Origin of the sequence: Phaeobacter sp. JH20_02 (assembly GCF_048056915.1) — a bacterium.
Taxonomy (GTDB): Bacteria; Pseudomonadota; Alphaproteobacteria; order Rhodobacterales; family Rhodobacteraceae; genus Phaeobacter; species Phaeobacter bryozoorum.
The window spans coordinates 115,344-173,014 of record NZ_JAYMVP010000022.1 but is presented as its reverse complement, the minus strand read 5'-3'; the positions used below and the strand labels follow the sequence as shown (position 1 = coordinate 173,014).

Genomic DNA, 57,671 nt, shown 5'->3' with positions numbered 1-57,671 from the left:
ACGGCGTTCAGGGTGGATTGCTCACGTTCGAACAGCGCGTCCAAACCGGAATCCGCATATACATCTTTGGCCGCTGCCAAGGCGGCAGCAAACACGGCAGCTACAGTCAGAATCTTCATAAGGGCATCCCCACTAGACAGATCGCGCACGGCCATCCCAACGTCACGCGATCGCACCTCCTAGTGGAAATCCCTCCAAACGTCCAGCGACGGGACAGCGCACCCCGCTGCCCCTTGGTTAAGCGCCAATCCGCTGCTTTCTGCTGCCCCTGCGAAAGCCCCTTGTTTTCTTTACGATTTTAGAGATTCGCGTGGTGAATCTCCGGTTTGGCTGGAAATCGCCAATTGCGCCGCAGCAAGCCGTGCAACGGGCACCCGAAACGGGGAACAGGAGACGTAATCGAACCCGGCTTCGCGACAGAACGCAATCGATTCGGGGTTGCCGCCATGCTCGCCACAGATCGACAGCGTGATCTGCGGGTTCTCTGCACGGCCCCGCTGAACCCCCAGTTTCAGCAGCTCGCCGACCCCGTCTGTATCCAGCACGTGGAACGGATCCTCTGGAAAGACGCCCTGATTGACATAGGCCGACATAAACCGCCCCGCATCGTCCCGCGACATGCCATAGGTCATCTGGGTAAGGTCGTTGGTCCCGAAGCTGAGGAACGAGGTATGCGGCGAAATCTCACCCGCGCGCAGGGCCGCACGCGGGGTCTCCACCATGACCCCCAGACGATAGGTGAAATCCTCGCCACGCTCGGCCTTCACCGCCAGCGCGACGGCATCAATGCGCGCCTTCACCAGCTCCACCTCACGTTTGGCCGAGACCAGCGGGATCATGATCTCCGGCACCACCGGATCGCCCTCCTTGGAGGCATCCAGAGTGGCCTCGAAAATCGCCCGTGCCTGCATGTCGTAGATTTCCGGCACCGTCACCCCCAGCCGCACGCCGCGCAGGCCCAGCATGGGGTTGTATTCCTCCATCTCCTCGACCCGGCGGGTCACATCGCTCACCGGGATACCCAAGGCTTCCGAAAGCTCCCGCTGCCCGGTTTTGGAGGTCGGCAGGAATTCATGCAGCGGCGGGTCGAACAGCCGGATACAGACCGGCAGCCCTTCCATGATGCGAAACAGCGCAAAGAAATCCTCCCGCTGCATCGGCAGCAACCGCGCCAGCACCGCAGCCCGCCCCTCCGAGGTCTCGGCAAAGATCATCTCCCGCATCACCGTCAACCGGCCGGGATCAAAGAACATATGCTCGGTCCGGCACAGGCCGATCCCCTGCGCGTTGAACTTGCGCGCGGTCTCGGCATCCTCCGGCGTGTCGGCATTGGCGCGGATGTCGATATCGCGCACCTCATCGGCCCAGGTGAGAAGGGTCTGAAAGGCGCCGTCCTCCGCCGCCTCCAGCATCTCCGGTTCGCCCGCCAGCACCTCGCCACTGCTGCCGTCGATGGTGATGATATCGCCACGGCTGAACACCCGGTCGCCCTGGGCCACCAGCTGCTTGCGCCGACTGTGGAACTTCAGGTTAGAGGCCCCGACGATACATGGCAGCCCGAGGCCGCGACCGATCACCGCCGCATGGCTGGTGATCCCGCCGCGCTCCGTCAGCACCCCGACCGCCGCGTGCATACCCCGCACATCCTCGGGCGAGGTTTCGCGCCGCACCAGAATGCAGGGCTCACCGCGCGCCGCACTGGCCTGCGCCTCCGCAGCGGTAAACACCAGCCGCCCGGTGGCGGCACCGGGGCTGGCGGCAATGCCCTTTCCGATCACATCACGGGTCGCCCCCGGCGCCACCTGCCGGTGCAGCAGCTCGGTCAGAATATGCGCGTCGACCCGCATCACCGCTTCCTGCCGCGGGATAATGCCATCCTCGGCCAGCGCCACCGCGATCCGCACCGCCGCCTGTGCCGACCGGGTGACCCGCACCCCGTCCAGGATATGCACCGCGCCGCTCACGATCACAAATTCAACCTGCATCTCTTCGCGCAGACGCTGTCGCATCAGCCGGGCATGGGATTTCAGATCGGCAAAGGCCTCGGGCGCCGATTCCTCCAGCGATGGCCCGCGCGGGTCACGCTCCAGATACAGCGCCTCTGCCCCCGCCCCCAGCGCATCGCGCCCCTGGCTCTGGCTCAGGTACCGCCCGGTGATCTGCGGCTCACCGGTCTTGGTATTGACCAGCTGCAACACACCCGAACCGCATTCGCCCTGACCAAAGCCCGGCACCATCTCCTGCACCACCAGACCCAGCCCGGCATCCGCAGGCGCGCCCTTGGCCTGCCGCAACAGTCGGGCCGAGGTGCCTTCCCAGGCCCGCGCCATCGACCGCAACACCGCCGCCAGCTGCTCCGCCGGATCCTGTGGAAACGGCTCATCGGTCTCCGCCTCATAGGCGTGCAGAACCTCGCTCAGCGCATCCGGCCCACCGTCCTCCACATCGTCAAAGACATCCGGGTCCAGCCGCGCCACATGCACCGCATAAGATTGCACAAACCGCAGATACAAGGCCGCCGCCCCGTCGCGCCCAAGACTGTCGCAAAGGTCGACATAGCGCGCATCATTCATGCCGATGTTGAGGATCGCACCGGGGCCGCCCCAATCGGGATCCTGTGACGACGGGCGCACACAGAGCAGCGCATCCGACGGAAAGGCGTCAACAATCGCCGCCATATCGGGCATCTCGCCTTGGGCGATCCCGTGCACCGCCTGAAACGACAGCGCCACGGTGCGCGGCACCGGCAGATCCAACCGCACCAGACGTTGCAGGCATTTCGCCCGCCCGCCATGGGTGTGATTGGCAATGGGCGCCACCGGCGTGATCAGCACAAAATCCGGCGTCTCATCCTGTGGGGCACGAGCCATGTCTCGATCATTTTTCTGCACTGCGGCGCCTTTCCTTTGCTATGCAGCATAGCCCTGTCGTCCATTCCCGCAAGGAAAAGCACGTGGACCAAAAGGAGAAAACCGGGACGACCCTGCGATCACCCCGGTTTCTCGTTGTTTTGCCTGCCGGACTGCCCGGACTGCGCGGTCAGATCACGGCCCTGCGGGGGTCTCAGCCCTCGATCCGGGTCAGGTCGGCGACCTGCCCGCAGACCTTGCGGATCTGGCTCAGCAGGTTCAGGCGGTTGCGGCGCACCACCTCATTGTCGGAATTGACCTGCACCGCTTCAAAAAACGCATCCACCGGGGCGCGCAATGCGGCCATGCTGCCCATGGCAGCCGCGAAATCTTCGGCCTCGATGGCCGAAGAGATCGCCCCCTCGCTCTGCGCCAGCGCGTCGAACAGGGCCACTTCGCTGTCATCCTCGGCGAATTTCTTATCCGCGCCGTAGGAATATTCTACGCCATCCTTCTCCTCGGCCTGCGCCAGGATATTGTTGGCCCGTTTGAAGCCCTGCAACAGGTTCTCGCCATCCTCGGAGGCCATGAACTCCTCCAGCGCACGGGCGCGTTTCACCAGCAGCGTGAGGTCATCGTTGCCCTCCATCGCGATGCAGGCGTCGATCACGTCATGACGGATGCCCTGATCACGCAGGAACACCTTGAGCCGGTCGTGGAAGAAGGAGAGGAGGTCACGCGACACATCCGGCAGCTGCGTCTTCAGCCGCTCGATATGTTTGGGCAGATCCCCGTCAAAGGCATCCAGCACCGTGCGCACGGCAGAACCAAAGACACCGTGATCGGCGATCTCGTTCAGCATGTCCTGCATCAGCCCCGTAGCAACCGGGTCACCACCGTTCTGGGCCATTTCATGGCGCAGCAGATGGGCATCAATTGCGCCGTCCAGCCGCATCCGCACATCATTGTCCAGCACCAGCCGGATCACCCCCAGCGCGGCGCGGCGCAGGGCAAAGGGGTCTTTGGAGCCGGTGGGTTTTTCATCAATCGCCCAGAACCCGGTCAGCGTGTCCAGTTTATCGGCCAGCGCCACGGCAACCGAGACCGGCTCGGATGGCACATCATCCGACGGGCCAAGCGGCGAATAATGCGCCTCGCAGGCATTGGCCACCTCTTGCGGTAGGCCAGCCGCCTCCGCGTAGTAGCGCCCCATCAGGCCCTGCAATTCCGGGAACTCATAGACCATTTCGGAACTCAGATCGGCCTTTGCCACCCGTGCGGCCTGCTCTGCCAGATCGGCATCGGCGCCGACAACCGGCGCGATCTCGCGGGCCAGCGCGGCAATACGGTCAATCCGCGCCGCCTGCGTGCCCAGCTTGTTGTGGAAGGTCACATTGCCCAGCTTCGCAACCCAGGGCTCAAACCCCTGCTCGGTCACCGTGCGCAGATCATTCTCCCAGAAGAACTTCGCATCCGCCAGCCGTGCCGACAGAACTTTTTGGTTGCCCGCCAGAATGGTCGCGCCATTGTCGGCGGTCTCGCGGTTGGCGACGGTGATGAATTTCTCGATCCGCCCGGTCTTCGGATTGCGCACCGAGAAAAACTTCTGATGTTCCTTCATCGAGGTCTGCAAGACCTCCGGCGGCAGCGCCAGGAATTCATCGTCGATGGCCCCCATCAGCACCACCGGCCATTCCACCAGACCAGCGACCTCGGCCAGAAGACCCTTGTCCTCGACAACCTCCAACCCGCTGGCAAAGGCCTGATTGGTCGCCTCCTGCCAGATGGCCGCTTCCCGCTCGGCCGGATCCAGCACCACATGCGCCCGCTTCAGCTTGGCGGCATAATCGTCAAAGCTGGATACGGTGATCTGATCCGGCGCCATGAAACGGTGGCCAAATGTGGTCTTGCCCGATGCAATCCCGTCGATCTCCAGCGGCACAACCTCGGCGCCATCCTCCTTGGACAGGAGACAGAGGATCGAATGCAGCGGGCGCACCCAGCGCAGGGCGCCCGATCCCCAGCGCATGGACTTCGGCCAGGGGAAATTGCGGATGGTGTCTTCCAGCACCTCTGCAATGATCTCTGCCGCCGGGCGCCCCGGCTTTTCGATCAGCGCAAAATAGACTGCGCCCTTCGGGGTGTCGCGCTCTTCCAGCTGCTCGCGTGTGAGGCCCGCACCGCGCAGGAAGCCTTCGATGGCCTTGTCCGGCGCGCCCACTTTCGGCCCCTTGCGCTCCTCGCGCACTGTCGGGGAGTGCTCCAGCAGCCCCTCAAGCGCCAGCGTCAGACGGCGCGGCGTCGATAGCGCATGGGCACCGGCATAGGTCAGCCCCGCTTCGACCAGACCATCGGTCACGCGCTTTTTCAGATCCTCCGCCGCACGCGCCTGCATACGGGCCGGAATTTCCTCGGAAAACAGTTCAATCAGAAGATCAGGCATCAGATGTCCTTACGGATGGCCGCGCGCGGCGCGGAAAATACGTGTTGACGGAACGGAGCCGCTTCTGAACGAAGGGCTGCGCCGTCCCGCGGGGTGGCGCTATTGCGCCGCCCCAGAGGGGCGGTACTCTTCAGAAAGGCAAGCATCATTCGCCTCCGACCGCCTCTGGCCGGGGCGGGCATTCCTCGCCCACAACCGTGCCGTCATAGGCTTTCTGGCCGCAATCGTTCAGCTCATGCCAGACATAGCCGCGCCCTGCGTCGGTGATCGCTACGATGCGGTCCACCCCGTAAGAGATATTCTTGACCGACAGAAAGCTTTCGGCGCGTCCCTCGGCCAGCGCCTGACCAATGGCTTCGGCATCAAAACAGTCAAACCAGCCCGGCGCATTGCGCGGCTCTTTGTGATCCGACAGCACAAACAGTTGCGCCAGCTCTTCGGGTTTCAGATCGGTAGCGAAACAGGCGCGATAGCGAATGGGAGAACTCTCCGCGTCGATCGCCTCAAAGCCACTGTAGCGGATCGGCAGCGCTGCGCCACCACCAAGCGGCGTCAGCATCACGTCCTTGCCCGGCTCCAGCTCGACATCCTCGTAAAAGCCGTAGACCTGCAGGTAATACATCGCCGCCCCAGCCGCGAGGCCGGAGCAAATCAGGATCAGCGAAAGGAACTTGCCCATACCGTGGACTCCTATTGGCAATCAGCCTCGGGTTACGCTGCGTGACCGCCGGCTTCGGTCTGCACAAAGGCATCGGCGCATTGCTTGGCAAGCGCGCGCACCCGGCCGATATAGGCCTGCCGCTCGGTGACAGAAATGACGCCGCGCGCATCGAGCAGGTTGAAGACATGGCTGGCCTTGATGCACTGGTCATAGGCCGGATGGGCCATGATGATGCGTTTGCCGGTCTTGGGGTCGATATGCTCCTGCGCGAGGATCGCGGCGCATTCGGCCTCGGCCTCCTCGAAATGGCGCAGCAGTACCTCGGTATTGGCCACGTCAAAGTTCCAGCGGGCGTATTCTTCCTCGGTCTGCTTGAACACATCGCCATAGCTCAGCGGGATCAGCGCGTCCGGGTCGTTGAACGGCATGTCCATCACGTGATCGACGCCCAGAATATACATCGCCAGACGTTCCAGACCATAGGTCAGCTCGCCCGATACCGGGTGACAATCGTAGCCGCCGACCTGCTGGAAATAGGTGAACTGGCTGACTTCCATACCGTCGCACCAGACCTCCCAGCCCAGGCCCCAGGCGCCGAGCGTCGGGCTTTCCCAGTCGTCCTCGACAAAACGAATGTCGTGCATGTCCATATCGACGCCGATCGCCTCGAGGCTGCCCAGATACAGCTCCTGCAGGTTCGGCGGCGAGGGTTTGATCAGCACCTGATACTGGTAGTAGTGCTGCAACCGGTTCGGGTTCTCACCATAGCGGCCATCGGTCGGACGGCGCGACGGCTGCACATAGGCGGCCGCCCAGGCCTTGCTGCCCAGCGCGCGCAGCGTGGTCGCGGGGTGAAAGGTGCCCGCGCCGACTTCCATGTCGTAGGGCTGCATAATGGCACAGCCTTTGGAGGCCCAGTACGTCTGAAGCCGCAGAATGATCTCTTGGAACGAGCGCGGAGCGCCTTTGGTGTCGGTCATGTTTCTTCCCTATGGGGGCAGCAAATCCGGGGTTCTTCCTATGCAAGCCCCGGCGCAGGGTCAACGGCGCATCGCAGCCTCAGCGGCTCCGGCCCCGCTGAAACACGCAGCCCCCGCCCTCCAGCGCGTCCCTGAGGCCACATCAGCCGAATTTGGCGCCATCCGCCGGGTTTTCCCCCTGCGAAGAGGAGTTCCCTTCGCGGCGCGAAAGTGGTTATGTGCGCGCCAACGACCGATCACCCCGATAGAGGCCTTTTGATGAAGAGTTTGATTGCTACGCTGGCACTGTCCCTGATGGCGCTGGCATCCGCCTTTACAGGTGTTGCCACCGCCCAGACCGGCACCCAACAATCCGCGCAGGAGACGGTCTGGATCCAGGTTGCCGCCCGCGCCTCCCTGCGCGAAGCCCAGGCCGAAGCGCAGGAATTTGCCGCGCGGCTGCCCGATGTCTCCGGCTTCTCGCTTGGCGGTGGCTGGTATGGCATTCTGCTTGGCCCCTATACCCGCAGCGATGCCGACCGGGTGCTTCAGGTCTACCGCGCCGAACGGCAGATCCCGCGCGACAGCTTCATCGCGTTAAGCAGCAACCTCGGCAATCAGTTCTACCCGACAGCCGCCACCGCCAATACCGAACCACAGGCCACCGTCGAAAGCCCGGTTCTGGAGCCGATCGACCCCGCAGTGGTGACCCAGGCCCCGGCGGAACCGGTCGAAACCGTGCTCCCCGATGAGACCCCGGCTGAGGCGCGCCGCAGCGAATCCCGTCTCACCCGTGAAGAACGCATGGATCTGCAAATCGCGCTCAAGGCCGCCGGTTTCTATACTTCCAACATCGACGGCGCCTTTGGTCGCGGCACGCGTGGCTCCATGTCGGACTGGCAGTCGGCCCGCGGCTACGCGCCCACCGGTGTGCTGACCACCGCCCAGCGTCAGGCGCTGATGGATGAATATAACGCGCCGCTGATTTCGGTTGGCATGGCCCCCCTCACCGATACCAAAGCCGGGATTTCGATGCAGATCCCCGCAGGTGAAGTGACCTTCGATCGCTACGAATCTCCCTTTGCCCTGTTCAAGAGCAGCGGCGATCTCGGCGCGCAGCTGCTGCTGATCAGCCAGCCCGGTGACCGGCGCACGCTCTACGGTCTCTACGACATCATGCAGACGCTGGAGATCGTCCCTCTGGACGGTCCGCGCCAGCGCAGCGGCGACAGCTTCACCCTGGAAGGCCGCGGCAATGGCATCGTCTCCTATACCGAGGCCCGGCTCGCCAATGGCGAAATCAAGGGCTTCACGCTGGTCTGGCCGACCGGTGACGACGAGCGGCGCGCCCGCGTGCTGGCAGCGATGTCGGCCAGCTTCGAACGCATCGACGGCGTTCTGGATCCCGCCGCCGGTGCCGATGCCCCGCAGAATGTCGATCTGATCTCGGGCCTTGACGTGCGCAAGCCGCGCCTGTCGCGCTCCGGCTTCTATGTCGATGCCAAGGGCAGCGTGGCGACCACCGCCGATGTGGTTGCAGGCTGCACCCGGGTGACACTGGATCACGACTACCAGGCCGAGGTCGCCTATACCGACACCGCCACCGGCATCGCCGTGCTGCGCCCGGTTGAGGCGCTGGCCCCGATGGCCGTCGCCAAACTGGCCAGCGCCTCCGCCCGTCTTCAGTCCGATATCGCGGTTTCCGGCTTCTCTTACGAGGGCGTCCTCGGCGCCCCCAGCCTCAGCTGGGGCAGCTTGCAGGATGTAAAGGATCTGTCCGGCAACCCCGGTGTCTCGCGTCTGCAACTCAGCAGCCAGCCGGGCGATGCGGGCGGCCCGGTGCTGACCACCGATGGCGCCGTGCAGGGCATGTTGCTGAGCCAGACCAAAGGCGCCACCCAGCTGCCAGAAGGGGTCAGTTTTGCGGCAAATGCCGATACCCTGCGCGCCGCCCTGAGCAGCGCCGGGGTCACCGCCTCTGACGCCAGCGCTGAGGCGACCGCCCTGCCGGTCGGGGCGCTGACCCGTCAGGCCAGCGGCATGACCGTTCTGGTCAGCTGCTGGGACTGAGCCACGGCCAGCCACCGCCCTGCGGGGCTTTGCAAACCAAATAAGGCCGGAGCGAATGCTCCGGCCTTATTCGTTTCCGCGCCGATCTGTTCAGCCGATCTTTACTCACACGCTCAATAGGCGTGGATGCGGCCATCCCAGGTGTGAAAACAGCCCGTGGTTTCCGTGCTCAGCACGTCAAACTCATGCAGCAGCCCGGCGACGGATTCCTGCACCGAGATGTCGCCCTCTTCGCCGCCCATATCCGTCCGCACCCAGCCCGGATGATAGATCCCGACGGCGATGCCCTCCGGCAGCAGATCCGTCGCCAGATTGCGCCCGATATTGAGCGCTGCCGCCTTTGACGCGCGATAGGCATAGCTGCCGCCGGGCGCACGGGCATGGCTCGCCATCTGTGACGAAATGATCGCGATCTTCGGATCCGCCGCCAGCCGCAGGTTCGGCAACAGCGCCTGCACCGTCAAAAAGACCCCAGTGACATTGGCGGCCAGCGTCTTGCCCCAGACCTCGGCAGAGTAATCCTCCAGCGCCATTGATTTATCGAGATAGACACCGGCGTTGCACACCAGCAGGTCAACCGGTCGCCCCTTCAGCTGGGCGGCAAACCGCGCCTGCTGGCCGGGATCGGTCACATCCAGCCGCACACCGGAGGAATGATCGCGCGACGTGCCCGTCACCTCGTGACCATCCTCCCGCAGCTTCGCGACCAATTCGCGGCCAATGCCCCGGCTGGTTCCTGTCACGACGACATGCATACATGCTCTTCCTTCAATTGGTTTTTCTATTGGGCAGGAAGGGCAGCGGCAGCACCGGCACGCCCTCCTCGATCAGCGCCCGCGCCTCTTCCGGCCGGGCCTCACCGTGGATCGCCCGCTCCGGCGCATCACCAAGGTGCATGGCGCGCGCCTCATTGGCGAAATCCTTACCGACGTAATCTGAATTCTTCTCAACCTTGCGCCGCAGCTCCGCCACCGCAGCCTCCAGCTCTCCCGATGGGGTGCTCAGCGCCCCCGCACCGGGTGGAACCGCGCGCAGCGCGCCCGGCGCTCCAGCCGCCTGTGGTGCAGGTTGCTGCGGCGCGACAGCCCCCGCAGCGGCACGCAGCTCTGCCTCACCGACCGGCGAAACCGCCGTACGGCCGGGGCGCACGCGGGGCGCCATGATTGCCTTTTCCACCTGACTGGATCCACATTGCGCACAGGCCACCATCCCCGCCGCTGCCAGCTTGTCAAAAGCGGCTGCCGACTGGAACCAGCTGTCAAAACTGTGTCCTTCAGCGCATTTCAGAGCGTATTGTATCATCGTCATCACTCTTCATCAGGAGGGGATGATTAAATCTGCAATCCCCACAAGTGCAAGGGCAGAAGCGCCCGCTGCCGGTGTTCCACATCAGACCGCCGCAGATCGGCAACCGCCTTCGGGGGGCGGGTTGCTACCGTGGTGCCAGCAACCGGTCCTGCAGGCGCGCAACCAATGTCTCATGTGGCTGATCCGCCGCCACCGCCAGACGACGCAGACCAAAATGGACCCGCGCCATTTCCTGATAATAGCCCGAATAGACGAAATTGGTCGTGGCCCCGGCCACGGCCCCCAGCACCGGCAGTGTCTGCGCGGCCAGCTTCTGGCCCAAAACCATGCTGAAACGGGGTGCCACCTGCGCGATCAGTTTCTGCACCGCCCCCCCGGTCAGCCCCAGCCGCAGTGACAGGAACCCCAGATCCGCGCCATCATCCGCCGCCAGCGGACCGGCAGCAGCGAACACCCGGATACAGTCAAAGCGCACGCCCTCGGCCTCCGGGTCAAAGCCCTCTTCGGCCGCCACCCCCTGAATACTGCGCAGCAGGAAGGCCGTGGTTGCGGGCAGCTCGACCAATGCTCCGGGCAAACCGCCCATGCCACCCGCCGCGCCCATCGCGGCGCTGACCGCGCGGTTGACCGCCGCCGGCTGATCCGGCACCACCCGGCGCGATCCGCTGGCCCCCTGCATCGCCAGTTGCAGCGCCTGCTCGGTGGCGCCGTTCAACCGGCTCCGCACCGGCGCAGGCAATTTGTCCAGTAGCCCGTCAACCGAGCCGCCCAGCAGGTTCAGGATCTGGATGCCCAGCCCACCGGCGGCGCGGTAACGCTTGGCCAGCGCCTCCAGCTCCGCCTCCACGGCAGCAGCGTCCAGCGGCGTGGTCAGGGCAGTATCAGGGGTCAGGATCTCGGTCATGGCATACCTCATGTTGCCAAAAAAATGTTTGTCTTCCCGGCCCGTATTTCAAGATCTCGGTAACCTGCGCCTGCGATCCACCCCGATCAGCCCCGATCAGCCGGGGATCTGCGGCCCACTCCAGCGCAGAACCCTGCCGCGCACATCGGCCCAGCCGCCAGCCGCCAGATCCAGACCCAGAACCCGCTCCGGGTTGGTCGGCGGCGGCATCTCGACCGCGGGCAGCAGCGAAAACCCAAAGCGCCGGTAATACGGCGCATCGCCCACCAGCAGCACCCTGCTCCAGCCGCGCTCCTCCGCCTTGGCCAGACTGTCGCGGATCAGGGCGCCGCCCAGTCCCTCGCCCTGATGGGTCGGGTGAACCGCCACCGGCCCCAGCAGCAGCGCCGGCAGGCCCGCCTCACCAATCCGCACCGGCCAGAAGCGGATCGCCCCGGCCAGAATACCGCCCTGATCGCGCGCCACCTGGCTCAGCCCGCTGACCGGCGGCACGTCGTCGCGCAAACGATAGGACGACAGCGCCTCGCGACCGGGCGCAAAGCACAGGTCATATAGCGCCTCGACCTCCCAGCGGTCCTCGGGCTGCTCTGCCTTCAACTCAATCACGCGCCCGCCTCCACGCCCGTCGCCGTCACCGCCCGCTGACCAGCCCAGCACCACCGAGGGATTTGCCCCACAGCGCGCTGCAAACTCTTCACGCAGGCTGGTCATCGCCCTAACACGGGCGTAAGCCTTGGGCAAACCCCGGCAGCCGGATCCGCAAGCAATACCAGCAGGCTACCGCTCCGGCTCAGACTTGGAGACCAGCATATGTTCTACCGACCCGAGAGCGGCCACGGGCTGCCGCACAACCCGTTCAACGCCATTGTCACCCCGCGCCCCATTGGCTGGATTTCCACCCGTGCGGCCGATGGCACCAACAATCTGGCGCCCTATTCCTTCTTCAATGCCGTCGCCTATGAACCGCCGCAGGTGATGTTTGCCTCCACCTCGGCCAAGGACGATCAGGACGGCACCAAGGACAGCGTGGCCAATATCGCCGAAACCGGCGTGTTCTGCGTCAATGTTGTCTCCTACGCGCTGCGGGATGCAATGAACGCCAGTTCCGCAGCCCTGCCCAAGGGGGTGGATGAATTTGCCCACGCGGGTCTGGAGATGGCCGCCTGCGAAACCATTCCCTGCGGTCGTGTCGCCGCCGCCCCGGCTGCGCTGGAATGCCGCCTGACGCAGATCGTGACCCTTCCCGGCGCCGCCAACAAGGTGGTCTTTGGCGAGGTGGTCGGCGTCCATCTCGACGACAGCTGCCTGATCGACGGGACTTTCGATGTGACCCGCTTCCAGCCGCTGGCGCGCCTTGGCTACCGTGACTACTCTGTGGTGCGGGATCTGTTTTCCCTCACCCGCCCGGATGAATGAGGCCCAGAAATGCCGTTACCCGACCCAAAGAAACGCCATCCGATCACCCTGCCCGATGGCAGCGCCCATGCCGGCACGGTGATGCTGTCGGAGGCGATTGATCACCCGAATTTCTCCATCGGCGCCTTCACCTATGCCTCCGCCTTTGAACCGCCGTCGGACTGGGCCAGCCGTCTGGCGCCCTATCTCTTTGCCGGATCGCGCGAGCGGGTGGTGATCGGCAGATTCTGCCAGATCGCCGAGGGCGTGCGCATCATCACCGCCTCTGCCAATCACGCGCAGGACGGGCTCAGCTGCTATCCTTTCCCGGTGTTCGATCAGACGCAGATGACCGGATTTCAGCCCGATACCCGCGACACGGTGATCGGCAATGATGTCTGGATCGGCTATGGCGCGATGATCCTGCCGGGGGCGCGGATCGGGGATGGCGCCATCATCGGTGCCGGTGCGGTGGTGCGCGGGTCAATCCCGCCCTACGCCATCGTGACCGGTAACCCCGGCACCGTCCACAGCTACCGCTTCACCAAACCGCAGATCGCGCGCCTGCTTGGTCTGAAATGGTGGGACTGGCCCGCCGACCTGATCTCGCGCGCTGAACCTGCGCTCTTGTCCGGTGACCTCGACATGCTGGAGACCCTGGCACCTGACTGACCAAGCTTTGCCCAAGAGCGCCGTTCAATCACCGTAAAACGAGAAAACCCGCGACGCCGATGGTGTCGCGGGTTTCTTCTTTCAGATGCCACGGGACAGCTTAGTGGCCACCCAGGATCCCGGTCTTGACCGAGTAGTCCACCGCCAGCGCATAGTCAGGGTCATCGTCGCTATCGACCATCAGATGCCCGGCCTTGGTCAGAAGCTGATGACAATCGCGGCTCAGATGCCGCAGCACCAGCGCCTTGCCCTCGGCCTCATACTTGCCCGCCAGCGCCTCGATCGCCTGTAGCGCCGACTGATCCACCACCCGGCTGCGGGCAAAGTCCACGATCACATGATCCGGGTCATTCGCCACATCGAACAGCTCGATGAACCCGTCGGTCGAGCCAAAGAACAGCGGCCCCTCGATCTCATAGACCTTGGCGCCCTTGTCGGTCGCGGATTCGCGGGTATAGGCGTGGATGCGGCGGGCGTTGTTCCAGGCATAGGCCAGCGCCGAGACGATCACGCCCACAACCACCGCAATCGCAAGGTCGGTCATCACCGTCACCACGGTCACCAGCACAATGACAAAGGCGTCCATCATGGGCACTTTGGTCATCACCTTGAAGCTGTTCCAGGCAAATGTGCCGATCACCACCATGAACATCACGCCCACCAGCGCCGCCAGCGGGATCTGCTCGATCAGCGGCGAGGCCACCACGATAAACGCCAGCAGGAACAGCGCCGCAGCAATGCCCGCAATCCGCGTCCGACCGCCGGATTTCACGTTGATCATCGACTGGCCGATCATCGCACAGCCGCCCATGCCGCCAAAGAAGCCTGTGACCACGTTGGAGGCCCCCTGCGCGATACATTCCTGGCTTGCCCCGCCCCGCTTGCCGGTGATTTCACCAACCAGGTTCAGCGTCAGCAGGCTCTCGATCAGGCCGATCGCCGCGAGGATCACCGCATAGGGCAGAATGATCCACAGCGTCTCCAGCGTGAAGGGTGCCAGCGCTGTGCCGTAAAGGCCTTCACCCGTGCCAAACGGATTGTGGAAGGAGGGGAAACTGCCCTTGATCGAGGCCATATCGCCCACCGTCGGCACGTCAATGCCCAGCGCGATCACCAGCGCCGCCACGATGCCGATCCCGGCCAGCGGCGCCGGAACGATGGCGGTGATCTTGGGTGTGCCCCAGATGATCAGCATGGTCAGCCCCACCAGCCCCAGCATCATGATCAGCTGCGACCCTGCCAGCCAGGCCTCGGTATTGTCCGGGTCCTTGAACTGCGTGAGCTGCGCCAGGAAAATCACAATCGCCAGCCCGTTCACAAACCCCAGCATCACCGGATGCGGCACCAGCCGGATGAATTTCCCCCAGTGCATGACACCGGCAAAGATCTGCAAGATCCCCATCAGCACCACCGTGGCAAAGAGGTATTCGACCCCATGCTGGGCCACCAGCGCCACCATCACCACCGCCAGCGCCCCCGTCGCGCCGGAGATCATCCCGGGCCTGCCGCCAAAGACAGCCGTGATCAACCCGACCATAAAGGCCGCATAAAGCCCGACCAGCGGGTGCACCCCCGCCACAAAGGCAAAGGCGACCGCCTCCGGCACCAGCGCCAGCGCCACGGTCAGGCCCGACAGCAATTCGGTGCGCACACGGCCCACGGTAAAGCCCTCGTCCTGCATGATGGAGAGATTGGGCGGTGAAATCTGTTTGGCGAGCGTCGCCATTATGCCGCGGGTCATGGGGTCACCTGTGATCGGGAAAGGGTATCGTTAGCGCCCGCCCCTAGCGGAATTCCGCCAGTGGGGCAAGGGCAGCCCCCGTTACCGCCCGCTCAGCGCCCAATGGGTCAGCCCTCCTGTCCAAATGTTTCGCACGCGAAACATTGCGGCAGCGCTGCTGACATTAAACTTAAGCGGTTGTTAAGGTCTTACCGCTCGCCTCGCTTTGATTGTCCCACAATCCATCGGACGGTTCTCATCATTGGAATTGGAGAATATGTGATGCAAGGCGCCAACAAGATAACGGATTTAAGGACGATGCAGGAAGGCGAGCTTTCCCCAGCAGATGAAAAGCGCATCGCCGCCAGCTCTCGAGCTTCACCAGATCGTGTTATGTGCGATCTGAACCCTCACATCCGCGGTGAGCGATCTGCGAAGCCCGCCGGTCATTGAAGTGATCACAAAATTCCCGGCCGCGACTGGGAAAGCTTCTCAGCGATCGCCTATGCCGCCGACGTCGTGGTTCCGATCATCGACTTCGGCCAGACCGAGGCCTGGGCACCCTCCACCACCCGTGGCCCGGCGGGTGTGATCCTGTGGTGGGCACGCTGGATCTTCACCTTTGCAGGCTGGATCGTCACCGCCCTTGGCGCGGCGGCTTTGACCGGGATCATCCGGCGCGAATAGCGCCCGCCTGTCATCTTTCTCCAAATACTCTCGCCGAAGGCCTTGCTACCGCCTACAGGGCGGCAGCAATCAAATCCCCCGTCGCGCTTGTCAAACCGGGGCCTCCTCGGGCAGAACGACAAGGACCAGCTTCAGGGGACAGAACACGTGACACAGGAAACAATGATTGCCGTCATCGGCGGCTCGGGCCTCTATGACATCGACGGGCTGCAAAACGCAGAATGGGTCTCGGTTGAGACGCCCTGGGGGGCGCCCTCGGATCAGATCCTGACCGGCAACCTCGATGGTGTGAAAATGGCCTTCCTGCCCCGCCACGGGCGCGGCCATGTGCATTCGCCGACCGAAGTGCCCTATCGGGCCAATATCGACGCGCTGAAACGGCTCGGCGTCACGGATGTGTTTTCGATCTCCGCCTGCGGCTCCTTCCGCGAGGAGATGGCGCCGGGGGATTTTGTCATTGTCGATCAGTTCATCGACCGCACCTTCGCGCGCGACAAGAGCTTCTTCGGCACCGGCTGCGTGGCGCATGTCAGCGTGGCCCATCCGACCTGCGAGCGGCTGTCCGATGCGGCAGAGACCGCGGCGCGGGACGCGGGCATCACTGTGCATCGCGGCGGCACCTATCTCTGTATGGAAGGGCCGCAGTTCTCCTCCATGGCCGAAAGCAAGATGTACCGCAGCTGGGGCTGCGACGTGATCGGCATGACCAATATGCCGGAGGCCAAGCTCGCCCGCGAGGCTGAGCTTTGCTACGCTTCCATCGCCATGGTGACGGATTTCGACAGCTGGCACCCGGATCATGGCGCGGTGGAAATCACCGACATCATCGCCACCCTGACCGGCAATTCCGCCAAGGGCCGTGCGCTGGTGCAGCGGCTGCCTGCGCTGCTGGGGGCGACCCGCGAGGCCTGCCCGCATGGCTGCGACCGCGCGCTGGAACATGCCATCATGACAGCGCCGGAAAAACGCGATGCCGCGCTTCTGGCCAAACTGGATGCGGTTGCCGCACGGGTTCTGGGCTGACCGGCTGCCGGGGCCGCCGAGGCGGCCTCGGCATACCGACCGCCCGGTCTGGTAACGGTTGATTAGCGCCTCCGCCGCTGGTTCCGAAAGGCCACAGCCGCGCCGGTTGAGAGCAGCCACCCCATCCGCCCCCTTGCCTGCGCCAAGAGCATCAGCGACATATCATTGGTCGCGTCGCCCGCTAGGGGCCGCAGGCGCCAGAGATCAGACGACCCATTCCAGACGACCAAAAAGGGGACACCCCATGGCCCGCAAGACTGCTGTCAAAGACTACATCCGCACCATCGTGGATTTCCCCCATGAGGGCATCATGTTCCGCGATGTCACCACGCTGTTTGCCGATCCGCGCGGGTTTCGCATGGCAATCGACCAGATGCTGCACCCCTATGCGGGCGAGCAGATCGACAAGGTTGTCGGGCTTGAAGCGCGCGGTTTCATCCTTGGTGGCGCCATCGCCCACCAGCTGAGCGTCGGTTTTGTGCCGATCCGCAAGAAGGGCAAGCTGCCCGGCACCACCATCAGCCAGGAGTACAAGCTGGAATATGGCGAGGCGATCATGGAGATCCATGACGACGCGATTCAGCCCGGAGAGAAGGTTCTGGTGGTCGATGACCTTCTGGCCACCGGCGGCACTGCGGCGGCGGGCATCAAGCTGATCGAGCGGCTCGGCGGTGAGATCGTCTCCTGTGCCTTCATCATCGACCTGCCGGAGCTTGGCGGCCGCAAGGTGCTCGAAGATCTGGGCATGGATGTCACCGTGCTCTGCGAATTCGAAGGCGCCTGAGCCTCTGCAAATAGGGTTGGATCACCCCTAAATTGCAAAGAGCACCCAGCGTTCAATCACATAATTGTGAGTGGAAATTCTAAAAGCGCGCGGCTTAGGCGGCGCGCTTTTCTTGTCAACATGCAGGTGGCGGAAACCCGCCAGATCCAAACCGCAGACCTCGCCGTAATACCGTCAATGCCGACACAGGCAGGTAACCCAGACAGAGGACTGTACTCATGATCCGCAAGACACTTCTGACCGCCGCCGCCTCGCTCGCCCTGACCACCTCGGCTTTTGCCGGTGGTCACGCAAAGGACATCGTTGACACGGCTGCGGGTGCCGGTGATTTCTCGACCCTGATCGCCGCAGTTGAAGCTGCTGGCCTGGTCGACACCCTGAAAGGCAACGGTCCCTTCACCGTGTTTGCCCCGACCGATGCCGCCTTTGCCGCCCTGCCCGAGGGCACCGTCGAAGAACTGCTGAAGCCTGAAAACAAGGACAAGCTGATCGAGATCCTGACCTACCACGTGGTGCCAGGCAAGGTGATGTCCGGTGATCTGGTCGATGACATGAAGGCCGCCACCGTTCAGGGCAGCGAAATCACCATTGATCTGGACAGCGGCGTGATGGTCGATGAGGCCAAGGTGGTGACCGCCGATATCGAGGCTGAAAACGGCGTCATTCACGTCATTGATACCGTGATCATGCCCTGAGCCTACGGGTGGGTCGGCCAGCGAAGCGGTTCGCGCGGCCACCACCCACAGGTGGCGTGAACGCAGCCCGGCGATCTTTTTCCTTTCGGATCGCGGGATGCCTCGGCGCCACCATCGGCAGCGGCGGCCCGAGACGTCGCTGCCGAGACCCTTTGAAACGATAGCAGCCTTTAGGCCTCTCTCCCCCGGTAACAGGCGTTATTATCGTTGCAGCATGTCGGCGCGTCTCCTAGCGTGCCGACATGTCTACATCCGCAATCCTCGACAGCCGCTACTCCTGGACCAGACTTCTGGTGACGCTGGCCATTGCCACCGTCGCAAATGTCGGCATGTGGGCGGTGATCGTGGTGATGCCTGCGGTCGAAGCCGAGTTTGGCGCAGGCCGTGCGGCGGCGTCGCTTCCCTATACATTGACGATGATCGGCTTTGCCGTTGGCAATCTGGTGATTGGCCGTCTGGTAGACCGGTTTGGCATCACGCTGGCGCTCTGCGCGGCGGCGGCGCTCAGTGCGGTGAGCTACGGGCTGGCGATGCTGGCGCCGGATATGCTCTGGCTGTCGGCGGCGCATCTGTTTCTGGGGCTTGGCACGGCAGCGGGGTTTGGTCCGCTGATCGCCGATATTTCGCATTGGTTCCAGCGGCGGCGCGGCATCGCGGTGGCGCTGGTGGCCAGTGGCAACTACCTCTCCGGGGCGATCTGGCCGACCGCCCTTGCCGATATGCTGGCCGAAAGCGGCTGGCGCAGCGTTTACGCCACATTGGCAATGGTCACGCTGCTGGTGGTCGTGCCTTTGTCCGTGGTGCTGCGGCGGCGCATCCCGGTGGACGCCCTGGGCCACAGCGCAGCCGCATCCGCCAGCAACGCGGCCCGGGCGGGGCTCTCGCCGCGCCAGCTCCAGTGGGTTTTGGGTCTAGCCGGTGTTGGCTGCTGCGTCGCCATGTCGATGCCGCAGGTCCATATCGTGGCCTATTGCGTCGGGCTGGGCTACGGCCCCACGGTGGGCGCCGAGATGCTGTCGCTGATGCTGCTGGGCGGCGTGGTCAGCCGGGTGATTTCGGGGCTGGTCGCGGATCGGTTCGGCGGCGTACGCACGCTGCTGGTGGGCTCCATCCTGCAATGTATCGCGCTGTTTCTATACCTGCCCTATGACGGCATGGTCTCGCTTTATCTGGTCAGCGCCATCTTTGGCCTGGCGCAGGGCGGGATCGTTCCCAGCTATGCGCTGGTGGTGCGGGAATACATGCCCCCGGAGGAAGCCGGAACGCGAGTTGGTTTCGTAATGATGATGACCATCCTCGGCATGGCGCTGGGAGGCTGGATGTCCGGCTGGATCTACGACGTCAGCGGGTCCTATCAGCTGGCCTTTGTGAACGGGATCCTGTGGAACGGGCTCAACATCGCGATCATGGTGCTGCTGCTGATGCGCAGCCGACCGGCGCGGCCCCGGATGCAACCGGCCTAACGACGGTACCACCACTGCCTAGTCTGCCAGTGGCACCACCGCGCCGGGGTTCATGATGCCATGCGGATCAAGCGCCTGTTTGATCGCCCGCATTGCCGCCAGTTTGACCGGATCGCCATATCGCGCCAGATCGGCGACCTTCAGCCGCCCGATGCCATGTTCGGCGCTGACCGAGCCGCCGTAATCATGGGTCAGATCATGGACGCAGCGTTTCACCTCATCGCGCAGATGCTCATAGGTGCTGCGGTCCCGCCCCTGCGCCGGAAAGACATTGTAATGCAGATTGCCGTCGCCCAGATGGCCAAAGCAATTAATCCGCATATCTCCCAGGGCCGCCAGACGCTTGCCACCTTCGACAATGAAATCGGGGATGCGCGAAATCGGGATCGAGATATCATGGCTGGAGACCGAGCCGATGCGGCGGTTGCCTTCCGGGATATGTTCGCGCACCGACCATAGCGCCTGCCGCTGCGCCTCAGACTGGGCGATGACGCCATCGCTGCTCAGCCCCGCTGCCAGCGCCGTCTCAAACAGCTGCGCCAAGGCATCCTGCGGGGCGCTGCCCTGCGGCAGTCCAAGATCAATCAGCACGCACCAGTCCGGCAGGTCGCTGAACGGCAGCCGCAGATCTGGCAGGGTTTCGCGCAGGAACTCAAGCCCTTGCCGGTGGATCAGTTCGAAGGCGCTGATCGTCTCGCCCAGCTGGTCCCGCGCCATCGCCAGCAGATCAATCGCCGCCGCTGGCGAGGCCACCGTCAGCATCGCGGTGCCCTGTTCGGCCGGAATCGCGGAGAGTTTCAGCGACGCGGCCGTGATAATGCCCAGCGTGCCCTCGGCCCCGATCAGCAGGTTGCGCAGATCATAACCGGTGTTGTCCTTGCGCAGGCGGCTGAGGCCCTGCCAGATCTCGCCGGTTGGCAGCACGGCTTCCAGTCCCAGACAGAGATCGCGGGCATTGCCGTAGCGCAGAACATTGACGCCGCCGGCATTGGTCGAAAGGGTGCCGCCGATGCGGGCGGTGCCCTCGGCGGCGAGTGACAGCGGGAACAGTCGGCCCGCTTCGGTGGCGGCGCGTTGCACGTCGGCCAAGATCATGCCCGCCTCAACCGCGATAACGTTCTCCTGCGGGTAGACCCCGCGCAGGGCGGTCATCCGTTCCAGCGAAATCACCAGCGGCGCCGGCCCCCCGGCCCCCATGATCTGCCCGCCAACAAGCCCGGTGCCGCCGCCATAGGGCACCACCGGCACATGGGCGGCATGGGCTGCCCGCAGCAGCGTTGCGACCTCGTCGGTGCTGCGCGGCAGGGCGATGACCCCCGCCTGCCCGTGATAGCGGCCACGCGGCTCTTCCAGATAACGCGGTTCAGCCGGGCGCAGGGTATCGGCAGGCAGCACCGCGCGCAGATGGTCGACAAAACCGGTGTCCGCAGGGTTCAGGGTCATGCGCATCTCTCCTAATGCCGTGCTGTGGGGTCGGCCCCCGCGTTGACCGCGCCCGCCGCGGCCTCAGGCCTGGCCGACCTGCGTGCGTCCGCGCCGGTCATGGCGCAGGGAAGCATATAGAACGTGGGTGCGCCAGCGCCCGTTGATTTGCAGATAGGATTGCGCCACACCTTCATATTTGAAGCCCGCACTCTCCAACAGCCCGCGCGAGGCGGCGTTTTCCGGCAGACAGGCCGCCTCGATCCGGCTGAGGTCCAGCTTGGTAAAGGCGTGATGCACCACGGCCCCGATCGCCTCACGCATATAACCGTGGCGGGCAAAGGGCTGACCGGTCCAATACCCCAATGTGCCCGCCTGCGCAGGCCCACGACGGATATTGTCGAGGGTAATTGCCCCGATCAGCAGCTGATCGCTGCGCCGGATCAGGAACAGCGGCAGCGCCGAACCGGAGCTGACCGCCCGGCGCGCCCAGTAGACCCGATTTGTGAAGCTCTTGCGGCTCAGGTGATCCACCGCCCAGCTCGGTTCCCACGGGGTGAGATAGCCCTGGCTGTGCTGGCGCAGCGCCGCCCAGTCGCGAAAATCCGCATGAACCGGCGGCCTGAGAGTCAGGCGTTCGGTCTCGATACGCACCTTGCGTCCGGTCAGCAACATCAGGCCGCGCGCCTCTCCTGCAGAGCTGCCAGCGGGGCGGCGTCGCCCACCGGACCATAGAGCGCCAAAGCCATCGAGGCGCGGTGGGCCATCTCTTCGGCCATGGCGCGCACATCGGCAGTGGTCACCGCGTCGATCCGCGCCACGGTCTCCTCAAGCGGCGGCACCTTGTCCCAGATCTGCACCAGCCGTGCCAGCCGTTCGGCGCGGTTGGTGGGGCTTTCCAGCCCCATCAGCATCCCCGCCTTCATCTGCGCCCGCGCCCTGTCCACCTCGGCGTCGCTCATATCGCTGGCGGCGCGCTTCATCTCGTCGATGGTGATGCCAGCCAATTCATCCAGCTGATCGCCGGAGGTGCCTGCATAAAGCGTCAGCGTGCCGGTATCGGCATAGGCGCCGGTCTGGGCAAAGATGGTGTAGCACAGCCCGCGTTTTTCACGCACCTCCTGGAACAGGCGGCTCGACATGCCGCCCCCCAGTGCGCTGGAGTAGATCTGCGCGGTATAGATCGCATCGTCGCGGTAGCCCGGCCCCTCAAACGCCAGTGCGATATGGGCCTGTTCCAGCGCCTTTTCATGGCGCGCCTCACCGCCCGTGAAGCTGGCCGCTGCGGGCATAATCAACGTCTTGGGGGGCATTTTGCCAAACAGCTCTTCGGCCAGTTTGACAATGGCGTCGTGATCCACCGCACCGGAGGCTGCAAGGATCATCTGGCCGGGGCCATAATGTTCCGAGACAAAGCGTTCCAGATCTTCGCGGCCAAAGGCCCGCACCCGTTCGGCGGGGCCAAGGATGGTGCGGCCAATGGGCTGATCGTGATAGCTTTCTTCCTGAAGCCAGTCGAAAATCACATCATCGGGCGTATCCAGCGCCTGACCGATTTCCTGTAGGATCACGCCACGCTCAATCTCGATCTCGCGCGGGTCGAACACCGGGTTCAGAACGATGTCGGCCACGACATCCAGCGCCAGAGGTACATCCTCCTGCAACACGCGGGCGTAATAGGCGGTCACTTCGCGGCTGGTGTAGGCGTTGATATAGCCGCCAACATCCTCGATCGCCTCGGCAATCTCCAGCGCGCTGCGCCGCTTGGTGCCTTTGAACGCCATATGCTCAAGAAAATGAGCGATGCCGTTCTGCTCGATCCGCTCGTTCCGCCCGCCTGCGGTCACCCAGATGCCGATGGCGGCAGATTGCAGCCCCGGCATGGTTTCGGTGACGATCCTGAACCCGTTGGCGAGTTGGTGCTGTTGAACTGTCAATTCGCGATGTGCTTTCTGATATGTGTCTCAAGAGTGGTCAGATCATTGGCGATCCGCGTCACCCGCTCCGATCTGTCATACAGATCTGCCATGCGCGGGGGAAGAGGCGGATGAACGCCGCTGGCAGCCTCGACCGCAGCCGGGAATTTCGCCGGATGGGCGGTGGCCAGAGTCACCATCGGGACCGATGTGTCACGCTGTTCATTGGCGACCTTCACGCCGATGGCGCTATGCGGGCAGAGCAGCTCACCCGAGGCGGCGCGTTCGGATTTGATGGTGGCGGAGGTTTCCTCCTCGGAGCAGCGACCGGACACGTAATGCTCCTGCAGGGACTGCATGGCGCCCTGGCTCACCTCGAAACCGCCTGTCTTCAGCTCCTCCATAAGCTGAGCCACTGCCGCGCCACCTTTCCCGTAGGCATAGAACAGCGCGCGTTCAAAGTTAGACGAGACCTGGATATCCATCGACGGGGAGATCGACGGAATGGTTTCGCCCTTGTGGTAGCCCTGCCCGCTCAGGCAGCGGTGCAGGATATCGTTCTGGTTGGTGGCGACCACCAGCTTGTCGATGGGCAGGCCCATCTGCTTGGCGATGAAACCTGCAAAGATGTCGCCGAAATTGCCGGTCGGCACGGTGAAGCTGACCTTGCGCTCCGGCGCGCCCAGCGACACGGCGGAGGTGAAGTAATAGACCACCTGTGCCAGCACGCGGGCAAAGTTGATCGAGTTCACGCCGGCCAGTTTCACCTCATCGCGGAAGTCGAAGTCGTTGAACATATCCTTCAGCGCGGCCTGGCAATCGTCGAAGTCACCATCCACGGCAAGCGCATGCACATTGGCATCGGTGGGCGTGGTCATCTGGCGGCGCTGCACCTCGGACACCCGGCCATGCGGATAGAGGATAAAGACATTGACCGCATCCAAGCCACCAAAGGCCTGGATCGCCGCCGACCCGGTATCGCCGGAGGTGGCGCCGACGATGGTCACGCTGTCGCCGCGCCGTTTCAGGGCGGTTTCAAACAGCTGACCGATCAGCTGCATCGCGAAATCCTTGAACGCCAGCGTCGGGCCGTGAAACAGCTCCAGCAGGAAATGGTTCGGCGCCAGCTGCACCAGCGGCGCGCGGGCGGCGTGGCCAAAGCCGTCATAGGCGCGGGCGATGATGCCGCGGAATTCCTCATCCGTGAAGCAATCGCCAAGGAAGGGGCGCATCACGCGAAAGGCGACCTCCTCGTAGGAGAGACCGGCAAGGGCCGCGATCTCATCCTTCGACATGGTCGGGATTTCCGCCGGCACGTAAAGACCGCCGTCACGGGCAAGCCCGGTCAGCATGGCGTCTTCAAAGGTCAGCTCGGGCGCCTGGCCCCGGGTCGAGATATATTTCATCGCTTCAGCCTTCGGATTTGGGGCGCGAGCGCCACAGGAAATAAGTGGTCATCGCGGCCCAGATAAGGGCCAGCGAAAACCAGGTGATCGCGTATTGCAAGTGATTGTTCTGAATGCCCGCCGTGGTCACCGGCTGTGGTGTCACCGCTGCATCTGGGGCGACGCTGCGGGCCACAATCAGCACCGGTTCAGTGTCGAGCCGCTCTGCCATATAGGCCAGATCGCGGGCATAGAGGATATTGGTGTCAACTTCGGGGGCCGGTGTGGTCCAGTCGCCTTCATCCGGCCACAGCAGGTTGCCGGTAACCGTGACCGGACCAAACGCGCGCGCGCGCTCCTTGGCGGCGGAGGCAATGAACCCGCGGTCCAGAAGCAGGCGGCGGCCCTCCGCCGTCACCAGAGGGGCGATGATGCGATAGCCGGTCTCTGCCGCCTTGGTCACCCAGAAGACATGAAGTTCGCCCGGCTCGATCCGACCGCTGACGGTTACGGCACGGTAACGGTCGTCTTCCTCGGTCGGGGTCAGCGGCAGCGCCGTCGGCGCAGCGGCGATGCGCGCCTCGATGGTCTGAAGCAGGTCTTCTTTCCACTCCAGTCTCTGGATCTGCCAGATCCCCAGCGACAGCAGCGCCATGAGGCCCAGACCGCCAACAAGGGAGAGAAAGATCAACCGTCGCATCGCGCCGTCCTTGCGAATGAGAAAGCGCGCGGAGCATGGCTCCGCGCGCTGCATGTCTTACGGGGTCAGGTCGGGATTCGAAACCTTAAACCTGTACCCGTTACAATTCGGGCGATGCCCTTAGTGGGCGAGACCGGCGGTGCCCCAGACGTAGACCGCCACGAAGAGGAACAGCCAGACCACGTCAACGAAGTGCCAGTACCAGGCGGCGGCTTCAAAACCCACGTGCTGCTCGGGGGTGAAATCCCCCTTCATCGCGCGGATGAGGCAGACGGTCAGGAAGATGGTGCCGATGATCACGTGGAAACCGTGGAAACCGGTCGCCATGAAGAAGTTCGAGTAGAACTCATCGCCGCCGAACTGCCAGCCTTCGTGCAGCAGGTGAGCATATTCATAGCCCTGCAGGAAGGTGAAGAAGATGCCCAGAACGATGCCGATGGCCAGACCCTGGATCAGCGCTTTGCGGTCGTTGTTGTGAACCAGCGCGTGGTGCGCCCAGGTCACCGCACAGCCCGACAGCAGCAGCACCAGCGTGTTGATCAGCGGCAGGTGGAAAGCATCGACCGGGTAGATCTCGGGCGCTGCATAGGCGGTGCCGACATAGGTCTCCATCGGGTAGATCGCATGTTTGAAGAACGACCAGAACCAGGCGAAGAAGAACATCACTTCGGACATCACAAAGAGGATGAAGCCATAGCGCAGGCCGATCCGCACCACCGGGGTGTGATCCCCCTGGCGCGCCTCGGCGACAACCTCTGCCCACCAGGCATAGGCGCTGTAGACCACCATGACAAAGCCGCCCCAGAACGCATAGGCGGTGATCCCGTGCATCCACAGAACCGCACCGAACAGCATGATGAACGTGCCAAGCGAGCTGAGCAGAGGCCAGATCGACGGCGGAAGAATATGATAGTCGTGATTTTTAGCGTGCGCCATTTAAGTGTCCCTCACCAAAGCGGCCTAGTTCGTGTTTGTGCCTGCCCCGGCTGTATCACCGGTTTCAAGGGCGGCATACCCTTCTGGCAGATCGATTTCATAGAATGTGTACGACAGCGTGATCGTATGCACGTATTTTCCGTCACGATCCTCGACAATTTCGGGATCGACAAAGAAGGTCACGGGCATTTCGACCCGCTCCCCCGGTTGCAACACCTGCTCCTCAAAGCAGAAGCAGGCAATTTTCTCAAAGAAGGCACCAGCCGAATAAGGCGTCACATTATAGGATGCCTGACCCGCGACCGGGCGGTCGGTGGGGTTGTAGGCCTCGTAGAAAGCCAGCCCTGTCTCGCCGATCTTGATCTTCATCTCACGCTCAACCGGGGTGAATTCCCACGGCATGTTGCGTTCCTTGGAGGCGTCAAAGCGTACGGTGATGGTCTGATCCAGAACGGTATCCGACCCCTTCTCGGCAACGCCCGTCACACCGCCAAAGCCGGTCACCCGGCAAAACCAGTCATAGAACGGCACCGATGCCCAGGCGAGGCCGCCCATCAGGACAACAACACCAACCAGCTGTACGACGGTTTTCTGTGGTCCCTGCAATGCCATCAGCCCTGCCCCTCACTCTGCTCTGCGGCGGAGGTGTTCGGGAATTTGAACCCCGCCGATGTGACCTTGACGATGGTCAGCGCCAGCACCAGCACCACAAAAGACCCCAGCAGAACGCCGACACCGATATTGCGTCCCTTACGTCTCTGGTGCAGCTCATGTTCTTTGCGCAGGCTCATATTACCAGCCTCCCAATCCGTAGGGTTTCAGAACCGCCTCGGCCAGGATCGCGCCAAAATGCAGGAACAGGTAGAGCAGCGACAGCTTGAAGAAACTGCGCTCCACCTTGAAGTTGTCGGCCTCGCTGTCGTCTTCATCGCGGCGCGAGATCTTCCAGGCGCCATGCAGGAACAGCGCGTTCAGCACCAGCGCCACCACCAGATAGATCGGGCCACCAACGCCGGAAAAGGCGGTGCCAACAGCCAGCAGGGCCAGCAGGGCGGTGTAGATCAGAATATGTTTGCGGGTTGACCGGCGGCCATGGGTCACGGTCAGCATCGGCACGCCCGCATCGTCATAATCCGAGCGCATGAACAGCGCCAGCGCCCAGAAATGCGGCGGTGTCCACATGAAGGTCAGAGCAAACATCAGCCAGGGTTCAACGGCCATGCTGCCGGTCGCCGCAATCCAGCCGATCACCGGCGGGAAGGCCCCCGCGGCACCGCCGATGACGATATTCTGCGGCGTCGCCCGTTTCAGCCACATGGTGTAGATCACCACATAGAAGAAGATGGTGAAGGCGAGGAACGCCCCGGCAAACACATTGGTCGCCAGCGCCAGCATGATCACCGACAGGCCCGACAGCGCCAGCCCCAACGCCAGTGCCTCGCCCGGTTCCACCTTGCCCGCAGGGATCGGGCGGCTCTTGGTGCGCTTCATCACCTGGTCGATATCGGCGTCCCACCACATGTTCAGCGCGCCGGAGGCACCGCCACCGATGGCGATGAACAGGATGGCGCTGAAACCGATGACAGGGTGCACCCCGACCGGCGCGGCCAGCAGACCCACCAGCGCCGTGAACACCACCAGAGACATGACACGCGGTTTGAGCAGGGCAAAATAATCCCCGAACTCCGCGTCCCCCTGCTGGACGGTGCTGGCGTTGATGCTTGCGTCAGTCATGGTGCTCTCTTTTGATCGTGAACAATCTTTGCCAAAGCGGGCGCGCGACGTGGCGCGGCCCGATCCGATTTCACGTGATAGCTAGGCGGCACCCGCCCGAAGGCAAGCGCCTGTCGTGTCGCTCAGTTGGAGGCGACCTGATAGGACTGGGGCAGACCGGCGTATTCTTCGATCGCGCCTTCCAGCCAGGCGTCATAGGCCTCCTGGCTAACCACTTTCACGGTGATCGGCATATAGGCGTGGTCCTTGCCGCAGAGTTCGGAGCACTGACCAAAGTAGATGCCTTCCTTGTCAGCCTTGAACCACAGTTCGGCCAGACGACCCGGAACCGCATCCTGCTTCACACCAAAGGCCGGGATGGTCCAGGAGTGGATCACGTCCGCGCCGGTCACCTGCATCACGACGGTCTTGCCAACGGGAACAACAACGGCGGTGTCGGTGGCCAGCAGATACTCGTCTTCGGCATAGCCGTTGGCTGCCAGATCTTCCTTGGCCAGCATGAAGCTTTCAAAGCCGAACTCGTGGTCGACATATTCATAGCCCCAGTACCACTGGTAGCCGGTCACCTTGATGGTTATGTCACCCTCGGGAATTTCCTGCTGGCGGAACAGTTCCGGCAGCGAGAAGGACCCGATGAAGACCAGGATCAGGATCGGCACAACGGTCCAGGCGATTTCAATCGGGGTGTTATGGGTGAACTGCGCCGCATTCGGGTTGGCGCGACGGTTAAAGCGCAAGATCGCATAGAGCAGCAGCCCGCCAACGAACACACAAACAGCGGTGATGATCACCAGAATCATGTAGTCCAGAGAATGGACGCCTTCGGCAAGCTCGGTCGCCGCGGGCTGGAAGCCGAGGCCGCCGTCAACCGGCTTGCCAATGGTTTCCAGACCGTCTTGCGCGATAGCTGGAAGGCTCGAGAGGCCCGAAAAAAGGCCTGAAAGCATCAAAGCGTTCTTCATGTCATGTCCTGATCAGTTGATCGAGTTATTCCTGCGCCGACGTCCTATGTCGGAAGTTTGATTCCACAAAACGCGCCGGACCCGTTGTCTTTGACGCTGCTAAAAATCATATTCCATCGTGCAGTTAAAGAGGAATGCTCGCGTCAAAGCGTCGCTTTCTTGATTTAGATCAAAAAAACCGAGGTCAAACCATGGATACCGCAGCCTTCCGCCCGTTTGAAACCACCCTGCCCGAGGACGAGGCCCTGGGCGTGCTGCGTCAGGCGCTCGCGGGGGCCGATGATGGCGAGATTTTCGTCGAACGGCGCAAGTCGGAGGCGCTGGTGTTCGACGATGGGCGGCTGCGCAACGCCAGCTATGACGCTGCCGAGGGGTTCGGACTGCGCGCCGTCAATGGCGAGGTGGCCGGTTATGCCCATTCCACCGATGTCTCGATCTCCGGTCTGAAGCGCGCGGCCGAGACCGCGCGGCTCGCCGTGGGCGATGGCGGCGGCACCATGGCCCCGCCGCCGGTGCGCACCAACACCAGACTTTATACTGAGGATGATCCGATTGGCGCCATGCCCTTTGCCGTAAAGGTAGAGACGCTGCGCGAGATCGACGCCTTTGCCCGCGATCAGGACTCGCGCGTGGTGCAGGTCTCTGCCGCGCTGGCGGCTTCGCTTCAGGAGGTGGAGATCCTGCGCGCCGATGGCACCCGGGTGCGGGACGTCCGCCCAATGACCCGGCTCAATGTCTCGGTGATCGTGGAACAGGACGGTCGACGCGAAAGCGGCTCCGCCGGTGGCGGTGGCCGCGTCGGGCTGGATGGTCTGGTCGCGCCCGCAGACTGGCAGGCCAAGGTCCGCGAGGCGCTGCGTATTGCCTGCGTGAACCTTGAGGCGGTGCCCGCCCCGGCCGGGGAAATGGATGTTGTGCTTGGCCCCGGCTGGCCCGGTATTCTCCTGCATGAGGCCATCGGCCATGGGCTGGAAGGCGATTTCAACCGCAAGGGCTCTTCGGCCTTCGCAGGTCTGATGGGCCAGCAGATCGCGGCCAAGGGCGTGACCGTGCTGGATGACGGCACCATCCCGGACCGACGCGGCTCCATCACCATTGATGACGAAGGCACCCCCAGCCAGAAAACCACCCTGATCGAGGACGGCAAGCTGGTCGGCTTTATGCAGGACCGACAGAACGCCCGGCTGATGGGGGTGGAGAGCACCGGCAACGGGCGCCGTCAGAGCTATGCCCATGCGCCGATGCCACGGATGACCAACACCTATATGCTGGGCGGCGATGCCAACCCGGACGATCTGGTGGCCTCCATCAAGGATGGCATCTGGGCAGTCGGCTTTGGCGGCGGTCAGGTGGACATCACCAATGGCAAATTCGTCTTCTCCTGCACCGAGGCCTACCGGGTGAAGGACGGCAAGGTCGGCGCACCGGTGAAGGGGGCAACCCTGATCGGCGATGGCGCCACGGCCCTGAACAAGATCCGCGCGCTTGGCAATGACATGGCGCTGGACCCCGGCATGGGCAATTGCGGCAAGCAGGGGCAATGGGTGCCGGTCGGCGTGGGGCAACCCACGGTCCTGATGGGCGGGCTGACCGTTGGCGGTTCCGCCACCTGACCTCATCCCCCCATACGCATCAGACCTAAGATCAGAATCGCCGCCGTGTCGCTAACCAGCCGACTCGGCGGCATTTTTCGTTGATTTTACGATTTGCAGCGGTCTCACAGCGGCCCTGCAAGGCCCCCCGGCAGCACGGTCGAACGCCCAAAGGTTGCGAAATTTTACTTGCAGTAGAACGTGTTAGAATTGAGTTTTTTAAAAATATTGCCTTTAATTCTCTATGTTCATCACCTGTTAACCACTCAAGAGCTAATCATAGTCTTGCAACAAGGCGGAGCGCAGGATGACCGAAGAAGCACATTCTTCCACTCACCCCCCACTCCCACCCACCACGGAAGATATTCGGATTTCCTGGCTCCGCCTGTTGCGCTCAAGACGTGTTGGCGCGGTGACGTTTCACCGTCTCCTCGCGAAATATGGGTCAGCGCAGAACGCGCTATCCGCGTTGCCTGAAATGGCACGCGCCGCTGGCATTAAAGGGTATGAAACATGCTCTGTCGATGCGGCACTCGCCGAAATCAAGGCCGCAGAAGCCGCCAATGCGCGGCTTTTGTGCTTTGGTGAGGCCGATTATCCCTCACATCTGGCCGCGCTGCGCGACGCCCCGCCCCTGCTCTGGGCTGTTGGCGATCCGGCCCTGCTGCACCAGCCCACCATCGCCATCGTCGGCGCCCGCAATGCCTCCTCCCTGGGGGTTCGCATGGCCCGCGCGCTGGCACGGGACCTGGGCGAAGCGGGCTATTGCATCATCTCCGGGCTGGCCCGCGGGATCGACACCGCCGCGCATATGGCGGCCCTGCGCACCGGCACCTGCGCCGTGATGGCAGGTGGTGTTGATGTCATCTACCCGACCGAAAACACCCGCCTCGCCGGGGATATTGCCGAACAGGGGCTGATGATCTCCGAACACCCGCCGGGCATGTCACCGAAAGCCCGGCATTTTCCGGCCCGCAACCGCATTATCGCAGGGGCGGCACAGGCCGTGGTGGTTGTCGAGGGGGCCGCCAAATCCGGCTCTTTGATCACCGCGCGCGATGCGCTGGATCTGGGCCGTGATGTGCTGGCCGTGCCCGGCCATCCGTTTGATGCCCGCGCGGCTGGCTGCAACATGCTGATCCGCGACGGCGCCCAGCTGGTGCGCAACGCGCAGGACGTGATCGAGGCGCTGCCGCCAATGGATCTGTCGCACCGTGTGGTGGCGGAACTGTCGGATCGCCCGGTGCCACCGCCGGAGGCTGCCGCCAGTGCCCGCCTCACCGAACTGCCGCCACCACCGAAGGAGCGGCGCAATCTGCGCGACACCGCAGCGCTGCACCAACAGATCCTCGACCGGCTCGGCCCCGCCCCGACGGCGGAGGATCAACTGGTCCGCGATCTGGCGATCCCCTCGCGTGATTTGGCACCGGCGCTCACCGATCTGGAGCTGTCCGGCGCCGTGGCCCGCGCGGCGGGCGGAATGCTGGTTCGCAGTGATTTCGATGTGACGTCAGACAGCACGGCCATGCCCAAGCCCCAGCGCTGATTGACGCATCAGCCCCCGGTCATTCGATGCCGGATTGACAATCTCCCCTTGCACCCCACATGTTGCCCCGCCATAGAGCGCCCGCAGCCCGTCCCATAGAGGTTTTCGAATTTATGCCCGTTGTTGTTGTAGAATCCCCAGCTAAAGCCAAGACAATCAACAAGTATCTTGGCTCAGACTACACGGTTCTGGCCTCCTACGGACATGTGCGCGACCTGCCTGCTAAGAATGGATCGGTCGAACCGGACGATGATTTTGCGATGACCTGGGAGGTTGGCGCCGACAGCCGCAAACACATCAAGGCCATCGCCGACGCGCTGAAAGACGACAACGCCCTGATCCTCGCGACCGACCCCGATCGCGAAGGCGAGGCGATCAGCTGGCACCTGCAGGAAGCGCTGACCAAGCGCCGCTCGATCAAGAAGGACACCGCCGTCAGCCGCGTCACCTTCAATGCGATCACCAAGGAAGCCGTCGCCGAGGCGATGAAGAACCCCCGTCAGGTGGATATGCCGCTGGTCGAGGCCTATCTGGCGCGGCGCGCGCTGGACTATCTTGTCGGCTTCAACCTGTCGCCGGTGCTATGGCGCAAGCTGCCCGGTGCCCGTTCTGCCGGGCGCGTGCAGTCGGTCTGCCTGCGCCTGATCGTTGAGCGCGAGCTGGAAATCGAAGCCTTCAACCCGCAGGAATACTGGTCGGTAAAGGCGAGCCTTGCAACGCCGCGCGGCCAGGAATTCGAAGCCCGTCTTACGGTTCTGGGCGGCGACAAGCTGGACAAATACAGCCTGGCCAATTCCACCGCCGCCGAACTCGCCGTTCAGGCAGTTGCCAGCCGCGACATGGTGGTGCAGTCGGTCGAGGCTAAACCCGCCTCCCGCAACCCCTCCGCGCCTTTCATGACCTCGACCCTGCAACAGGAAGCCAGCCGCAAATTCGGCATGGGCGCCAAGCAGTGCATGAATGCAGCACAGCGTCTCTATGAGGCAGGCTACATTACATATATGCGAACCGACGGCATCGACATGGCGCCCGAGGCCGTGCAGGAGGCCCGCGCCGAAATCGCCAAACGCTACGGCGCCGAATATGTGCCGTCATCGCCACGCATCTACAAGAACAAGGCCAAGAACGCGCAGGAAGCGCATGAATGTATCCGCCCCACCGAGATGGGCCGCGATGCCAAGAGCCTGAAGGTCTCCGAAGATGATCAGCGCAAGCTTTATGACCTGATCTGGAAGCGGACCCTCGCCTGCCAGATGGAAGGCGCACGTCTCGAACGGACCACGGTTGATATCGGCTCCAAGGACGCGCAGGTGGTGCTGCGTGCCACCGGTCAGGTGATGCTGTTTGACGGGTTCCTGCGGGTCTATGAAGAGGGCCGCGACGATGTTGTGGACGAAGACGACAAGCGCCTGCCCCAGATCATGCAGGGCGAGGCGCTGAAGTTCGCGCCCACGCTGGGGCCACAGGCGGAAAAGGCCGATACCGGTGCCGCCATCCTCTCCGACAGCAAATCCGTGCTGGGCCTGCAACACCACACCCAGCCACCGCCGCGCTTCACCGAGGCAACATTGGTCAAACGCATGGAAGAGCTGGGGATCGGGCGCCCCTCCACCTATGCCTCCGTCATCACCACGATTCAGGACCGCGAATATGTCCGCAAGGACAAGAACCGCCTGTTCCCCGAAGACAAGGGCCGGATCGTCACCATCTTCCTGCTGAATTTCTTCCGCACCTATGTCGGCTATGAATTCACCGCCAATCTGGAAGGCGAGCTGGATGACGTCAGCGCCGGCCAGCGCGATTACAAGGATATTCTGGGCAAGTTCTGGCGCGATTTCTCGGCAGCCATTGCCGAAACCTCAGATCTGCGCATCACCGAGGTGCTGGATGTGCTGGACGCAGCACTTGCGCCGCAGCTTTATCCCCCGCGTGAGGATGGCGGCGATCCGCGTATCTGCCCTAAATGCGGCGCTGGCCAGCTGCACCTCAAGACCTCGCGCACCGGCGGCTTTGTCGGCTGCGGCAATTATCCCGAATGCAACTACACCCGCCCGATCTCCGGCGAAGGCGCCGAAGGCTATGAGCGGATCCTGGGCGAAGACGACGGTGATGAGATCCACCTGAAATCCGGCCGCTTCGGGCCTTATGTGCAGCGCGGCGAGGCGACGCCCGAGAACAAGAAGCCGCCGCGTTCGTCGCTGCCCAAACAGGGGCGCGACTTCCTGCCGGGCTGGGGCCCGAATGAAATCGGGCTGGAACAGGCGGTGACCCTGCTGACCCTGCCCCGCGAGGTTGGTCAACATCCCGAAGGCGGCGTGATTCAGGCCAATCTGGGCCGCTTTGGCCCCTATATCGCGCATCAGAAACCGGATGAGGACAAGCCGGTCTATGTCAATCTCAAGGAGACACTCGATGTGTTTGAGATCGGCATGAACCGCGCGGTTGAAATGCTGGCGGAAAAGCGCGCCAACCCCGGTCGCGGCCGTCGCGCCGCAGCCAAGGCGCTGAAGGAGCTTGGCGAGCACCCGGAAAGCGGCGGCGCCATCAGCATCATGGACGGGCGCTACGGGCCATATATCAAATGGGAGAAGGTCAATGCGACCCTCCCGAAGGATGTCGAGCCCAAGGATGTGACGGTCGAGATAGCGCTGCAGCTGATCAGCGAGAAGGCCGGCAAATCCGGTGCCAAGAAAAAGGCTCCGGCCAAGAAAGCGGCGGCAAAGAAGACCCCCGCGAAGAAAACCACGACCAAAAAGACCACCAAGAAGAAAGCCGCCGAAGCCAGCAGCGACGAAGGCTGACCCTTTCCGCCGGTGCCGGGATCGGGATCCTGTTGCAGCCGCCCGACCATTGTTGCGGCGGCCATCAGCGCCCCCGGTCGGCCCGGTCTGGCGCCAAGGCCCGATCGCAGCGGCTCCCGCCCGGTCAGCCCCGTCTGACGACGGCCCTCGACCCGTTGGGCATAGCGCCGCTGGCGCGGCGCTCGGGGGCATATAGCCGCAGGCGTCGGCAGCGCCGGGCGGCCCGTGGCGCGGGCCGCTCCGTAGAAATACCTGTCTTTCTCCGTATCGTTGACTCTGCCTGCGGCGGAGGTCAGAACTTTGCCAACCTGGCTGATGATCAAGGGAGATGGATATGAAGAAGGTTTATTCCAACGCTGCCGAAGCGCTGGACGGTGTTCTGCACGATGGCATGTTCATCGCCGCAGGCGGGTTCGGGCTCTGCGGTATTCCGGAACTGCTGTTGCAGGCGATCAAGGATGCGGGCACCAAGGATCTGACCTTTGCCTCCAACAACGCCGGCGTCGATGATTTCGGCATTGGCATCCTGTTGCAGACCCGACAGGTGAAAAAGATGATCTCCTCCTACGTCGGGGAAAACGCCGAATTCATGCGCCAGTATCTCAGCGGCGAGCTGGAGCTGGAGTTCAACCCGCAAGGCACGCTGGCCGAACGTATGCGCGCCGGCGGCGCGGGCATCCCCGGTTTCTTCACCAAGACCGGCGTCGGCACCGTGATTGCCGAGGGCAAGCTGGAAAAGCAGTTCCCCACCGGCCCCGATGGCGCGATGGAGGATTACATCATGGAGGAAGGCATCTTTGCCGACCTCGCCATCGTCAAGGCCTGGAAAGCGGACGAGACCGGCAACCTGGTGTTCCGCAAGACCGCGCGCAACTTCAACGCGCCCGCCGCCACCTGTGGCAAGATCTGCGTGGCCGAGGTTGAGGAAATCGTCCCCACCGGCAGCCTTGACCCGGATTCGATCCACCTGCCCGGTATCTATGTACACCGCATCATTCAGGGCGATCACGAGAAACGCATCGAACAGCGCACCACGCGCCCGGCAGCAAAGTAAGGAGACCGCGACATGGCATGGGACCGCAATCAAATGGCCGCCCGCGCGGCACAGGAGCTGCAGGACGGCTGGTATGTGAACCTCGGCATCGGCATTCCGACGCTGGTCAGCAACCACATCCCCGAAGGCGTCAACGTGACGCTGCAATCGGAAAACGGCATGTTGGGCATGGGCCCCTTCCCGGTTGAGGGCGAAGAGGACGCCGACCTGATCAACGCCGGCAAGCAGACCATCACCGAACTGCCGCAGACCGCCTATTTCGACTCGGCACAGAGCTTTGCGATGATCCGTGGCGGCAAAATCGCCATGGCGATCCTCGGTGCGATGGAAGTGGCCGAAAACGGCGATCTGGCGAACTGGATGATCCCCGGCAAGCTGGTGAAGGGCATGGGCGGCGCGATGGATCTGGTCGCAGGCGTCGGCCGTGTGGTGGTGGTGATGGACCACACCAACAAACATGGCGACAGCAAGGTTCTGAAAGCATGTACCCTGCCGCTGACCGGCAAGGGCGTGGTCGATCGCATCATCACCAATCTCGGCGTGCTGGATGTGGTCGAGGGCGGCCTGAAGATCGTCGAGACCGCCGAGGGCGTCAGCGAGGCAGAGCTGCGCGCCGCCACCGAGGCGACCATCGTCAACTGATCGCCCCGCAAGGCTGGTTCCAAAGCATATAGAATGAGACGGCCCGTCAGTTCCGCTGGCGGGCCGTCTGGTTTCAGACGCCGGCTGGCGCTTCTGTGGTGCCCGCCTCCGGGCGTTCGCGCGGCCGCAGCGACGACCACAGCGGCAGCTCCACAGGGTTCAGCAGCTCATACATATGAACTCGCGTGTCATGCCAGTTGACGCTCATCTCGCGGCCATCTTCAAACACCATGACACAATAGGCCTCCCCCTGCGGATCGCAGCTGTCCCGCCCCAGCAGGGTGACGATGACCGGGTCGACCAGATGACGTTTGAACAGGACTTGCGCCTTGATGGTCTTGCCCGACAGATGCAGCGCCCCGGCAAATAGCGCCACTGCCACCAGAATATGCCCAAAGCCGGACAGATGTCCGAGCGGATTGGCCTGCGCCACCCCCGGACCAAAGGCGACAAAGACCAGCCGCCCGAAAAAACCGACAAATGCGATGGTGCCGAACATCATGATATTACCCGTCACCAAATGCGAGCCCGCGGCCAAAGCCGTCGGATCAATCCCTAAATCCAATGCCTGTCTCCGAAATAACTCAAGGTAGAATGCGGGCCCGATAAATCAGCCAATTCGGGCGGAAAAATGATCCCATCGGCAGAGCGCGAATATTTTTCGATAAATTGATCCTGACCTGCGCAGAGTTTGGCGGGATCGGATCCGGCTAGTTCATCCGGCGAAAGACACAGCCATCGGTGATCAGCTCCGGCGGCGTCATGCAAAGCCCCCGCGCCACCTGAAAGGCCGCCAGCACCTTGGGCACGTAATCGCGCGTCTCGGCATAGGGCGGCACCCCGGCATGGCTGCGCACAGCGCCCTCGCCAGCGTTATATCCCGCCAGAACCAGAATCGGATCGCGGTTGAATTCGCCCATCAGCCAGTTCAGGTATTTCACCCCGCCCGCGATATTCTCTGCGCTGTCCAGCGCGTCGCCAACGCCGAAACGTGCGGCGGTGTCCGGCATCAGCTGCATCAGCCCCTGCGCGCCGACGCGGCTGACCGCGTCGGACCGGCCTGCCGATTCCACAGCGATTACCGCCAGGACCAGCGCGGGCGACACATCCGTGCCGACACTGGCCGTCAGGATCTGCACACCCCGCGCGCTGGCAATGTCCTGCATCAACTGCAACCGGGGGGCGGCAACCGGGGTGTCGCCATCCAGCGCCCGCAGCGCCTTGGCCAGCCGTCCCGGCCCGCTGTCCTCCAGCTTGTCTGAGATGTCCTGCCAGAAACCGGTGTAGCGCCCGTTGTCCGCAGCAGCAGCCGGAACCGCGCCGCCACTGGCAGGCGCCGCAACCGGTGCGGCAGGCGGATCAATCTGGATGGTAATCCGCTGCTTGGTTCCCGGTTTCGGCGGGCGCACGCGTTTGGCCTCAAACTCAGGAAAGGGCGCCGGGGTCACCTTGCCCGGCTCCTGCGACCGGGCAGGCGTCGCGCTGCCAGCCCAGAGCACCGCCAGAATCACCAGCGTCGCCACATTGCCACAGATGACTGCGCTGCCCGCGACTGGCAGGCCCGACAACTGGCTCATGCCCTGCCGCTGAGCCGCAATAAGACGGACCAGACGGCGGCGAATGGACTGAAGAAGACTCATGGGGCTGCTCTGCCTCTCCTTTTTCGCAGATGAGACTCGCCGAAGCCCCGGCAAAAATCCAGTTTCGCGCCCCAGATTCTGGCAGATTTGCCATATTTACCAAGATCTGCCGCCTCGAAGCCACGGGTATTGACAAGAGGTAAAATTAATAATCGTGAAAATTCAATGCCTTACCCGAATACTCGGCAAAAAGTTAAAGTAGGGCAAATGAGTCCGCGTTTCAGCCCAAATCCTGCCACGCTCCGCTGGCTATATAGCTTCACACCAAGTCGAACAGAGCCGAGCAGGAGAGAGCAGGCTCACAACGGACGGCAAGGTCGAAACACACTTTTAGATCCTTTGGAGGGACGTACCATGATCAAATTCATCAAAAACTTCCGTAAAGACGACTCTGGCGCCGTGACCGTTGACTGGGTTGTTCTGACCGCCGCTGTGGCCGCTCTGGCAGGTGTTGTTTACACCTCGATCGAAAACGGCGCGTCGAACCTGACCTCGGCAACCGGCTCCTACCTGGGCACCAAAGGTCCGTCCGACTCCTAAGTCGCTTATGACCTGACGAGTTCGAGGGCCGCGCCTTTTGCCTAAGGCGCGGCCCTTTGCCCAAGGAACCTTCGGCTTACGAGGTCCATTATGAACAGGTTCAAGCATTTCATTGCCAAAGACGACGGCGCAGTCACCGTTGACTGGGTGGTTCTGACCGCTGCGATTGTCGGATTGGTCGTTCTGATCGCCGCCTCCATGGAGGATGGCGCATTGGGGCTGGCCGATCTGCTGGCCGCCTATATGACCAACTGGTCGTTCAGCTGATCCGGTAGTGGCCGAGGCAACTCGGCAGCCAGACAGAGATTTAAGGTGCGCCAGGCGCGCAACAGGACAGAACGTCCGCCTTAGGCAACGGTTTGACCGACCCAGGCGCCGGTATTGCGTCTGCAATGCCGGCCGCAACTGATGAGAGGTACCACCATGCGTGCAGTATTCGGACTTGTCCTCATTGTCGGAGTCGCCCTCGCCGGGGGGGCTGTGATGATGGCCAAGAACTATATCAGCGCTTACCAGAACGAACTCGCCCGTGAGCGCGCCTCGCGGGGGGAAAACATCCCATTGGTCGATATCTTTGTCGCCAACGACCAGCTGAAATACGGCGAGCGACTGACCAAGGAACATATCCGCTCCGTTCGCTGGCCCGAAAACGCGATTCCCGAAGGCGCCTTCCTGACCATGGATGCGCTGTTCCCGCCGCAATACCCCGATGATCATCGCGTGGTGCTGCGCCGCATGGAAAAGGACGAGGCGATTCTGACCGTCAAAGTCACCAAACCCGGTGAGGACGCAGGCATCACCTCGCGCCTGTCCAAGGGGATGCGCGCCTTTGCCATCCGCGTCGATGTCTCCTCCGGCGTGTCCGGCTTCCTGCGTCCCGGTGACCATGTCGATGTCTACTGGACCGGATCGCTCAATGATCAGGCCGGTGGCCGCAATGGTGAATTCACCCGTCTGATCCAGACCAATATCGAACTGATTGCCGTGGATCAGACTGCAGGTGGCGATCTGGATGGTGCCGTGATTGCCCGCACCGTCACCGCCGCTGTCCGCCCTGAACAGGTTGCGGCCCTCGCCCAGGCCCAGTCCACCGGCCGTCTGTCGCTCTCCCTTGTGGGGGCTGGTGACGACACGGTTGCATCGGTGATCGAGGTTGATCAGCGCAGCCTGCTGGGGCTCAGCGCCATCGAAGCGCCGCAGCAGGCCGAGCAGGAAAAAGTCTGCACCATCCGCACCCGTCGCGGCGCCGAGGTGGTAGAGATCCCGATTCCCTGCACCAACTGATCAGCACCGCGCCTTTCCTGCAAAGGTTTCAGATAGATAACAGATCGAACGTCGCCCCCTCCGGGGCGGCGTTTTTATGTGATTGTTGCTGTCACCCCACAGGTCAGCCACGGTCGCTGCATCCCGGAAGCCTTTGATTCTTGCAAAAATTCGCCGATACGCGCAGAGTGTCCCAAACAATGGGCAATAAGACCCTGTATTGAGGCGTGATCGGAAAGGCAGGTCACATGGCTTTTAGACGGTATGTAGCGGCGGCCCTCACCGGGCTCGCGCTGGTGTGTTTCCCGGTTGCGGATGCGGCCTGGGGCAATGGCCTGCGCGTGGTCAAAAAGGGCACGGCGGCCAATCTTGAGGTGCCGATGAACCGGGCGGTCGTGGTCGAAAGCGATGTGCCCTTCTCCGAGCTCAGCATCGCCAATCCCAGCATCGCCGATATCTCCTCGCTTTCGGATCGCACAATCTACGTGCTGGGCAAGGCGCCGGGTCTAACCACGCTGACCCTGCTCGATGCCTCCGGTCGTCTGATCACCAATGTCGACGTCCGCGTTGCCGCGGATGTCAGCGAATTCAAGGAACGGCTGCGGCAGATCCTGCCCGGCGAGCGGATCGAGGTCCGTACCGCCAATGACGGCATTGTCCTGTCCGGCGTTGTCTCCAGCTCGTCGCGATTGCAGCGGGCGCTTGATCTGGCCGAACGCTACGCCCCGGAACGGGTCAGCAACCTGATGTCGGTGGGCGGTGTCCAGCAGGTCATGCTGAAGGTCCGTTTTGCCGAGATGCAGCGCACCGTCTCGAAGTCGCTCAGCGCCTCGCTTGGCGTGAAGGGCGGCAACAGCGTCGGCGTCAATGGCGGCACCAACACACTCAACACCCAGGGCGCGCTGACCAACAGCCTGTCCGGCAATATCCCTGCGGGCAACGACAACACCGGTGCCTTTGTCTTTGGCTTCAACGCCGGGGCCTTTCAGGTGAACCTGCTGCTGGAGGCGCTGGAACAGAAAGGTGTCGTGCGCACCCTGGCAGAGCCGAACCTGTCGGCCCTGTCCGGGCAGGAAGCCAAATTCCTCGCCGGGGGGGAATACCCCATTCCCGTCGCACAGGAAGACGGCATTATTACGATTGAATTCAAACCCTTCGGGATCGAGCTGAACTTCGTTCCTCGGGTGGTGGACGCCGATGTCATCAACCTTGAAATGAAGGCCGCCGTTTCCGCCATTGATCCCACCAACTCGATTGAGCTGAACGGGCTGAATATCGCCGCCTTCTCGCGGCGCGAAACCTCCACCACGGTGGAGCTGCGCGACGGCGAGAGCTTTGCGATTGCCGGCCTGATCCGTGATGAGTTCCGCGACAACTCTTCGCAGCTGCCATGGATTGGCGACGTGCCGGTCCTCGGCTCGCTGTTCCGCAGCGCCAACTACCAGCGCGCGCAGACTGAACTGGTGATCATTGTCAGCGCCCATCTGGTTACGCCGACACGGGGCGAGGCGCTGAGCCTGCCCACCGATCGGATCCGCCCACCCAGCGAAAGCGAGCTGTTCCTGATGGGCCGCGTGGCCAAGGGACAAAAAGGCCCCGCCAGCGAGGTCGCCAAGCAGGACTTCAACGGCTCTTACGGCTATGTGATGGATTGAGCAGAGGAACATGGGGCAGATGATCAGATATGCAGCACTCCTTGGCCTGTCCCTGACAGTAGCCGCCTGCGGATATGAAGCGGGCGAACCGCTGGACCGCTCGGTCTTTGGCAATGCGACCAATTCCAACGCCGCCGTGATGGCCGGAGAGCGGGACTTTGCGATCCAGCTCGCCACCCGGTTTGCTGAGGAGGTGCCAAATACGATCACCTTTGCCTTTGACAGCGCGCAGCTGGATGGCAACGCCCGCGCCGTGCTGGATCAGCAGGCCCATTGGATCAGACAGTTCCCGGAGGTGCGATTCCGTGTCTTCGGCCATACCGACGCCGTCGGCTCTGCCAGCTACAACAAGGCCCTGGGCCTGCGCCGCGCCCGTGCCGCCGTCGCCTATCTCGTCTCTCGAGGCATCAGCCGCAGCCGCTTGGAGGCAGTTGTGTCCTTTGGCGAAACGCAGCCTCTGATCCCCACCTCCGACCGCGAACGCCGCAACCGTCGCACCGTGACCGAGGTCAGCGGTTTCCTGAAGCGCCATCCCACTGTTCTGGATGGAAAATATGCGCAGATCATCTACCGCGAATATGTCGAAAGCGCGGTGCCACGCACCTCTCTGACCAGCGAACGGTCGATCAGGACCACCCTGGAATAAGCGCAGGACGACAGGGTTGACAGCGGTTAACCCTGTTCAGGCTTCATTAGGAATTCCCCACAAATGGGCCGCCTTGGCCCCAATCTCGCCCAGATCTTCACCGACATTGTTCTCAAGAGGTAATGTGCGTCCAAATGCCGGACGTGCGTGCTAGCGTGCTCTGGCCAACATGGTGCGACACGCCCCGAGAGAAGGATTACGGTGATGAGCAGCGGTATGCCGCAGACAGAAGCGAACGCGATTGTTGCCTGCACGATCAGCCGCGACGTGCAGAACTTTGACCTGCTGATCGAAGACATGGAAGCCACCATGGGCGAAGCCTGGGGCGATCTCGGCTTTACCGAGGCGCTGGCCTTCTTCAACCAGAGTGAAGCCGAAGCGCTGGAATTTGTGGCGCTGGCGCTGGACAGCGCCGACGAAGACAATCTGCAATTGATGGGCACCATCATCACCGAGGCAAAGTCCCGCAATATCAAAGTGATCCTGATTGCCGAGGACGTGACCCCCGCCGCACTGCACAGCCTGCTGCGCCAGGGGGCCGATGAATTCATCCCCTACCCGCTGCCCGAGGGGGAGCTGCAGGCCGCCATCGAACGGCTGCGCCTGGCCGAGGCCGAACGCACCGCCCAACCGCAGCACGCTCTGAAAACCGGCAGCCAGCGCGACGGCGCGGTCATCGTCTGCCACGGTCTGGCCGGCGGCAGCGGTTCAACCACGCTGGCGGTAAATCTCGCCTGGGAGCTGGCGCAGCTTTCCACATCGGAGACCCCGCGCGTCTGCCTTCTGGATTTTGACCTGCAATACGGGTCCGTCGCAACCTATCTCGACCTGCCGCGCCGCGAGGTGGTGATGGAGATGCTGAGCGATACCGAGAATCTCGACGAAGACATCTTTGGCCAGGCGCTGGTCACCTATGAGGACAAACTACAGGTGCTGACGGCGCCGGTGGATATGATCCCGCTGGAATTCATCACCCCCGAAGATATCGAACGGGTGGTAACGCTGGCGCGCAGCCATTTTGATTTTGTCGTCATCGACATGCCCCACACGCTGGTGCAATGGTCTGAAACCGTTCTCAATATGGCGCATGTCTATTTCTCCATGGTCGAGCTGGACATGCGGTCGGCGCAAAATGCGCTGCGCCTGAAACGCGCTCTGCAATCGGAGGAGCTGCCGTTTGAAAAGCTGCGCTTCGCATTGAACCGCGCACCGAAGTTCACCGACCTCAGCGGCAAGAGCCGCGTCAAGCGTATGGCGGAATCCTTGGGCATTTCCATCGACCTGCAGCTGCCCGACGGCGGCAAACAGGTTGCGCAGGCCTGCGACCACGGCACCACGCTGGCCAGCTCGGCCGCCAAGAACCCGCTACGCAAGGAAGTTCTGAAACTGGCCCAATCGCTGCATGACCTCGGTCAAAGCGACGCTGCGGCGGCCTGAACCCAGATTTAACCAGGGGCGTTCCTTTCATGTTCTCGAAGTATAAAAAACAATCCGCCACCCCCCGCGCTGCGGCGCAGCCGGCGCCCGTGGCCACGCCCGCCCCGCAAAAAGCCGCCCCGGCCGTCTCCATGCGCCGACCAATGGTCGGCACTCCCGCCGAGGCTGCCCCGGCGGACAAGGAACGCAAGCGCAAGGAGCGGATGGGTGAGATCAAGATCCAGCTCCACCGCGAGCTGCTGGACAACCTGAACCTCGCTGCACTGGAACGCGCCAGCGAGGCGGAACTGCGCGCCGAGATTTCCTCCATCGCCACCGAAATCCTTGAGGAAAAAGGCATCGTTCTCAACCGTGAGGACCGCCAGACCCTGACCAAGGAGCTCTATGACGAGGTCACCGGCCTTGGCCCGCTGGAAACCCTGCTTCAGGATGATACGGTCAACGATATCCTTGTGAACGGCCCGCATCAGGTTTTTGTCGAACGCGACGGCAAGCTGCAGATGTCGGATGTCACATTCAAGGATGAAAAGCACCTGATGCGGATCATCGACAAGATCGTCTCCGCCGTGGGTCGCCGTGTCGATGAAAGCAACCCTTACGTGGACGCCCGTCTTGCCGACGGCTCGCGCTTTAACGCCATGGTGCCGCCGGTCGCGGTCGATGGCTCGCTGGTGTCGATCCGTAAATTCAAAAAGGACAAGCTGGGCATTGACGATCTGGTCAGCTTCGGCGCCTTCACCGAGGAGATGGCCGCCTATCTTCAGGCCGCTGTCTCCACGCGCCTGAATGTCATCGTTTCGGGCGGGACCGGCTCTGGTAAGACCACCACGCTCAATGCGCTGTCGTCCTTCATCGACAATGCCGAACGCATCCTGACCATCGAGGATACGGCGGAACTTCAGCTGCAACAGACCCATGTGGGCCGGATGGAAAGCCGCCCGCCCAACGTCGAGGGTCGCGGCGAGGTTTCCCCCCGCGACTGTCTCAAGAACGCCCTGCGGATGCGCCCGGACCGGATCATCGTGGGCGAGACCCGCGGCGAGGAGGTCATCGACATGTTGCAGGCGATGAACACCGGCCACGACGGGTCCATGACCACGATCCACGCCAACTCCGCCCGCGACGGCATCTCGCGCCTGGAAAACATGATCGCCATGGCCGGCATCGAAATGCCGATCAAGGCGGTACGCAGCCAGATCGCATCGGCGGTCAACATCATCGTGCAGGCCTCGCGCCTTCAGGACGGGTCGCGCCGCATGACCTCGATCACCGAAATCACCGGCATGGAGGGCGATGTGATCTCGATGCAGGAAATCTTCCGCTTCCAACGCGTCGGCCTGACACCCGATAACAAGATCATCGGCCATTTCACCGCCACCGGCGTGCGCAGCCACTACTCCGAGCGCTTCCGCCTCTGGGGCTATGACCTGCCCGCGTCGATCTATGAACCCACCGTGATGGAGGCCCGCTGATGCAACTGAGTGCAGAACCGATCATCTACGGCCTGATCTTCATCGGCGTCTTGGTGCTGGTCGAAGGTCTCTACCTGGTGACATTCGGCAAATCCATCAGCCTCAACAGCCGCGTGAACCGCCGTCTGGAAATGATGGACAAAGGCGGCAACCGCGAACAGGTGCTGGAACAGCTGCGCAAGGAAATGCGCCAGCATATGAGCGCCAAGTCGATCCCGCTCTATTCCCTTCTGGCTGAACGCGCTCAGAAAGCGGCCATCGCCTTCTCACCGCGCCAGCTGATCATGATCATGGGCGGCGTCGCGGCCATCGCCTTTGTCGGTCTCAGCGTCGGCACCAGCGCCGAACTGCCGCTGCGGCTGCTGGCCTCGGTGATCATCGGCGTCGGCGCCGTGTTCTTCTGGGTCAACAAAAAAGCCGCAAAACGCATGGCGATGATCGAAGAACAGTTGCCCGATGCGGTCGAACTGATGGTGCGCTCCCTGCGCGTCGGCCATCCGTTTTCCTCTGCCGTGCAGATCGTCGCCAATGAGGTCGAAGACCCGCTGGCCACGGAATTTGGCGTGATCGCCGACGAAAGCGCCTATGGCCGCGATGTCGGCGAGGCGCTGAAGGAAATGGCCGAACGTCTGGACATGCAGGACATGCGCTTCCTTGCCGTGGCCGTCACCATCCAGCAGCAATCCGGTGGTAACCTCGCCGAGGTGCTGGCCGGTCTGGCCAAGGTGATCCGCGCCCGCTTCCGTCTGTTCCGCCGCGTGAAGGCCATCACCGCCGAGGCGCAGTGGTCCGGCAAATTCCTCTCCGGCTTTCCGCTGTTCTGTCTGGGCGGCATCCTGGCTAAGGATCCGGGCTATTACGACAGCGTGATCGACCATCCCTGGTTCATTCCCGCCTGCTTTGTTGTGGGCGCCATGCTGACCGTCAACCTCTTCGTCATGCGGATGCTGACGAACATCAAGGTGTGAGGCAATAATCATGACATCCCTGAGCGATATCAACGACCTGCTGACCTCCCATCTTGGCCCCTTCGGCCCGCTTCTGGTGGTCGGGCTGATCGGCCTCTTCATGATCCTGCTGGCGATTCCGCTGCTGCTGAACCAGCCCGAGGATCCGCTGAAGAAACTGCAAAAAAGCATGTCGGCCAGCACCCAGACCAAACCGAAAAAGGAACGTCTGCGGCAGGCCGATCGCAACGAGCAGCTGCAGAAATTCGCCTCCTTTCTGGAGCCGCAGGACGCCGCCGAACTCTCCAAGATGGAGCTGAAGCTGCGTCAGGCCGGCTACCAGTCCAAGGACTCGGTCCGCTTTTTCCACTTTGCACAGTTTGCCCTTGGCCTCATCGGCCTCGCCGCGGGTCTGTTCTATGTCTACGTGCTGAACGCGGACATGGAATATGACAGCCAGCAGATGGTGATCCGCATCATCGGCCCCGGTGCCGCCGCCTATATGCTGCCGAAATACTGGATCACCCGCCGCATCGAGGAGCGCAAACAGGAGATCACCTCGGGCTTTCCTGACGCGCTGGACATGATGCTGGTCTGCGTCGAGGCAGGTCAGTCGCTGGATCAGGCGATTGTGCGCGTGGCCAAGGAGCTGCATGCCTCCTACCCGGCGCTGGCCGAGGAATTCGAGGTGGTCGCCCAGGAGATGAAGGCCGGCAAGGACAAGGATAAGGTCATGCGCGACATGGGCACCCGCTGCGGCGTGCAGGATGTGTCCTCCTTTGTGACCGTGATGATCCAATCCGCCACCTTCGGCACCTCGATTGCGGAGGCACTGCGGGTCTATGCCAGCGAAATGCGGGACAAGCGCGTCATGCGCGCCGAAGAGGCCGCAAACAAGTTGCCAACCAAAATGACCCTTGCCACAATGACCCTGACGGTGCCGCCGCTGCTGATCATTCTGGTCGGACCCTCGGCACAGGGCATCGCCAATCTGGGCAATATGAGCAAATAACACATGATGACATTGGGTTGGGCCATCCCCTCCCGTCTCTATCGACTGATCCCCGCCACCCTCGCGCTTGCGTTGGTGGCGGCTTGCATGTCGCCGGGCGGAAAACCGGATCCAAAGGATCCCCTTGGCGCGCCCGCCCTGCCCGGCGTTGATCCCCGTGGCACCGCCGAAAGCGGGCTTATTGTTGGGCACCGTCTGATGGCCGCCGCCGAGTATGAGCTGGCGCTGGATGCCTTTACCCGCGCCGCATTGGAAGAGGGTCTCAGCGCCGAGGTGCTCTCTGGCCTCGGGACCGCGAATCTGGGGCTGGGCCGTCTAGGTCAGGCCGAAACCCAGCTGCGCCGCGCGGTCGCAAAGGATCCCGACTGGCCTGCGGCGATGAACAATCTCGGCGTCGTGCTGATGGAGCGGCAGAAATACCCGGAGGCCGAGCAGACCCTGCGCCGCGCCTTCGCCCTCGATAATGGCGAAAGTGACGCAATCCGTGAAAATTTCCGCCTTGCCCTCGCAAAACTTGATCAGAACACGCATAGTGATCCGCAACAAAAAGGCTATGCACTGGTGCAACGCGGAGGGGGCAGCTACCTGATTCGCACGTCCCAGTGACGCAAGGCCTAGAGGCAGAGCAGCACAGAGGACGCAAAAAATGCGCCAGCAGATTTTCGTATCCGCATGTCTGGTCGGTGGGCTTGTCCTGTCGGCCTGCGCCAAGGACGACACCGAAGCCGTGGACCGCGCCTTTCAGGAGGTGAATGTGGTCGACGAGAGCAATCTCAACGATGTGATGCTGACGGTTGCCGATCCAAACGAAGCCGTCACCTATTTTCAGCGCACCGTCAAATCCGCACCCGACCGGATCGACCTCAACCGCGGGCTGGCGATCTCGCTGATCCGCGCCAAGCGCAACACCGAAGCGGTTGCCGCCTGGAAAAAAGTCGTCTCGCTGCCCGAGGCCACCGATGAGGACCGTATCGAACTGGCCGACGCGCTGATCCGCACCAGCAACTGGGACGAGGCCAAGGCCACCCTCGACAAGGTGCCGCCCACCCATGAGACCTACAAACGCTACCGGCTGGAGGCGATGGTCGCCGACTCGGAACAGGACTGGAAACGCTCCGACAGCTTTTACCAGACCGCCGTCGGCCTCACCACACAGCCCGCCCGCGTGATGAACAACTGGGGCTATTCGAAACTGACCCGTGGCGATTACGCCGAGGCCGAGCGCCTGTTCGGCGATGCCATCCGTCAGGATCAGTCGCTGTTCACCGCCAAGAACAATCTGGTGCTGGCCCGTGGCGCGCAGCGCAACTACACGCTGCCGGTGATCCCGATGGATCAGGTCGAACGCGCCCAGCTGCTGCACACGCTGGCGCTATCGGCTGTAAAACAGGGCGACGTGCAGACCGGCGAAAGCCTGCTGCGGCAGGCGATCTCGACCCATCCGCAGCATTTCGACGCGGCGGCGCGCGCACTTGCTGCGCTGGAAAACGGCTAAGACCGGAGCCCCCACCCCATGCTGATCTCGGCCCATGTCGCCCTGTGGTTCCTGCCCTTTGTGGTGCCGCTCTGCTGTGTGGTCGCGCTGAATGACCTGCGCCATATGCGAATCCCGAACTGGACCGTGGATCTTCTGGCCGTGATCTTTGTCCTTGTCGGCCCCTTCCTGATGAGCTGGACGGACTATGGCTGGCAGTTGCTGCATCTGCCCATCGGCATCGGCCTTGGCTTCCTGTGCTACAGCGCGGGCATGGTCGGCGCAGGGGACGCCAAATTCGCCGGTGCCGCCGCGCCCTTTGTGGTGTTTGGCGATCTCTCGGTGGTGGTGATGATCTTCTCCGCCATGCTGCTGGCCGGGTTCCTCACCCATCGCATCGCGAAATACACCCCCCTGCGCCGTCTCGCCCCGCATTGGAAGAGCTGGGAGGTCGGCAGCAAATTCCCCATGGGCCTCTGCCTTGGTGGCACGCTGGTGTTTTATCTGGTGCTGGGCAGCCAGCTGGGTCAGAGCGCCCCGGTCTGAGGCATCCCGGTCCAGATCTCCCCCGACTGACAATTTCCTAAAATGCCCCGCATGTGGTCGGTCCCTTCGCGGAAATGCACCAGCTTTGCCCCGCTTGTGCCACAGTGCTGAATAAACTCTTGTCTGAACAGTCGGGCGCCACCGGGCGCAACATTGAACAATCGAGACAGGCAGGCCGCAGCATGAACATGCAGACATCCGCCGTAGTGGCACCCCCTACCCCGCGCGGGCTGGAGCAGATGCAGCTCCCGATGGTGATGATGCGGGATATCCTGCTCAAGACCATTTTCCGCAAGACCTGCGAAAACGTCAGCGAAATCGCCGCCGCCATCTGCCTGCCGATCCCGGTGACGCAGGAACTGGTCGATATCGCCCGCGAACAAAAGCTGCTGGAGGCAACCGGTACGCTCAACGCCAACAGCGGCAATGAAATGGGCTATCAGCTGACCGAGGCGGGCAAAGCCCGCGCGCTGGATGCGCTCAGCCAGTCGGAATATTACGGCGCCATGCCGGTGCCGCTGCACATCTACCGTGAACAGGTCAAACGCCAGTCAATCCGCAATATTCTGGTCACCCGCCAGCAACTGCTCGGTGCGATGGGCCATCTGGTCCTGCCCGACAGCCTGCTCGATCACCTCGGCCCCGCTGTCAGCGCCGGCCGCTCGATCCTGATGTATGGCCCGCCCGGCAACGGGAAATCCTCCATCTCCAACGGCATCCGCGACGCGCTGGGGGATCACGTCTACGTGCCGCGCGCGATTGAATATGCCGGTCAGGTGATCACGGTCTATGATCCCATCGTTCACACTGCCGTGCCGCTGCCCGAGGACGACCCCAACAGCCTGCGCCGCGCCCGCCGCTTTGACAGCCGCTATGTCTGCTGCGAACGGCCCACGGTGGTGACCGGGGGCGAGCTGTCCCTGTCGATGCTGGATCTGGTCTACAACCCAACCGCGCGCACCTATCAGGCGCCGCTGCAGCTGAAATCCACCGGCGGCATCTTCATCGTCGATGACCTGGGCCGCCAGGCGGAATCACCGCAGGCGCTGGTCAACCGCTGGATCGTGCCGCTGGAAGAGGGCCGCGATATCCTCTCCCTGCAATCGGGCGAGAAATTCGAGGTGCCCTTTGACACGCTGGTAATCTTCTCCACCAACTTCCACCCCAATGAGATCTTCGATCAGGCGGCGCTGCGGCGGATCTTTTTCAAGATCAAGATCGACGGGCCAAATCAGGAAAACTTCCTCAAGATCTTTGCCATGGTCGCCCAGAAGAAAGGCGTGCCCCTGGACGAGGCGGCGCTGGTGCATCTTCTGAAACGCAAATACCCGACCATCGACAATATCTACGCCAATTATCAGCCGGTGTTCCTGATCGACCAGATGAAGGCGATCTGCGATTTCGAAGGCATCCCCTATCAGATGTCTCCCGACCTCATCGACCGCGCCTGGGCCAATATGTTCGTCAAGGACGAACACATCGTCAAATGAGCCCCCCCAAAGTTTTTTGATAAACTTTGGCCAGAACGTTTAGAAAAGTTCTGCCACCGCGCCTAGATAAGTCGGATGAGCAGTCTTCCCGATGTCATCACCGCCTGGTTCCACGACCGTGGCTGGACCATTCACCCGCACCAGCAGGAGATGCTGGCGCGCGCGGATGATCCGGCAACGCTGCTGATCGCCCCGACCGGCGGCGGCAAGACGATGGCGGGTTTCCTGCCCACTCTTGCCGATCTTGCTACCGGCGAACACCGCGGGCTGCACACGCTCTACGTCTCGCCGCTGAAGGCGCTGGCGGCGGATATCAAACGCAACCTGCGCACCCCGGTCGAGGAGATGGGCCTGCCCATCCGCATCGACGACCGCACCGGTGACACGCCCGCCTCCCGCAAGCGCAGCCAGCGCGCCGACCCGCCGCATATCCTGCTCACCACACCCGAAAGCCTCGCGCTGCTCACCTCCTATGAGGACGCGCCGCGGATGTTTGCGGGACTGAAACGGGTGGTACTGGACGAGATCCACGCCCTCGCCGAGAGCAAGCGCGGCGACCAGCTGATGCTCGCCCTGACCCGGCTTCAGGCGATCTGTCCGGACATGCGCCGCGTCGGCCTTTCGGCCACCGTCGATGATCCCGCCGCCATCGCGCAGTATCTGGCCCGCCACCCGGATCCCTGCGATATCGTTCTGGCCGACCCCGGCCCCGCCGCCGATATCCAGATGCTGCACACGGATGCAGCCCCGCCCTGGTCCGGGGGCGGCGCTGCCCATGCCATCCCCGCCGTGCTTGAGCAGATCAAGGCGCATAACACCACGCTGATCTTCCACAACACCCGCGCCCAGGCAGAGATCTTCTTTCACAACCTCTGGCTTGCCAATGATGACGCGCTACCGATCGGCATTCACCATGGCTCACTCGACCGGGTGCAGCGGGACCGGGTCGAGGCAGCGATGGTGCGCGGAGAGCTGCGCGCAGTGGTCTGTACCGGCTCGCTTGATCTGGGCATCGACTGGGGGGACGTCGATCTGGTGATCCAGATCGGCGCGCCGAAGAACGTGAAACGGCTGGTCCAGCGCATCGGCCGCGCCAACCACCGCTACAATGCACCCTCCAAGGCGCTTCTGGTGCCGGCCAACCGGTTTGAGGTGGTGGAATGCCGTGCCGCCCTTGAGGCGGTGGAGGCAGGCACGCTTGATGGCAGCCCGCGCACACCCGGCCCCCGCGACGTGCTCTGTCAGCACATCCTGATCCGCGCCTGCGCCGGTCCCTTCGCCGCCGATGACCTTTTTGCCGAGGTCACGGGAGCCGGCGCCTATGCCAGCCTCAGCCGGGCTGAGTTCGACGCCTGCCTCGATTTCTGTGCCACCGGCGGTTACGCCCTCCGGGTCTATGACCAGTGGCAACGGCTGCTGCAACGTCCCGACGGGATGTGGCAGCTGCGCGACCCCCGCGCCGCCCGCCGCATCCGCATGAACATTGGCACCATTCAGGACGCCGACCTCCTGAAGGTCCGACTCAAACGCAGCCGCGGCGGCAAACCGCTTGGCGAGGTCGAAGAGAGCTTTGCCGCCACCCTCACCCCGGGCGACACCTTCCTCATCGGCGGCCAGATCGTGCGGTATGAATCGCTGCGCGAAATGACGGTCGAGGTCAGCCGCAATGCCAGCCGGAAACCGAAGGTCGCGGTCTTCTCCGGCACCAAATTTGCCACCTCGACCCAGCTCAGCACCCGCATCCTCGATATCCTGCAACGCGACAGCTGGCCCGATCTGCCACCGCACACCGCCGACTGGCTGGCGCTACAGAGCGAGGTCTCACAGATGCCCCGCCGGGGCCAGCTGCTGCTCGAAAGCTTTCCCTTCCGGGGCCGCGAACACCTCTGCATCTACGGGTTTGCCGGGCGCAATGCGATGCAGACCCTCGGTCTGTTGCTGACCAAACGGATGGAAGAGCTGTCGCTCGATCCGCTTGGCTTTGTCGCCACCGATTATGCCACGCTGATCTGGGGGCTCAGCCCGGTTGACGACCCCGCCCCGCTGTTCGATCCTGCCGAGCTGCGCGCGGGTCTGGACGGCTGGCTCGCGGGCAATGCGGTGATGAAACGCAGCTTCCGCGCGGTGGCCACCATCGCAGGGCTGATCGAACGCAACACCCCCGGCCAGCGCAAGAACGGACGACAGGCGACATTCTCCTCCGACATCCTCTACGACACGCTCCGTAAATATGATCCCGATCACCTGCTCTTGGACATCACCCGGCAGGAGGCGCTTGGCGGGCTGGTGGATTTCGGCCGCATCGAGGAACTGCTCAGCCGCATCAAGGGAAACATCACCCTCAACCGGCTGTCGCAGATCTCACCGCTGGCCGCGCCGCTGCTGCTGGAGGCAGGCAAGGTCCCGGTGAAAGGTGCCGCCCAGGAAAAGCTGCTGCAACGCGAAACCGAAGAGCTGATGCGCAGCGCCGGGCTGGCAGAGCTGGCTCCGCCCGGCGCTGCGTCACCCTGACGGCTGAATCTGCCGTCTTGCACCCTCCCGCAAAACCGGCGATCAGAGCAGCCATGACCGGCTATGATCTCTCCCTCGCAGGCCAGCGCCTCACCGCGCTTGGTGCTGGTGCGCTCTGGTGGCAGGCGCAGGGGCTGCTCTGTGTCTCCGACCTGCATCTGGGCAAATCCGAACGCCAGCTCCGGCGCGGCGGCCCGGCCCTGCCCCCCTATGAAACCCGCGATACCCTTCAGCGTCTTGCCGCGGTGCTTGACCAGACCCGTCCCGAAACGGTCATCTGCCTCGGCGACAGCTTCGACGATGACGCGGCGGCAGCCGCCTTGTCAGATGCCGACCAAACCCGTCTCGACCAGCTGATCGCGGCTCATCGCTGGATCTGGATCACCGGCAATCACGACCCTGCCCCCAGCGGGCTGGCGGGCGACGCCTGTGACAGCCTGACCCTCGGCCCGCTGCTGTTTCGTCACATCGCCGACCCCACCTTCAAGAGCCACACCGGCGCTGAGACCCCGGGCGAAGCTGCCGCCGAGATATCCGGCCACTACCACCCAAAGGCGCGTCTGCGCGGCAACGCCCGGCCTGCGTTCCTGGCCGATCACCAGCGCCTGATCCTGCCCGCCTTTGGCACCTATACCGGCGGTCTCTGCACCACCAACCCGGCACTCTCGGATCTCATGGCGCCGCGGGCCCTCGCGATCCTCACCGGCCCGCGTCCGCTGCCCTGCCCGATGCCACGCTGACCCGCCGCCGCGGATCTGCGCGCAGCGTCACCTCCCCATCGCAGCACTCGCGGTCTATGCTGGCTGCACATGCGAAAGGGACAGCCATGATCGAACAGCGCATCCGCGACAGCTTTGCCAGACAGAGCATGATGCAGACATTGGGTGCCGAGGTTGCCAGCGTCGGCACCGGCACCGTCACCATCTCCGCGCCCATCCTGCCGGGCAGCCGCCAGCAGCACGGAGTCGCCCATGCGGCGCTCAGCTTTGCCATCGGAGACAGTGCCGCAGGCTATGCCGCTCTGACCCTGATGCCCGAGGACAGCGAGGTGATGACCGCCGAGATGAAGATCAATCTTCTCGCACCGGGTGCAGGCGATATGCTGCGCGCCACGGGCCAGGTCATCAAACCCGGCCGCCGTCTGATCATTGTCACCGCCGAGGTCCACGCCATCACCGGAGAGGATGAAAAACTGATCGCCCTGTTGCAGGGCACCATGGTGCCAGTCGCGGCCTGATCCGCGCGCCCTGATCCGCGGGTTTTTCCCACCTGTCACTTTTCCAAAAAATACTCCCGCCGGAGGCATCCGACGGGAGCAGCAGATCTCAGCCATCCGCAGATGGCAGGTCGGTTCTGATCAGGCGGTCAGCCCTTCCGGCTCCGCCAGACCATTGGCGCGGCAGCAGGCCGTCACGGTATTGGCCAGCAGGCAGGCGATGGTCATCGGGCCGACGCCACCGGGCACCGGGGTGATTGCGCCGGCGCGCGCGGCCGCACTCTCAAAATGCACATCGCCCACCAGACGGGTCTTGCCCTCGCCTTTTTCCGGTGCGTCGATCCGGTTGATGCCCACGTCGATGACGGTGGCGCCTTCCTTGATCCAGTCGCCAGGCACCATTTCAGGACGACCCACAGCAGCGACAACAATATCGGCGCGGCGGACAACATCCGGCAGATCCTTGGTGCGGCTATGTGCGATGGTCACGGTGCAGCTGTCGCCCAGCAACAGCTGCGCCATCGGCTTGCCAACGATATTGGAGCGGCCAATGACAACCGCGTCCATGCCCGACAGCGAGCCATGATAGTCGCGCAGCATCATCAGACAGCCAAGCGGCGTGCAGGGCACCATGCTTTTCTGACCGGTGCCCAGCAGGCCCACGTTGGAAATGTGGAACCCGTCCACGTCCTTTTCTGGCGCGATGGAGTTGATGATCAGGTCTTCGTTCAAATGACCCGGCAGCGGCAGCTGCACGAGGATGCCATGCACCGAGGGATCCTTGTTCAGCTGATCGACCACCGCCAGCAGGTCCTCTTCGGAGGTGTCGGCCTCCAGCTTGTGCTCAAAGGAGTTCATGCCCGCTTCAACGGTCTGCTTGCCCTTGGAGCGCACATAGACCTGGCTTGCCGGATCTTCACCCACCAGAACCACCGCCAGACCGGGGGTGATGTCATGCTCTTCCTTCAACCGGGCCACGTGGCCTGCCACCTTCTCGCGTACGGTGGCGGCAAAGGCCTTGCCGTCGATGATATTCGCTGCCATTGCTTCTGTCCTCTTGCTGCGCGCCGCTCCGGGCCGCGTTACTCCTCGCGAATGATCTGTGCCTCGCGGGCTATCGACCATTCCACAAGCTGGCGCCACAGGCGCTCGACCAGATCGGGATCAAGCCCTGCCGTGCTGGCCGTCATCCGGGCATTCCCGACCACTTCTTCGACACGGGCCGGTATGCGCGCGGGCCAGTTATTGGCCGCCTTCAGCTCGATCGCACGGTCGATATAGCCCGCCCGCTCGGCCAACAGGGCAATCAGCTCCCGGTCCAGCCTGTCGATCTGCTGCCGCAGCGCCGGCATGTCGGCACAGTCCTGCGGCGGGTGTCGTTCGCTCATCTTTAAACTCCTGCGGCCCGAGGGGATCCTCGGGCCGCAGATTGCCTATTTCAGGCCTTAGAACAAGCCTTCGATCTGGCCTGCGTCATTCAGGCGGATCGTTTCCGATGCCGGTTTGCGGGGCAGACCCGGCATGGTCATGATCTCGCCGCAGACCACGACGATGAAACCGGCCCCCGCCGACAGGCGAACTTCGCGCACGGGAACCGAATGGCCGGTCGGCGCGCCGCGCAGGTTCGGATCGGTGGAGAAGGAATACTGCGTTTTCGCCATGCAGACCGGCAGGTTGCCATAGCCAGCCGCTTCCCATTCCTTCAGCTGGTTGCGGATCTTCTGATCGGCCAGCACCTCGTCGGCGCGGTAGATGCGCTTGGCGATGGTTTCGATCTTCTCGAACAGCGGCATCTCGTCGGGGTAGATCGGCGAGAAGTTGGCCTTGCCGGAGTCGGCCAGCTCAACCACCTTATGGGCCAGATCGGCGGAGCCTTCGGAGCCCAGCTCCCAGTGGCGCGACAGCACCGCTTCGACGCCATGGGTGGCGCAGTAATCCTTGACCGCCTGCACTTCGGTCTCGGTGTCGGTGACAAAGTGGTTGATCGCAACCACCACCGGCACGCCAAAGGATTTGACGTTCTCGATATGACGGCCGAGGTTGGCACAGCCCTTGTTGACCGCTTCGACGTTTTCCGCGCCGAGGTCAGCCTTGGCCACGCCACCGTTCATCTTCATCGCGCGCACGGTCGCAACCAGCACCACAGCCGAGGGTGCGATGCCTGCCTTGCGGCATTTGATGTTCATGAACTTCTCAGCGCCAAGATCCGCACCAAAGCCTGCTTCGGTGACAACATAGTCAGCCACTTTCAGCGCGGTCTTGGTTGCGATCACGGAGTTACAGCCGTGGGCGATATTCGCGAAGGGACCACCGTGGACAAACGCCGGGTTGTTTTCCAGGGTCTGCACCAGGTTCGGCTGCATCGCGTCTTTCAGCAGAACGGTCATCGCGCCTTCTGCCTTGATGTCGCGGCAGTAAACCGGGGTCTTGTCGCGGCGGTAGGCCACGATGATGTCGCCCAGACGCTTTTCCAGGTCCTTCAGGTCGTTGGCGAGGCAGAGGATCGCCATGACTTCGGAGGCCACAGTGATGTCAAAACCGGTTTCGCGCGGGAAGCCGTTGGAGACGCCACCAAGGGAGGCGGTGATCTGGCGCAGGGCGCGGTCGTTCATGTCGACCACACGACGCCATGCAACACGGCGGATGTCGATATCGCACTCATTGCCCCAGTAGATGTGATTGTCGATCATCGCCGACAGCAGCGAGTGGGCCGAGGTGATGGCGTGGAAGTCACCGGTGAAGTGGAGGTTCATCTCCTCCATCGGAACAACCTGCGCGTAACCGCCACCTGCGGCGCCGCCCTTCATACCGAAGTTCGGACCCAGCGAGGCCTCGCGGATACAGATCATCGCGTTCTTGCCGATGCGGTTCAGACCGTCACCCAGACCAACGGTGGTGGTGGTCTTGCCTTCGCCCGCAGGCGTCGGGTTGATCGCGGTCACCAGGATCAGCTTGCCGTCTTCCTTGCCCTGAACCGAATTGATGAAGTCCTGGCTCACCTTGGCCTTGTCGTGGCCGTAGGGCAGCAGATCATCGCTGGAGATGCCGATCTTGGCGCCAATTTCCTGGATCGGACGCTTCTGCGCCTCGCGGGCGATTTCGATGTCACTCTTGTAGCTCATGGCCGGTTTCCTGAATTGTGATGTCGCGAGTTACATGGGCACAGCCGTGCCGGTTTCCCGCAAGACTTAGCCCTTCTGCGACATTCCATGCGCGTGATTTCCGACATGATCAGGCATTGAAACGGCGTTCGCTCCCCCTAGGGCATCCAAAGATTGCCAATCGTGCCGCGTCAACGCCTATCGGCAACCGGCGGCGCAGACATGCCCCGACTCAGGGTGCCCAGGCAGGCTGGTCCGGCACAAACAGGCGCAGGCTTTCGCCCTGCCTCAGCACGCCGGGCCGCTCGACCCAGGCCACCACACCGCGTCTGCCGGTGGCTGCCGGCTTGAACTTCGGACCAAAGCCCGCGTGGTCCTTCTCGATCTCCTTGGCCGGG

General features: G+C 63.0%; 55 protein-coding genes (2 of these 55 cut by a window edge). 29 read left to right on the top strand and 26 right to left on the bottom strand.

All coding sequences use genetic code 11. The features are described from left to right. The 5 genes from VWY34_RS07595 to VWY34_RS07575 form a co-directional block, all read right to left on the bottom strand. Positions 1–155: the 5' portion of a cell wall hydrolase gene (locus VWY34_RS07595; RefSeq protein ID WP_340546285.1), read on the bottom strand. Its footprint begins 529 nt before the window's first position; 155 of the gene's 684 nt are visible here — the first part of the coding sequence; the start codon lies at positions 153–155; the stop codon falls past the left edge of the window. Between the two features lie 135 nt (positions 156–290). Next, positions 291–2,870, bottom strand: a complete 2,580-nt coding sequence (locus VWY34_RS07590) for a putative PEP-binding protein (protein ID WP_416535784.1) — start codon at positions 2,868–2,870, stop codon at positions 291–293. Between the two features lie 193 nt (positions 2,871–3,063). After that, a complete protein-coding gene (gene glyS, locus VWY34_RS07585) occupies positions 3,064–5,292 on the bottom strand; it encodes a glycine--tRNA ligase subunit beta (RefSeq protein WP_416545094.1) in 2,229 nt (742 codons plus the stop codon). Positions 5,293–5,437: 145 nt separating this feature from the next. Next, entirely contained in the window at positions 5,438–5,971 is a 534-nt protein-coding gene (locus tag VWY34_RS07580) for a DUF6446 family protein (protein ID WP_416545092.1), read from the bottom strand. A gap of 32 nt (positions 5,972–6,003) precedes the next feature. After that, positions 6,004–6,933, bottom strand: a complete 930-nt coding sequence (locus tag VWY34_RS07575; RefSeq protein WP_340544678.1) for a glycine--tRNA ligase subunit alpha — start codon at positions 6,931–6,933, stop codon at positions 6,004–6,006. Between the two features lie 258 nt (positions 6,934–7,191). On the opposite strand from VWY34_RS07575, the gene VWY34_RS07570 reads away from it, so the two are divergent. Next, on the top strand, positions 7,192–8,982 hold the full coding sequence (locus tag VWY34_RS07570; protein WP_416545090.1) for a serine protease: 1,791 nt from the start codon (positions 7,192–7,194) through the stop codon (positions 8,980–8,982). A 113-nt stretch (positions 8,983–9,095) separates the two neighbouring features. Here VWY34_RS07570 and VWY34_RS07565 read toward each other — a convergent pair whose 3' ends face one another. From VWY34_RS07565 to VWY34_RS07550, 4 genes are all read right to left on the bottom strand, one after another. Further along, a complete protein-coding gene (locus VWY34_RS07565; protein ID WP_340544676.1) occupies positions 9,096–9,737 on the bottom strand; it encodes an SDR family oxidoreductase in 642 nt (213 codons plus the stop codon). Between the two features lie 13 nt (positions 9,738–9,750). Next, the gene (locus VWY34_RS07560) at positions 9,751–10,284 is read right to left on the bottom strand and encodes a DUF1178 family protein (RefSeq protein WP_340544675.1); all 534 of its coding nucleotides are present in this window, start codon (positions 10,282–10,284) and stop codon (positions 9,751–9,753) included. A 130-nt stretch (positions 10,285–10,414) separates the two neighbouring features. After that, positions 10,415–11,194: an EcsC family protein gene (locus VWY34_RS07555; protein WP_340544674.1), complete on the bottom strand. Its 780-nt coding sequence runs from the start codon at positions 11,192–11,194 to the stop codon at positions 10,415–10,417. A 96-nt stretch (positions 11,195–11,290) separates the two neighbouring features. Continuing rightward, positions 11,291–11,800, bottom strand: coding sequence for a GNAT family N-acetyltransferase (locus VWY34_RS07550; protein ID WP_340546284.1), 510 nt, complete (start codon positions 11,798–11,800; stop codon positions 11,291–11,293). Positions 11,801–12,004: 204 nt separating this feature from the next. On the opposite strand from VWY34_RS07550, the gene VWY34_RS07545 reads away from it, so the two are divergent. Both VWY34_RS07545 and VWY34_RS07540 read left to right on the top strand, forming a co-directional pair. Then, on the top strand, positions 12,005–12,610 hold the full coding sequence (locus VWY34_RS07545) for a flavin reductase family protein (protein ID WP_416539343.1): 606 nt from the start codon (positions 12,005–12,007) through the stop codon (positions 12,608–12,610). Between the two features lie 9 nt (positions 12,611–12,619). After that, positions 12,620–13,261: a CatB-related O-acetyltransferase gene (locus VWY34_RS07540; protein WP_416535777.1), complete on the top strand. Its 642-nt coding sequence runs from the start codon at positions 12,620–12,622 to the stop codon at positions 13,259–13,261. 100 nt (positions 13,262–13,361) lie between these two features. On the opposite strand, the gene VWY34_RS07535 is transcribed toward VWY34_RS07540, so the two are convergent. Next, positions 13,362–15,002: a SulP family inorganic anion transporter gene (locus tag VWY34_RS07535; RefSeq protein WP_340544671.1), complete on the bottom strand. Its 1,641-nt coding sequence runs from the start codon at positions 15,000–15,002 to the stop codon at positions 13,362–13,364. Positions 15,003–15,500: 498 nt separating this feature from the next. Here VWY34_RS07535 and VWY34_RS07530 point away from each other — a divergent pair, with 498 nt between their 5' ends. From VWY34_RS07530 to VWY34_RS07510, 5 genes are all read left to right on the top strand, one after another. Next, complete coding sequence (locus tag VWY34_RS07530) at positions 15,501–15,668, top strand: hypothetical protein (RefSeq protein ID WP_416543175.1); 168 nt, start codon at positions 15,501–15,503, stop codon at positions 15,666–15,668. A 162-nt stretch (positions 15,669–15,830) separates the two neighbouring features. Further along, positions 15,831–16,691 (top strand): S-methyl-5'-thioadenosine phosphorylase, encoded by an 861-nt coding sequence (locus tag VWY34_RS07525; protein ID WP_416545171.1) that lies wholly within the window; start codon positions 15,831–15,833, stop codon positions 16,689–16,691. 244 nt (positions 16,692–16,935) lie between these two features. After that, positions 16,936–17,475, top strand: a complete 540-nt coding sequence (locus VWY34_RS07520; protein ID WP_008563170.1) for an adenine phosphoribosyltransferase — start codon at positions 16,936–16,938, stop codon at positions 17,473–17,475. Positions 17,476–17,693: 218 nt separating this feature from the next. After that, the gene (locus tag VWY34_RS07515) at positions 17,694–18,170 is read left to right on the top strand and encodes a fasciclin domain-containing protein (RefSeq protein WP_416545088.1); all 477 of its coding nucleotides are present in this window, start codon (positions 17,694–17,696) and stop codon (positions 18,168–18,170) included. 242 nt (positions 18,171–18,412) lie between these two features. Further along, positions 18,413–19,633, top strand: coding sequence for a CynX/NimT family MFS transporter (locus VWY34_RS07510; RefSeq protein ID WP_416545086.1), 1,221 nt, complete (start codon positions 18,413–18,415; stop codon positions 19,631–19,633). A gap of 18 nt (positions 19,634–19,651) precedes the next feature. On the opposite strand, the gene VWY34_RS07505 is transcribed toward VWY34_RS07510, so the two are convergent. The 10 genes from VWY34_RS07505 to coxB form a co-directional block, all read right to left on the bottom strand. Further along, positions 19,652–21,076 (bottom strand): FAD-binding oxidoreductase, encoded by a 1,425-nt coding sequence (locus VWY34_RS07505; RefSeq protein ID WP_416545084.1) that lies wholly within the window; start codon positions 21,074–21,076, stop codon positions 19,652–19,654. Between the two features lie 63 nt (positions 21,077–21,139). Continuing rightward, positions 21,140–21,730, bottom strand: coding sequence for a GNAT family N-acetyltransferase (locus tag VWY34_RS07500; RefSeq protein ID WP_416545082.1), 591 nt, complete (start codon positions 21,728–21,730; stop codon positions 21,140–21,142). After that, positions 21,730–22,992, bottom strand: a complete 1,263-nt coding sequence (locus VWY34_RS07495; protein ID WP_416535770.1) for a M16 family metallopeptidase — start codon at positions 22,990–22,992, stop codon at positions 21,730–21,732. Before VWY34_RS07495 ends, VWY34_RS07500 begins: the two co-directional genes overlap by 1 nt. Next, complete coding sequence (thrC, locus tag VWY34_RS07490) at positions 22,989–24,377, bottom strand: threonine synthase (protein ID WP_416545080.1); 1,389 nt, start codon at positions 24,375–24,377, stop codon at positions 22,989–22,991. The genes VWY34_RS07495 and thrC overlap by 4 nt, the downstream gene beginning before the upstream one ends. A 4-nt stretch (positions 24,378–24,381) precedes the next feature. Then, positions 24,382–25,056 (bottom strand): SURF1 family protein, encoded by a 675-nt coding sequence (locus VWY34_RS07485; RefSeq protein ID WP_416545169.1) that lies wholly within the window; start codon positions 25,054–25,056, stop codon positions 24,382–24,384. Between the two features lie 120 nt (positions 25,057–25,176). Then, on the bottom strand, positions 25,177–25,992 hold the full coding sequence (locus tag VWY34_RS07480; protein WP_340544658.1) for a cytochrome c oxidase subunit 3: 816 nt from the start codon (positions 25,990–25,992) through the stop codon (positions 25,177–25,179). A gap of 24 nt (positions 25,993–26,016) precedes the next feature. Next, complete coding sequence (locus tag VWY34_RS07475) at positions 26,017–26,604, bottom strand: cytochrome c oxidase assembly protein (protein WP_340544656.1); 588 nt, start codon at positions 26,602–26,604, stop codon at positions 26,017–26,019. Further along, on the bottom strand, positions 26,604–26,783 hold the full coding sequence (locus VWY34_RS07470; RefSeq protein ID WP_014873724.1) for a hypothetical protein: 180 nt from the start codon (positions 26,781–26,783) through the stop codon (positions 26,604–26,606). Before VWY34_RS07470 ends, VWY34_RS07475 begins: the two co-directional genes overlap by 1 nt. Position 26,784: 1 nt before the next feature. Then, on the bottom strand, positions 26,785–27,726 hold the full coding sequence (gene cyoE, locus VWY34_RS07465) for a heme o synthase (protein WP_340544654.1): 942 nt from the start codon (positions 27,724–27,726) through the stop codon (positions 26,785–26,787). A gap of 122 nt (positions 27,727–27,848) precedes the next feature. Beyond that, positions 27,849–28,688 (bottom strand): cytochrome c oxidase subunit II, encoded by an 840-nt coding sequence (gene coxB, locus VWY34_RS07460; RefSeq protein WP_416544211.1) that lies wholly within the window; start codon positions 28,686–28,688, stop codon positions 27,849–27,851. 191 nt (positions 28,689–28,879) lie between these two features. Between coxB and tldD the strand changes: the two genes are divergently transcribed. From tldD to VWY34_RS07435, 5 genes are all read left to right on the top strand, one after another. Continuing rightward, positions 28,880–30,301, top strand: coding sequence for a metalloprotease TldD (tldD, locus tag VWY34_RS07455; protein WP_340544652.1), 1,422 nt, complete (start codon positions 28,880–28,882; stop codon positions 30,299–30,301). Positions 30,302–30,587: 286 nt separating this feature from the next. Continuing rightward, complete coding sequence (gene dprA / locus VWY34_RS07450) at positions 30,588–31,826, top strand: DNA-processing protein DprA (protein ID WP_416544212.1); 1,239 nt, start codon at positions 30,588–30,590, stop codon at positions 31,824–31,826. Between the two features lie 113 nt (positions 31,827–31,939). Then, positions 31,940–34,627, top strand: a complete 2,688-nt coding sequence (gene topA / locus VWY34_RS07445; RefSeq protein ID WP_416544213.1) for a type I DNA topoisomerase — start codon at positions 31,940–31,942, stop codon at positions 34,625–34,627. A gap of 334 nt (positions 34,628–34,961) precedes the next feature. Then, positions 34,962–35,681, top strand: coding sequence for a CoA transferase subunit A (locus tag VWY34_RS07440; protein WP_340544649.1), 720 nt, complete (start codon positions 34,962–34,964; stop codon positions 35,679–35,681). A gap of 12 nt (positions 35,682–35,693) precedes the next feature. Then, a complete protein-coding gene (locus tag VWY34_RS07435) occupies positions 35,694–36,323 on the top strand; it encodes a 3-oxoacid CoA-transferase subunit B (RefSeq protein ID WP_416534689.1) in 630 nt (209 codons plus the stop codon). A 73-nt stretch (positions 36,324–36,396) separates the two neighbouring features. Here VWY34_RS07435 and VWY34_RS07430 read toward each other — a convergent pair whose 3' ends face one another. Continuing rightward, positions 36,397–36,840, bottom strand: coding sequence for a hypothetical protein (locus VWY34_RS07430; RefSeq protein ID WP_416544214.1), 444 nt, complete (start codon positions 36,838–36,840; stop codon positions 36,397–36,399). A 193-nt stretch (positions 36,841–37,033) separates the two neighbouring features. Then, positions 37,034–37,963 (bottom strand): lytic transglycosylase domain-containing protein, encoded by a 930-nt coding sequence (locus VWY34_RS07425; RefSeq protein ID WP_416544215.1) that lies wholly within the window; start codon positions 37,961–37,963, stop codon positions 37,034–37,036. Between the two features lie 354 nt (positions 37,964–38,317). On the opposite strand from VWY34_RS07425, the gene VWY34_RS07420 reads away from it, so the two are divergent. From VWY34_RS07420 to VWY34_RS07345, 16 genes are all read left to right on the top strand, one after another. After that, positions 38,318–38,503, top strand: a complete 186-nt coding sequence (locus tag VWY34_RS07420) for a hypothetical protein (RefSeq protein WP_014873714.1) — start codon at positions 38,318–38,320, stop codon at positions 38,501–38,503. A gap of 90 nt (positions 38,504–38,593) precedes the next feature. Further along, entirely contained in the window at positions 38,594–38,770 is a 177-nt protein-coding gene (locus tag VWY34_RS07415) for a hypothetical protein (RefSeq protein WP_340544635.1), read from the top strand. Between the two features lie 156 nt (positions 38,771–38,926). Beyond that, positions 38,927–39,787, top strand: coding sequence for a Flp pilus assembly protein CpaB (gene cpaB / locus VWY34_RS07410; protein ID WP_416548761.1), 861 nt, complete (start codon positions 38,927–38,929; stop codon positions 39,785–39,787). Positions 39,788–40,014: 227 nt separating this feature from the next. Further along, on the top strand, positions 40,015–41,421 hold the full coding sequence (locus VWY34_RS07405) for a type II and III secretion system protein family protein (RefSeq protein WP_416544217.1): 1,407 nt from the start codon (positions 40,015–40,017) through the stop codon (positions 41,419–41,421). A gap of 19 nt (positions 41,422–41,440) precedes the next feature. Beyond that, positions 41,441–42,067 carry an OmpA family protein gene (locus tag VWY34_RS07400; protein WP_340544632.1) on the top strand — a complete coding sequence of 209 codons (627 nt, stop codon included), beginning with the start codon at positions 41,441–41,443 and terminating at the stop codon, positions 42,065–42,067. Between the two features lie 204 nt (positions 42,068–42,271). After that, positions 42,272–43,504 (top strand): AAA family ATPase, encoded by a 1,233-nt coding sequence (locus VWY34_RS07395; protein WP_416544218.1) that lies wholly within the window; start codon positions 42,272–42,274, stop codon positions 43,502–43,504. Positions 43,505–43,533: 29 nt separating this feature from the next. Then, positions 43,534–44,976, top strand: a complete 1,443-nt coding sequence (locus VWY34_RS07390) for a CpaF family protein (protein ID WP_416537317.1) — start codon at positions 43,534–43,536, stop codon at positions 44,974–44,976. Then, a complete protein-coding gene (locus VWY34_RS07385; RefSeq protein WP_340544629.1) occupies positions 44,976–45,944 on the top strand; it encodes a type II secretion system F family protein in 969 nt (322 codons plus the stop codon). Before VWY34_RS07390 ends, VWY34_RS07385 begins: the two co-directional genes overlap by 1 nt. Positions 45,945–45,954: 10 nt before the next feature. Next, on the top strand, positions 45,955–46,935 hold the full coding sequence (locus VWY34_RS07380; RefSeq protein ID WP_340544628.1) for a type II secretion system F family protein: 981 nt from the start codon (positions 45,955–45,957) through the stop codon (positions 46,933–46,935). Between the two features lie 3 nt (positions 46,936–46,938). Continuing rightward, positions 46,939–47,541, top strand: a complete 603-nt coding sequence (locus VWY34_RS07375) for a tetratricopeptide repeat protein (protein ID WP_340544627.1) — start codon at positions 46,939–46,941, stop codon at positions 47,539–47,541. 40 nt (positions 47,542–47,581) lie between these two features. After that, positions 47,582–48,430 carry a tetratricopeptide repeat protein gene (locus VWY34_RS07370; RefSeq protein WP_340544625.1) on the top strand — a complete coding sequence of 283 codons (849 nt, stop codon included), beginning with the start codon at positions 47,582–47,584 and terminating at the stop codon, positions 48,428–48,430. Positions 48,431–48,448: 18 nt separating this feature from the next. After that, positions 48,449–48,955, top strand: a complete 507-nt coding sequence (locus VWY34_RS07365; protein ID WP_416544219.1) for an A24 family peptidase — start codon at positions 48,449–48,451, stop codon at positions 48,953–48,955. 182 nt (positions 48,956–49,137) lie between these two features. After that, the gene (locus VWY34_RS07360) at positions 49,138–50,445 is read left to right on the top strand and encodes an ATPase (protein WP_340544623.1); all 1,308 of its coding nucleotides are present in this window, start codon (positions 49,138–49,140) and stop codon (positions 50,443–50,445) included. A 75-nt stretch (positions 50,446–50,520) separates the two neighbouring features. Continuing rightward, complete coding sequence (locus tag VWY34_RS07355; RefSeq protein WP_416544220.1) at positions 50,521–52,956, top strand: ligase-associated DNA damage response DEXH box helicase; 2,436 nt, start codon at positions 50,521–50,523, stop codon at positions 52,954–52,956. Between the two features lie 53 nt (positions 52,957–53,009). Beyond that, positions 53,010–53,696, top strand: a complete 687-nt coding sequence (pdeM, locus tag VWY34_RS07350; RefSeq protein WP_416544221.1) for a ligase-associated DNA damage response endonuclease PdeM — start codon at positions 53,010–53,012, stop codon at positions 53,694–53,696. An 86-nt stretch (positions 53,697–53,782) separates the two neighbouring features. Continuing rightward, complete coding sequence (locus VWY34_RS07345) at positions 53,783–54,193, top strand: PaaI family thioesterase (RefSeq protein WP_416537314.1); 411 nt, start codon at positions 53,783–53,785, stop codon at positions 54,191–54,193. Between the two features lie 120 nt (positions 54,194–54,313). Here the strand turns inward: VWY34_RS07345 and folD are convergent, their stop codons facing one another. The 4 genes from folD to VWY34_RS07325 form a co-directional block, all read right to left on the bottom strand. Then, the gene (gene folD, locus VWY34_RS07340) at positions 54,314–55,216 is read right to left on the bottom strand and encodes a bifunctional methylenetetrahydrofolate dehydrogenase/methenyltetrahydrofolate cyclohydrolase FolD (RefSeq protein ID WP_416534698.1); all 903 of its coding nucleotides are present in this window, start codon (positions 55,214–55,216) and stop codon (positions 54,314–54,316) included. Between the two features lie 38 nt (positions 55,217–55,254). Further along, on the bottom strand, positions 55,255–55,560 hold the full coding sequence (locus tag VWY34_RS07335; RefSeq protein ID WP_340544616.1) for a chorismate mutase: 306 nt from the start codon (positions 55,558–55,560) through the stop codon (positions 55,255–55,257). A 57-nt stretch (positions 55,561–55,617) separates the two neighbouring features. Then, on the bottom strand, positions 55,618–57,294 hold the full coding sequence (locus VWY34_RS07330) for a formate--tetrahydrofolate ligase (RefSeq protein ID WP_340544615.1): 1,677 nt from the start codon (positions 57,292–57,294) through the stop codon (positions 55,618–55,620). A gap of 211 nt (positions 57,295–57,505) precedes the next feature. Further along, on the bottom strand, positions 57,506–57,671 hold the 3' portion of the coding sequence (locus tag VWY34_RS07325) for an MOSC domain-containing protein (RefSeq protein ID WP_340544614.1). Its footprint extends 413 nt past the window's final position; 166 of the gene's 579 nt are visible here — the last part of the coding sequence; its start codon lies beyond the right edge, outside the window — the gene reads right to left on this strand; its stop codon occupies positions 57,506–57,508.

Coding starts and splice junctions, on each gene's coding strand:
- VWY34_RS07590 (WP_416535784.1), bottom strand. CDS start 2,870: ATGGCTCGTGCCCCACAGGATGAGACGCCGGATTTTGTGCTGATCACG.
- glyS (WP_416545094.1), bottom strand. CDS start 5,292: ATGCCTGATCTTCTGATTGAACTGTTTTCCGAGGAAATTCCGGCCCGT.
- VWY34_RS07580 (WP_416545092.1), bottom strand. CDS start 5,971: ATGGGCAAGTTCCTTTCGCTGATCCTGATTTGCTCCGGCCTCGCGGCT.
- VWY34_RS07575 (WP_340544678.1), bottom strand. CDS start 6,933: ATGACCGACACCAAAGGCGCTCCGCGCTCGTTCCAAGAGATCATTCTG.
- VWY34_RS07570 (WP_416545090.1), top strand. CDS start 7,192: ATGAAGAGTTTGATTGCTACGCTGGCACTGTCCCTGATGGCGCTGGCA.
- VWY34_RS07565 (WP_340544676.1), bottom strand. CDS start 9,737: ATGCATGTCGTCGTGACAGGAACCAGCCGGGGCATTGGCCGCGAATTG.
- VWY34_RS07560 (WP_340544675.1), bottom strand. CDS start 10,284: ATGATACAATACGCTCTGAAATGCGCTGAAGGACACAGTTTTGACAGC.
- VWY34_RS07555 (WP_340544674.1), bottom strand. CDS start 11,194: ATGACCGAGATCCTGACCCCTGATACTGCCCTGACCACGCCGCTGGAC.
- VWY34_RS07545 (WP_416539343.1), top strand. CDS start 12,005: ATGTTCTACCGACCCGAGAGCGGCCACGGGCTGCCGCACAACCCGTTC.
- VWY34_RS07540 (WP_416535777.1), top strand. CDS start 12,620: ATGCCGTTACCCGACCCAAAGAAACGCCATCCGATCACCCTGCCCGAT.
- VWY34_RS07535 (WP_340544671.1), bottom strand. CDS start 15,002: ATGACCCGCGGCATAATGGCGACGCTCGCCAAACAGATTTCACCGCCC.
- VWY34_RS07525 (WP_416545171.1), top strand. CDS start 15,831: ATGATTGCCGTCATCGGCGGCTCGGGCCTCTATGACATCGACGGGCTG.
- VWY34_RS07520 (WP_008563170.1), top strand. CDS start 16,936: ATGGCCCGCAAGACTGCTGTCAAAGACTACATCCGCACCATCGTGGAT.
- VWY34_RS07515 (WP_416545088.1), top strand. CDS start 17,694: ATGATCCGCAAGACACTTCTGACCGCCGCCGCCTCGCTCGCCCTGACC.
- VWY34_RS07510 (WP_416545086.1), top strand. CDS start 18,413: ATGTCTACATCCGCAATCCTCGACAGCCGCTACTCCTGGACCAGACTT.
- VWY34_RS07505 (WP_416545084.1), bottom strand. CDS start 21,076: ATGACCCTGAACCCTGCGGACACCGGTTTTGTCGACCATCTGCGCGCG.
- VWY34_RS07500 (WP_416545082.1), bottom strand. CDS start 21,730: ATGTTGCTGACCGGACGCAAGGTGCGTATCGAGACCGAACGCCTGACT.
- thrC (WP_416545080.1), bottom strand. CDS start 24,377: ATGAAATATATCTCGACCCGGGGCCAGGCGCCCGAGCTGACCTTTGAA.
- VWY34_RS07485 (WP_416545169.1), bottom strand. CDS start 25,056: ATGCGACGGTTGATCTTTCTCTCCCTTGTTGGCGGTCTGGGCCTCATG.
- VWY34_RS07480 (WP_340544658.1), bottom strand. CDS start 25,992: ATGGCGCACGCTAAAAATCACGACTATCATATTCTTCCGCCGTCGATC.
- VWY34_RS07475 (WP_340544656.1), bottom strand. CDS start 26,604: ATGGCATTGCAGGGACCACAGAAAACCGTCGTACAGCTGGTTGGTGTT.
- VWY34_RS07470 (WP_014873724.1), bottom strand. CDS start 26,783: ATGAGCCTGCGCAAAGAACATGAGCTGCACCAGAGACGTAAGGGACGC.
- cyoE (WP_340544654.1), bottom strand. CDS start 27,726: ATGACTGACGCAAGCATCAACGCCAGCACCGTCCAGCAGGGGGACGCG.
- coxB (WP_416544211.1), bottom strand. CDS start 28,688: ATGAAGAACGCTTTGATGCTTTCAGGCCTTTTTTCGGGCCTCTCGAGC.
- tldD (WP_340544652.1), top strand. CDS start 28,880: ATGGATACCGCAGCCTTCCGCCCGTTTGAAACCACCCTGCCCGAGGAC.
- dprA (WP_416544212.1), top strand. CDS start 30,588: ATGACCGAAGAAGCACATTCTTCCACTCACCCCCCACTCCCACCCACC.
- topA (WP_416544213.1), top strand. CDS start 31,940: ATGCCCGTTGTTGTTGTAGAATCCCCAGCTAAAGCCAAGACAATCAAC.
- VWY34_RS07440 (WP_340544649.1), top strand. CDS start 34,962: ATGAAGAAGGTTTATTCCAACGCTGCCGAAGCGCTGGACGGTGTTCTG.
- VWY34_RS07435 (WP_416534689.1), top strand. CDS start 35,694: ATGGCATGGGACCGCAATCAAATGGCCGCCCGCGCGGCACAGGAGCTG.
- VWY34_RS07425 (WP_416544215.1), bottom strand. CDS start 37,963: ATGAGTCTTCTTCAGTCCATTCGCCGCCGTCTGGTCCGTCTTATTGCG.
- VWY34_RS07420 (WP_014873714.1), top strand. CDS start 38,318: ATGATCAAATTCATCAAAAACTTCCGTAAAGACGACTCTGGCGCCGTG.
- VWY34_RS07415 (WP_340544635.1), top strand. CDS start 38,594: ATGAACAGGTTCAAGCATTTCATTGCCAAAGACGACGGCGCAGTCACC.
- cpaB (WP_416548761.1), top strand. CDS start 38,927: ATGCGTGCAGTATTCGGACTTGTCCTCATTGTCGGAGTCGCCCTCGCC.
- VWY34_RS07405 (WP_416544217.1), top strand. CDS start 40,015: ATGGCTTTTAGACGGTATGTAGCGGCGGCCCTCACCGGGCTCGCGCTG.
- VWY34_RS07400 (WP_340544632.1), top strand. CDS start 41,441: ATGATCAGATATGCAGCACTCCTTGGCCTGTCCCTGACAGTAGCCGCC.
- VWY34_RS07395 (WP_416544218.1), top strand. CDS start 42,272: ATGAGCAGCGGTATGCCGCAGACAGAAGCGAACGCGATTGTTGCCTGC.
- VWY34_RS07390 (WP_416537317.1), top strand. CDS start 43,534: ATGTTCTCGAAGTATAAAAAACAATCCGCCACCCCCCGCGCTGCGGCG.
- VWY34_RS07385 (WP_340544629.1), top strand. CDS start 44,976: ATGCAACTGAGTGCAGAACCGATCATCTACGGCCTGATCTTCATCGGC.
- VWY34_RS07380 (WP_340544628.1), top strand. CDS start 45,955: ATGACATCCCTGAGCGATATCAACGACCTGCTGACCTCCCATCTTGGC.
- VWY34_RS07375 (WP_340544627.1), top strand. CDS start 46,939: ATGATGACATTGGGTTGGGCCATCCCCTCCCGTCTCTATCGACTGATC.
- VWY34_RS07370 (WP_340544625.1), top strand. CDS start 47,582: ATGCGCCAGCAGATTTTCGTATCCGCATGTCTGGTCGGTGGGCTTGTC.
- VWY34_RS07365 (WP_416544219.1), top strand. CDS start 48,449: ATGCTGATCTCGGCCCATGTCGCCCTGTGGTTCCTGCCCTTTGTGGTG.
- VWY34_RS07360 (WP_340544623.1), top strand. CDS start 49,138: ATGAACATGCAGACATCCGCCGTAGTGGCACCCCCTACCCCGCGCGGG.
- VWY34_RS07355 (WP_416544220.1), top strand. CDS start 50,521: ATGAGCAGTCTTCCCGATGTCATCACCGCCTGGTTCCACGACCGTGGC.
- pdeM (WP_416544221.1), top strand. CDS start 53,010: ATGACCGGCTATGATCTCTCCCTCGCAGGCCAGCGCCTCACCGCGCTT.
- VWY34_RS07345 (WP_416537314.1), top strand. CDS start 53,783: ATGATCGAACAGCGCATCCGCGACAGCTTTGCCAGACAGAGCATGATG.
- folD (WP_416534698.1), bottom strand. CDS start 55,216: ATGGCAGCGAATATCATCGACGGCAAGGCCTTTGCCGCCACCGTACGC.
- VWY34_RS07335 (WP_340544616.1), bottom strand. CDS start 55,560: ATGAGCGAACGACACCCGCCGCAGGACTGTGCCGACATGCCGGCGCTG.
- VWY34_RS07330 (WP_340544615.1), bottom strand. CDS start 57,294: ATGAGCTACAAGAGTGACATCGAAATCGCCCGCGAGGCGCAGAAGCGT.